This is a genomic window from Leifsonia sp. NCR5 (genome assembly GCF_002105485.1).
In the GTDB taxonomy this organism is placed as follows: Bacteria; Actinomycetota; Actinomycetes; order Actinomycetales; family Microbacteriaceae; genus Leifsonia.
In genome coordinates this window covers 1-57,332 of the sequence record NZ_NCSR01000020.1, presented here as the reverse complement: position 1 = coordinate 57,332, position 57,332 = coordinate 1, and the positions used below count along the sequence as shown (strand labels likewise).

The window sequence follows — 57,332 nt, the reverse complement described above, 5'->3', positions numbered from 1 at the left end:
CAGCGAGTACGCGGCGCGCATCCGGGAGCGGACCCTGCTGGTGGCGGCGCAGAAGGACGACATCACGCCCATCTCCGCCCAGTACCGGCTGCAGAAGCTGTTCCCGGATGCGCGGCTCGTCGTCATCCCCGGCGTCGGCCACCTCATCCACTACGAGACCCCGGCAGAGGCCGCCAGAGCGATCGAGGACTTCCTGGCATGAAGATCGTGTTCGACTGCCGTTACACCAGAATCGGCCGCCACGACGGGATCAGCCGCTACACCGCCGGGCTGGTCGCCGCCCTGGCGAAACGCCACCCCGTCACCATGCTGATCAGCGATCACCGCCAGCTGGAGATGCTGCCGAACCTGCCGTGGGAGCTGATCGGCTCGCCGACCAGCGCGGGGGAGCCGTGGGTGGCCAGGCAGGTCAACCGGCTGAAGCCCGACGTGGTGTTCACGCCGATGCAGACGATGGGCGGCTGGGGCCGCCGCTACCGGCTGGTGCTCACCGTGCACGACCTCATCTACTACCGCAACCGCACGCCACCGCGCGACCTGCCTGCGCCCATCCGGTTGCTCTGGCGGCTGTACCACCTGGCCTGGTGGCCGCAGCGGCTGCTGCTCAACCGATCGGATGCGGTGGTGACGGTCTCGCAGACCACCAAGCAGCTGATCGCCGAGCACAAGCTGACCAGGCGGCCCGTGCACGTGGTGCCGAATGCGGCCGACATGCCGGAGCTCGCCCCTGTCCGCGCATCCCGTACCAGCCCGGAGACGAAATCGCTGGTCTACATGGGCTCGTTCATGCCGTACAAGAACGTCGAGACGCTCGTGCGCGCGACGGCGCTGCTTCCCGACTACGAGCTGCACCTGATGAGCAGGGTGAGCGACGCGGAGCGTGCCAGGCTGGCCGCCGTCGCCCCGGAGGCGCGGATCGTGTTCCACAACGGGGCGAGCGACGAGGAGTATGCGGATACGGTCGCGGCGGCCACGGCCCTGGTGTCGGCGTCGCACGACGAGGGGTTCGGCATCCCGCTGGTCGAGGCGATGACCCTCGGCACGCCCGTGGTGGTCAGCGACATCCCGATCTTCCGGGAGATCGGGGGAGAGGCCGCGCTGTTCTTCGAAGCGGACTCCGCCGAGCAGGCCGCCGCGCGCATCCGGCACCTGGAGGAAGAGGGCGTCTGGGCCGCCCGATCGGCCGCGTCGAAACGCGAGGCGGAGCGCTTCACCTGGGACGCGTCGTCTGAACATCTTCTCACGGTGCTCACCGCGGCGGCCGCGAGGGCGAAACGAAAGCTCGATTGATGTCATAATCGCGTCGATGTGCAGTGGTGCACACTTCGAATGAGGGGGACGGGGAATGTCGATGCGACGCTGGGGGAGGACGGCCGCTGCCGTCGGGATCGTGGCGGTGACCGCGATGGTGGGAGCCGTGCTGGGGGCGCTGCCCGCCAACGCGAGCCAGGACCTGTACCGGGTGGTGAACACGATCCCTGTCGTTCCCGGTGGCGGCGACGGGATGGCGACCATCCCGACCATGGCGGTCGACCAGGGCACGAACACCCTGTTCGCGCTGGTGACGGAACGCGCGCACAGCGACCTCTCCGTGCTCGACCTCACCGACGGCTCTCTGACGAAGACGCTGCCTCTGCCGGTCATCCCGCTGGGGGTCGCCATCGACGAGGCGCGGCACCTCGTCTACGTCACGGTCGAGGACCTGAACGCCGGGACCACATCGCTCGCGGTGTTCAGCACCACGAGCCTGACGCAGGTGGCGACCATCCAGCTCGGCGCTGTGCACCTGATCGGTTCCAGCGGGGACAGCGGGATCGCCGTCGACACCGCGACGGGCTCGGTCTACGTCGTCGGGGACCGCCAGGTGGGCGCAGCTCAGACGCCATCCTTCCTGGTGCTGACCGCCGCGCAGATCGCCACCGCGGTCGGCGGTACGGCTGTCACGCCGACGCCGGTCGCGCTCCCGGGCACACAGCAGCAACCGGCCGGGATCGCCATCGACCCCGCCGGAGGCGTCGTGTACGCGGTGACGTCGTCGCCGACGGACTCCACGCTGTTCTCGCTCAGCACGGCGACGAACACGGTGACACGCACCGTGCCGCTGACGGGGATCGCGCACGTCGCGACGGTCGACCCGTCCACCGGCACCGTGTACGTCTCCCGTCGCACGTCGGCGTTCTCGTCCGCGTACGAGGTGGCGATCGTGCCGCGCGGAGGCTCGGCGGTGACCGCGACCATCGGCCTTCCCGCCCAGGCGGAAGCGCTCCAGGTCGACCTGACGGCCGGCACGCTCTACGCCGCGGTCTCGCAGCCGTTCGAGGGCGGAACCATCAACGAGGTGCTCGCCATCACCACCGCGTCGAAGACGGTGGTCGGCGAGGTCCCCGTGCCGACGCCCGCCGGTCTCGCGGTGAACCAGGCGACAGGGTCCGTGTACGTCTCCGGTGCGAAGTCGGGCGACACGCTCGTGTCTGTCCTGCGGAAACTCACCACCGACAGGGTGGCGGGCAGCGACCGCTTCGCGACCTCGGTGGCCGTCTCGAAGAAGGCGTTCCCCGGCACGGCGCCCGTCGTCTACGTCGCCTCCGGCCTGAACTATCCGGATGCGCTGGCGGCCGGACCGGCTGCTGCGAAGCGCGGCGGCCCGCTGCTGCTCACGCCGCCGACCGGGCTCACGCCGGATGTCGCGGCGGAGGTCGCACGGCTCAAGCCGGCGAAGATCGTGGTCGCCGGTGGCGCAGCCTCCGTCTCCGACCACGTGCTGAGCCAGCTGCGCACGGCGGCGCCGTCGGCGACCGTGACTCGCGCAGCGGGTGACGACCGGTTCTCCACCTCGCGCTCCGTCGTGACGGGGGCGTTCTCGTCCGCGACCACCGTGTACCTGGCCTCCGGCCTGAACTTCCCGGATGCGCTGTCGGCCGGAGGGGCTGCGGGGTCGAAGGGCGCTCCCGTGCTGCTCGTCAACGGCGCTGCGGACTCCGCTGACGCGGCGACGACGGCGCTGCTGAGGTCGCTCGGGGCGACGAAGGTCGAACTGGTCGGCGGAACGTCGGTGATCTCGAGCGGCGTGGAGTACTCGCTGACGCAGAGCGGCTTCACGGTCGACCGTCTCGCCGGATCGGACAGGTACTCCACGGCGGAGGCGGTCAACGTGACCACGTACCCCACCGCATCCACGGCGATCATCGCCACCGGCTTCGGCTACCCGGATGCCCTCGCGGCGAGCAGCTGGGCAGGCAAGACGTCCTCGCCGCTGTTCCTCGCTCCCGGCAGCTGCGTGCCGACCGGTGTGCTGGCCGATATGGGCCGCCTCGGCGTCCGCACGGTCACCCTGATCGGTGGCCCGACCGTCCTGACGACGGAGGTCGAGGGGCTCACGCCGTGCGTGGGGATGTAGCGGAGGGCTGAGCGCGGCTCAGAGCACCGACGCCGTGAACAGGTCCCTGTCCTCCGGGTGGAGGTTGAAGCGGTCGAGCGTGAGCGTGCCGTCCTCGTAGACGAACTCGTGCACGGAGCCGTTCGGGATGACCTCGCCGGGGCCCGGCAGCGCGTGATCGGTCACGTGGCGGACCAGGGAGCCGATCACGCCGCCGTGGCTGACCACGATGACGGACTCGCCCTGGTGCCGCTCTCCGAGCTCCAGCAGGGCGGGGAGGGCGCGCTCGACGACCTGGTCGCGGGACTCGCGGCCGGGCACGGGCGTTCCCTCCGGCCAGCGGGCCAGGATCTCGGCGCCGGTGAGGCCCTCCGCGTCGCCGTAGCTGCGCTCCACGACCTCGGGGAGCGGCAGGGGAGCATCCAGACCGGTGTGCGACGCGATGATGCTGGCCGTCTCGCTCGCGCGGCTCAGCGGGCTCGCGTAGATCGCGTCGTAGCTGCCGCCGGCGAGCGCGCGACCGGTGGCCTCCGCCTGCTCGCGCCCCGTGTCGTTCAACGGGATGTCGCTTGACCCTTGGATGCGTTTGGCGAGGTTCCAGTCGGTCTGACCGTGGCGAACGAGGGAGATTCTGGTCACGCGCGTCCTTTCAGGTGAGGACGCGGAGGCGGCGGCTGGGCTAGGTGAGCCTCGCCGCGAGTTCGACGAGTGTCTCCGTCGTCCCTGCGTTCAGCTTAATGGTCGCGCGACCGTCGCCCTTGGTGTCGCCCCTGTTGATGATGACGATCGGCAGCTTGCGCCGCCTCGCCTCCTCCAGCAACCGGATGCCCGAGTTGACCGCCAGGGACGACCCGGCGATGATCAGCGCCTCCGAACTGCGGACGAGCGCGCTCGCCTCCCGGTACTTCTCGGCCGGGATGAACTCGCCGAAGAACACCACGTCCGGCTTGAGGCGACCACCGCAGACCGTGCAGTCCGGCACCTGGAACGCATCCACGTCTGTGACGATCGCGTCGCCGTCCGGGGCGATCTCGACGGCGCCGTCCGCATCCAGCCACGGGTTGGCCTTCTCGATGCGCGCGGCGATGGCCTCACGGGCGAAGATCTGGCCGCAGACCAGGCAGAGAACGCGATCCATCGCGCCGTGCAGGTCGACCACCTTGCGGGAGCCCGCCTGCTTGTGCAGGCCGTCCACGTTCTGGGTGATGACGCCGTTGGCCGCACCGCCCAGCTCGAGCGCCGCGATGGCGCGGTGGCCGTCGTTCGGGGCCGCGGCGGCGAACCGGCGGTAGCCGAGGTGGCTGCCCGCCCAGTACCGCTTGCGGAAACCGTCGTCGGCGAGGAATTGCTGGAAGGTCATCGGCGTGCGCTTCGGCGCGCCCTCGCCGCGGTAGTCGGGGATGCCGGAGTCGGTCGAGACACCGGCCCCGGTCAGCATGGCGAAGCGGCGGCCGCTGAGCAGGTCGACCGTCGCGTCCAGGTCTCTGGCCAGTTCGGGAGAGAGCTCCGTCGTCACCGTTGCCACAGGCATCCTCCAGTCGGTTCTGTTAGAAGTCTAAACACGCGAGTTTTCCGGAATGTTTCCGACGACTGGCAATCTGTAAGCTGCACCGCGATTCTCCGGCGCAGGAAGAGAGGCACCAGCCGTGCGCATCCACCGCATCACCGACCTGACAGCCGACGGGCTGGCCGACTATTCGCGGCTCACCGACGTGGCCCTGCGCCGCGTCAGCGAGCCGGAGGGAGGCCTGTACATCGCGGAGTCGTCGAAGGTGATCACGCGCGCACTGGCGGCCGGGCACCGCCCGCGCTCCGTGCTGCTGCAGGAGCAGTGGCTGGCAGACATCGAACCGCTGCTGGCCGGATACCCGGACGTGCCGGTGTTCGTCGGAGAGCGCGGCGTGCTCGAAGAGCTCACCGGCTACCACCTGCACCGTGGGGCCCTGGCGGCGATGCACCGGCCGGTGCTGCCCGACCCTGCCGACCTGCTCAGGGATGCCCGGCGCGTCGTGGTGCTGGAGGACATCGTCGACCACACGAACGTCGGCGCGATCTTCCGCTCGGTCGCCGGCCTCGGCGCCGACGCCGTGCTGGTGAGCCCGCGCTGCGCGGACCCGCTGTACCGCAGGAGCGTCCGCGTCAGCATGGGCACGGTGCTGCAGGTGCCGTGGACGCGCATCCCGGAGTGGGACGAGGCAGCGCCGATCCTGCACGACGCCGGGTTCGAGATCGCGGCGCTCGCACTCGCCGACGACGCCGTCGAGCTCGCGGCGTACGCGTCGGACGCTCCCGAGCGGGTGGCGCTCGTGCTCGGGTCGGAGGGCGACGGGCTGAGCAGGAGGGCGCTGGCCGCGGCGGACACGGTGGTGACCATCCCGATGCTGCACGGGGTCGACTCGCTCAACGTGGCGTCGGCGAGTGCTGTCGCACTCTGGGCGTTGACACGTTGACCGCGCGTTCTCAGCCGACGCCTCGGTAGCCCCGCATACAATTCTCGGGTGTCAGACCAGCCTCGCCGTGTGTCCCCCCAGGTGTACCGCCGTCGCCGGATCGTCGTCTTCAGCCTCGTCGGGGTCGTCCTCGCCAGCCTGATGTACCTGTCTGGCTCGCTGTTCGGGCCGGTGCCTGCGACCGCCGCCGTGGTGCAGCACCAGAAGAGCATCGCGCAGCCGGCGGCCCAGCTGGCCTGGCCCGGTTGGGGTGCGAGCGCCATCTCCGCACCGGATGTGGACGGCGCCACCGAATACCACGGCAGCGACAAGAGCTTGCCCATCGCGAGCGTGACGAAGACGATCACCGCGCTCGTCGTGCTCGACGCGAAGCCGATCAGTGGAGGGTCGGAGGGCCCGACGATCGACTTCACGCAAAAGGACGTCGACATCTGGAACCAGGTGATCGCCGACGGCGGATCGTGGGCGCCGGTCGTGGCCGGCACCTCGATGACCGAAAAGCAGGCGCTCACCGCGATGCTGCTCCCGTCGGCGAACAACTACGCGATCTCGCTGGCCAACTGGGCGTACGGCTCCACGGACAAGTTCGTGAAGGCGGCGAACGGGTGGCTGGCGGACAAGAAGTTCACCGGCACCCACCTGACCAGCCCGGACGGCCTGGACCCCGGCAGCGTCAGCACGACGAAAGACCTGATCGGCATCGGCAAGCTGGTGCTCGCCGACCCTGTGCTCTCCTCGATCGTGTCGCAGAAGTCCGCGACGCTGCCCGGCGCAGGCGCGCAAGACAATACGAACACGCTCCTCGGCTTCGAGGGCATCGACGGGATCAAGACGGGCAACACCGACGAGGCGGGCAACTGCCTCCTGTTCTCCGCGGAGATCGGCGTGGGAAGCAACAAGGTGCGCGTGGTCGGCGCCGTGCTCGGCGCACCGACCCACGACGACCTGTGGGCGGCCGTCAAGGCGCTGCTGGTGAGCATGAAGGGCGGCTTCCACCAGGTGGATGCGTCGACCGTCGGGCAGCAGTACGGCACGTACTCGACCCCCTGGGGAGCGAAATCCGCCCTCGTCTCCACCTCGACGAAGAGCTTCGTCGTGTGGTCGGACACGCCCATCCAGGTGGATATGCAGACGCGCACCATCCAGTCGGGCCGAAAAGGCGACGTGGTCGGTCAGGTCACCTTCACCCTCAACGGCACCACGCAGACCGCCCAGCTCGCGCTCGCGAAGGACGTCCCTGACCCCGGCCTCGGCTGGCGCCTCGCCCACCCCGGCGGCCTCGGCGCCTGACCCGCGCGCGCCTCAGTCGGCGGGGCTAGGGGAGGCGGAAGGGGCCCGCGTCCGGGCGCTTGGGGAGGACGTGGTCGCCAGAGGACTGGTGGCGGATGCGCCGGACCACCCAGGGCACGAGGTATTCGCGCGCCCAGGAGATGTCTTCGGAGCGCGCCTGGCGCCAGGTGCGCGGCGGCAGCGGCTCGGGCTGCAACGGCTGCAGGTCGTTCTCGACGTTGAGCGCCGCGAGCACCATGCGGGCGACGGTGTGGTGCCCGAGCGGGGCGAGGTGCAGGCGGTCCGGCGCCCACATCCGCTGGTCCTGGATCTCGGTCAGCGACCACTGGTCTGCCACGATCGCGTCGTACTTGGCGGCGACGGCGCGCACGTTCTCGTTGTAGATCGCGACCTTGCCGCGGATGCCGCGGAACACGGGGGAGAAGCCGACGTCGACACCGGTGAACACGACGACGGTCGCCCCGTCGGCGCTGAGCTGTGAGACGGCCTGGTCGAACAGCGCGGCGATCTGGTCGGGGTCCGTGCCGGGCCGGATGACGTCGTTGCCGCCGGCGGAGATGGTGATCAGGTCGGGACGCAGGGCGACCGCCGGGGCGACCTGCTCATCCAGGATCTGCTTGATCAGCTTGCCGCGCACGGCGAGGTTGGCGTATGCGAAGTCGTCGGTCTGGCTGCTCAGCACCTCGGCGACGCGGTCGGCCCAGCCGCGGTGTCCGCCGGGGCTGCCCGGCTCAGGGTCGCCGATCCCTTCCGTGAACGAATCGCCGATGGCGACGTAGCGGGACCACGGATGCTGCGCTTCGGACATACCTTCATTCTGCACCTTGGCATCCGGGGCGCACGTTCGGGCCGCACTCAGACGGGACGCAGGAGGCACGCAGACGGCACGCCCGGGCCGTTCCGCCGGGTGAGCGAGTGTCGGTGGGAGCCGGTAGATTTGATCCAAGTGGAACAGCCGACCGAACCCGATACCTCGCTTCGCCCTGGTGCGCACGCCGGAACCTTCGCTGCTGAACACCTGTCGCCCTCCTTCCCGGAGCGCGCGGCCTGGGGAACAGCGGGAAAACTGCGTGCGTGGCAAGCCGAGGCCCTCGACGCGTACTTCGAGAACGAACCCCGCGACTTCCTCGCGGCGGCGACGCCCGGCGCAGGAAAGACCACGTTCGCGCTGCGCCTCGCCACCGAACTGCTCGCGCGGCGCGTCGTCGAGCGGATCACCGTCGTCGCCCCGACCGAGCACCTGAAGCGGCAGTGGGCGGAGGCTGCCGAGCGCGTCGGGCTGCACCTCGACCCCGAGTTCAAGAACTCCGACGGCCGGTACGCCCGCCACTTCAAGGGCGTCGCCGTCACGTACGCGCAGGTCGCGATGCGGCCCAGCCTGCACAAAGACATCACCGAGAACTACCGCACCCTGGTCATCCTCGACGAGGTGCACCACGGCGGGGATGCGCTCAGCTGGGGAGACGGCATCCGGGAGGCGTTCGAGCGGGCCACCAGGCGGCTCTCGCTCACCGGTACGCCGTTCCGCTCCGACACGGCGCCCATCCCGTTCGTGACCTACCTGCCGGACAAAGCGGGCATCCGCACCTCGCTCACCGACTACAACTACGGCTACGGCCGCGCTCTCGCCGACGGCGTCGTGCGTCCGGTGATCTTCCTCGTCTACGCCGGGCACATGCGCTGGCGCACCAAGACCGGCGACGAGATGGAGGCGCGGCTCGGCGAGGGCAACACCAAAGACATCACCTCGCAGGCCTGGCGCACCGCCCTCGATCCGCGCGGCGAGTGGATCCCGGCCGTGCTGAACGCCGCGGATCGCCGCCTCACCGAGGTGCGCAACGCCATCCCGGACGCCGGCGGTCTCGTCATCGCCACCGACCACTACGCGGCGCGCGCGTACGCCGACCTGCTGCAGCAGATCTCCGGGGAGCCGGTCACGGTCGTGCTCTCCGACGAGAAGGAGGCGAGCGACAGGATCGCGGAGTTCGCCGCTGGCACCTCCCGGTGGATGGTCGCGGTGCGGATGGTGTCGGAGGGCGTCGACGTGCCGCGGCTGGCGGTGGGCGTGTACGCGACCAGCGCATCCACCCCGTTGTTCTTCGCGCAGGCGATTGGACGCTTCGTGCGGGCCAGGCGTCGCGGCGAAACGGCGTCGGTGTTCCTGCCGAACGTCCCGACGCTGATGGCGCTGGCGAATGCGCTCGAACTGGAGCGCGACCACGCGCTCGACCGGCCGACCGACGAGAACGCCGAGGGCGACTTCTTCAACCCGGAAGACGCCATGATGGCGGAGGCGAACCGGCAGGAGCGCGCTTCCGAGGGCCTGATGGACGAGTTCTCGTTCGAAGCGCTCGGCTCCGAGGCCAACTTCGACAGGGTGCTCTACGACGGGCAGGAGTTCGGCAGCTTCGCCGTTCCTGGCAGCGACGAGGAGCTCGACTTCATCGGGCTGCCGGGCATCCTGGAACCCGAGCAGGTGCACGAACTGCTCACGCAGCGACAGCAGCGGCAGGCGCGCCGCACCAGCTCCCGCCCGCAGTCCGCGGAGGGACACCCGCCCGCGCCGCTGTACCGCAACCTCAAGGAGCAGCGCAGCCTGCTGAACAGCCTGGTCGGGCTGTACTCGAAGAACACGGGAGAGCCGCACGGGCTCATCCACGCCGAGCTGCGCCGCGTCTGCGGCGGCCCCGCCGTCGCGCAGGCGAGCGTGACTCAGCTGCAGGCCCGCATCGACTACCTGCGCAAGCGGCTCGGACGCGCGTAGCCGGTCGCGCTCAGTCCAGCGGGCCGCGCACGCGGTAGCGCAGATGGAGCACGCGGTCGCCCTGGATCACCGCGGGGTCGTCCAGCAGGCGCTGCACGTCGGCCGCGCCGAAATAGCGCTTGCCAGCGCCGAACACCGCGGGCGCGACGTCCATCCGCACCTCGTCGACCAGCCCGGCGGCGAAGACCTGGCCGCCCACGTCCCCGGCGGCCACCTCGACGACGCGGTCGCCGGCGAGCCGCTGCGCCGTGGCCACCGCGGTCTCGATGTCGTGGACGAAGTGGAAGGGCGCTGCGGGATCCCAGCCGTCCGGTGCCGGCCGGTGCGTCACGACGACCACGTGGTCGACCCCGCCGGGCGGCCGGCCGTCCCAGCCGTCGGTCAGGTCGAAGACGTGGCGTCCGACGATCGTCACCGCGATGCTGTCCCAGTACGGCCGGACGTAGTCGTACGACGCCCGAGACACCAACAGCACGCCGCTCTCATCCAGGGGCACGTCCCCGCTGGTGAGCCAGTCGAACAGCGGCCCAGGCTGGTCGTCGCTGTCGGCGATGAAGCCGTCCGTCGACACCGAGGCGTACATGACCACCGAGCCCACGTGGTGCTCCTCTCCGTCTGAGTGCCCCCAGTATGCCAACGGGCGGCCGCAGTGCGCGACCGCCCGTCTGGCAGTTCCGGATGCGGTGTGCCGCCTAGATGACGCCCATCGCGATCATCGCGTCCGCGACACGGGTGAACCCGGCGATGTTCGCGCCGAGGACGTAGTCGCCCGGGGCGCCGTACTCGTCGGCGGTCTCCGCGCAGCGGTCGTGGATGCCGACCATGATCTCGGCCAGGCGGCTCTCGGCGTAGTCGAAGCTCCACGCATCCCGGGAGGCGTTCTGCTGCATCTCGAGCGCCGAGGTGGCCACGCCGCCCGCGTTCGCCGCCTTGCCGGGCGCGAACAGCACGCCGGCCGCGGTGAGGACCTTGACCGCCTCCGGGGTACACGGCATGTTGGCACCCTCGACGACGGCGGCGACACCGTTGCTCGCGAGCGTCCTCGCGGCATCGCCGCCGAGTTCGTTCTGGGTGGCGCAGGGGATGGCGACGTCGATCGTGGTCTCGGCGGCGAGCGCCCAGATGTCGCCGCCCGCACGGTAGTCGGACGCGGTGCCGCGCGCGTCGGCGTAGTCGCTCAGTCGTCCGCGGCGCTGCTCCTTGATCTCGCGCAGGAGGTCGAGGTCGAGGCCGTCGCGGTCGTAGACGACGCCGGAAGAGTCCGAGCAGGCGACGACGGTTCCGCCGAGCTGCTGCACCTTCTGGATGGCGTAGATCGCGACGTTGCCCGATCCGGAGACGAGCACGCGGGCGCCGTCGAACGAACGGCCGCGGGTGGACAGCATCCGGTCGGCGAACACGACGGCGCCGAAGCCGGTGGCCTCCGTGCGGACGAGCGAGCCGCCCCAGCCGATGCCCTTGCCGGTGAGGACGCCGGACTCGTAGCGGTTGGTGATGCGCTTGTACTGGCCGAACAGGTAGCCGATCTCGCGACCGCCGACGCCGATGTCTCCGGCGGGCACATCCGTGTACTCGCCGAGGTGGCGGTACAGCTCCGTCATGAACGACTGGCAGAACCGCATCACCTCGGCATCCGACTTGCCCTTGGGGTCGAAGTCGCTGCCGCCCTTGCCTCCGCCGATCGGCAGGCCGGTGAGGGCGTTCTTGAAGATCTGCTCGAAGCCGAGGAACTTAACCGTGCCCAGCGTGACGGTCGGATGGAACCGCAGGCCGCCCTTGAACGGGCCGAGTGCCGAGTTGAACTCGACGCGGAAACCGCGGTTGATCTGCACGCGCCCGGCGTCGTCCGTCCACGGCACGCGGAAGATGATCTGGCGCTCCGGCTCGCAGAGCCGTTCGAGCACGGCGGCCTCGGCGTAGCGGGGGTTCCTGGCGATCACCGGGCCGAGAGAGTCGAAGACCTCCCTCGCCGCCTGATGGAATTCTGGTTCGCCGGCGTTCCGCCTGAGGACGTCGTCGAGGAGGGTTGTGAGGTCAGTAGTCACTCGCGGCCTTTCGATGGTGCACAAGATTTCTGAGTCTACTCTCAGAAACCTGACCCTCTCCGCTGTGTGACGGCGGCCGGTGCGCGGCTGGCTCGGGCCCGGTTCGCACCCGGTTCGCCGGGGTGAGGTGAGCCTGTGCATGCTGGCACAGCGGGCTCCGACTTCCTAGGCTGAGCGCATGACCGAGCGACAGGTGGACGGGCAGCACGCCGACGAACCGCACAGGGAGGGTCTGGCGCAGCGTCTCAACTGGCTGCGCGCCGGAGTGCTCGGCGCGAACGACGGCATCGTCTCCGTCGCCGCCGTGGTGGTCGGCGTCGCCGGTGCGACGAGGGACATCGCCCCGATCCTCACGGCCGGTGTCGCCGCTCTCGTCGGCGGCGCGATCTCGATGGCGCTCGGCGAGTACGTCTCGGTGAGCAGCCAGCGCGACAGCGAGCACGCCCTCATCGCGAAGGAGCGCAGAGAGCTCGCCGAGATGCCGGAACAGGAGCTCGCGGAGCTGACCGGGCTCTACGAGGCCAAAGGCCTGAAGCCGGAGACGGCGCGGCAGGTCGCCATCGAGCTGACAGAGCACGACGTGCTCGCCGCCCACCTGTCGGCCGAGCTCGGGATCGACCAGGACGACGTGGTGAGCCCGTGGCACGCCGCGCTCGCCTCCGCCGTGGCGTTCACGATCGGCGGCCTGTTGCCGCTGCTGACCATCCTGCTGCTGCCGGAGGCGGTGCGCATCCCGGTCACGTTCGTGGTGGTGCTGGTGTCGCTCGCGATCACCGGATACGTCGCCGCGTACATCGGAGGCAGCCCGCGCGGGAAGGCGACGCTGCGGGTGGTGATCGGCGGTGCGCTGGCCCTGATCGTGACGTTCGCGATCGGCGCGCTGCTCGGCACGAGCGGAGTGGTGTGATGGCGGAAGGAGAGACCGTGGCCGGCTTGAAGGACAAGAGGGACATCGTCGCCAACTGGCTGCCCCGCTACACCGGGACCGCCCTGGAGGACTTCGGCGACCACATCCTGCTCACCAACTTCGGCGACTACGTGCAGCGCTTCGCGGAATGGTACGGAGCAGAGGTGCGCGGCGCCGACCGGCCGATGCCGAACGCCACCGCCGACGGCATCACGATCATCAACTTCGGGATGGGCAGCCCCAACGCCGCGACGGTGATGGACCTGCTGAGCGCGGTGCAGCCGAAAGCGGCCCTGTTCCTCGGCAAGTGCGGGGGAGTGAAACGCAAGAACCAGCTCGGCGACCTCGTCCTCCCCATCGCGGCGATCCGCGGGGAGGGCACGTCGAACGACTACCTCCCGCCGGAGGTGCCCGCACTTCCCGCCTTCCAGCTGCAGCGCGGCGTCTCCACCACGATCCGCGACTTCGGCCACGACTACTGGACGGGCACGGTCTACACGACGAACCGCCGCGTCTGGGAGCACGACGAGAAGTTCAAGGCGAGGCTGCGCGAGACCCGCGTGATGGCGGTGGACATGGAGACGGCGACGATCTTCGCCGCCGGCTTCGCCAACCGCATCCCGTGCGGCGCACTGCTGCTGGTCTCCGACCAGCCGATGATCCCGGAAGGCGTGAAGACCGCCGAGAGCGACCGCGGGGTCACCGGGATGTTCGTGGAGCGGCACATCCGGATCGGCGTCGAGGCGCTGCGGCTGGTGCGGCGCAACGGTCGCAGCGTGCGCCACCTGCGGTTCGAGGACGAGTAGTGGAGGCGGGACGGGCGGGGCCGCGCGGGTCAGGGCGCCGTGAGCAGGTCGCGCAAGCGAGTCCTGACCGGATGCGCGACACCGAGCGTGTCGAAGATCTCCGCGGCACGCTCTGCCGTCTCGCGCACCGTTGGGGTGGCGGTGGTGAGCCAGTCGTCCACCTCTGCGGCAGTCCACGCCGCCTGGCGGTCGGTGGTCGGCGCGTGGGATGCGCTTCCTGCCATCGCCCGGACGGAGCGGGCGTAGTCGTCGGCGACGACGTCCGGTGGCACCCCGGCGTTGCCGAGCAGGAGGGCGCTGATCATGCCGGTGCGGTCCCGTCCTGCGCTGCAGTGCACGAGCATCCCGGGCCGGGCGGCGGCGATGGTTTCCAAGGTGGTGCGGACGAGGTGGGGCTGGAGGCGCCAGTTGTGCTGCCAGTATTCGGGTGAGTCGAGGATCGGGAAGCAGACCCGTTGGAACTCGGGGTCGGATTGGTCCTCCGTCGGCGCGGAGATGACGTTTGTGCCGGTGAGCGCCCCAGACGACACCGCCGGATCGCCGTCGCGGAGGCCGACCTCGTGCGCGCAGCGCAGGTCGACCACGGTGCGGAGGCCCCAGGTGTTCGCTGCCGCCCAGCCGCTGTCGGTGAGCAGTTCGCGCCGGGGGCCGCGGGCGATCCGGCCGAAGACAGTGGCGCCGGTGGGGGAGAGCGGCGTGGGAAGACCGCCGAGGTCGCGGGCGTTGGGGTAGCCGTCCCAGGCGAGGTCGCGCATCCATTCACGATGTGGCGTTGAGGAGGAGAAGTCGCGCGACACGCCGCCAGATGCTCCGTTCGAGCGGAGTTTCGGGCCTGGGCGGCCGGGTTATCCGGCGGAGCGGAGTGCGGCGGCGCGGCGGACCGGGCGCCCCTACCGGAAGTCGCGCGACACCGTGCGCATCCCGGCGTCGAGCGGCTCCAGGCGGTCGGCGATCACGTTGACGACGCCCTCCTCGCTGCGTTCCAGCATGCCCCGGATGATCATGGCCGGGGCCTCGCGGGCGACACGGCGGTAGCGGTTCCAGACGCCGACGGGGCAGATCACGTTGATCAGGCCGGTCTCGTCTTCCAGGTTGAGGAAGGTGACCCCGGCCGCCGTCGCCGGACGCTGCCGGTGGGTGACCACGCCGCCGACCTCGATGCGTCTGCCGGACTCCGCCGTGGCGAGGCCGTCGGCCGAGTAGACGCCGCGGGCGCGCAGGTGCGGGCGGAGGAAGCCGATCGGGTGGTCGTCGGTGGAGATGCCGGTGGCCCACAGGTCGCTCGCCAGCTGTTCGGCCGGGCTCAGCATCGGCAGCAGGGGAGGCTGCACGGAGATCGAGGTGCCCGCCAGGTACTCCGGCTTCTCCTGGGCGGCGTTCCCCGCCTCCCAGATCGCCTGGCGGCGGCTCAGCCCGAAGCTCTCGAACGCCCCGGCAGCGGCGAGCGCCTCCAGCTGGGCCACGTTCAGTCCGACGCGCCGAGCCAGGTCGCCGAGGCTCAGGTAGCGGCCACCGGATGCGCGTTCGGCGACGATGCGCTCCGCCAGCTTCTCGCCGATGGTCGTCACCCCCGCGAGTCCCAGCCGCACCACATGGCCGGCGTCCCTGCGGTGCAGCGTGTGGTCGAGCGGCACGCTGCGGTCGAACGGGGCGATCTCCGGCTGGTCGTGGTCCAGGCACGGGTCGGTCCCCGTCGGGCCGGCGGCGGCCGCATCCATCGGTTCGAGCACGGGGAACACCATCGAGCGTTCGATGTCCGGCCGCTCGACCACCACGCCGTGCCTGCGCGCGTCGGCGGTGAGGGTGCGCGGCGAGTAGAACCCCATCGGCTGCGCCCGCAGCAGGGCGGCGAGGAACGCGCCGGGGTAGTGCAGTTTCAGCCACGAGCTCACGTAGACCAGCAGCGCGAAACTGATCGCGTGGCTCTCCGCGAAGCCGAAGTTCGCGAACGCCTCGATCTTGGCGTAGATGGCGTCTGCGTCGTCGCCGACGATGCCGTTGCCCGCCATCCCCGCATACAGTTTGTCGCGCAGCGAGCCGATCTTCTCCTGCCCGCGCTTCGACCCCATCGCCCTCCGCAGCAGGTCGGCGTCCTCCGCCGTGCAGTCGCCGACCGCGACCGCCATCTGCATCAGCTGCTCCTGGAACAGCGGCACCCCCATCGTGCGTTCCAGCACCGGCACCAGCGCCGGATGCAGATAGGTCACCTCCTCCTGGCCGAGCTTCCTGCGGATGTACGGGTGCACGGCGCCGCCCTGGATGGGGCCGGGCCGGATGAGCGCGATCTCGATCACCAGGTCGTAGAACGCGCGCGGCTGCAGGCGGGGCAGCGTGCCGATCTGCGCCCTGCTCTCCACCTGGAACACGCCGATCGAGTCCGCGCGGCAGAGCATGTCGTACACCCCCTGCTCCTCCTTCGGAATGCTGTCGAGCGTCCACTGCTCGCCGAGCGACTGCGCGATGGTCGTCATGGCGTAGTCGATGGCGCTCAGCATCCCGAGGCCGAGCAGGTCGAACTTGACCAGGCCCATCCAGGCGCAGTCGTCTTTGTCCCACTGCAGCACGGTGCGGTTCTCCATGCGGGCGTGCTCGATCGGGCAGACCTCGCCGACCGGGCGGTCGGTGAGCACCATGCCGCCGGAGTGGATGCCGAGGTGCCTCGGGAACTTGAGCACCTGGCTGGCCAGGCCGACCACCGCATCCGGGATGTCGTGGTCGGCCGTCGGCTGGATGGAGCCCCACGAGTCGATCTGCTTCGACCAGCCGTCCTGCTGCCCGGTGGAGTATCCGAGCGCCTTCGCCATGTCGCGCACCGCGTTCTTCGGCCGGTAGGTGATGACGTTCGCCACCTGCGCCGCGTTGTGCCTGCCGTATTTGCGGTAGACGTACTGGATGACCTCCTCGCGCCGGTCGGAGTCGAAGTCGACGTCGATGTCCGGTTCCTCCTCGCGCATGCTCGACAGGAAGCGCTCGAACGGCAGCGCGTACTTGATCGAGTCGACGGCGGTGATCCCGAGCAGGTAGCAGACGGCGGAGTTGGCGGCGGAGCCCCGGCCCTGGCAGAGGATGCCCTGGCTGCGGGCGAACCGCACGATGTCGTAGACGATGAGGAAGTAGCCGGGGAAGTCTTTGGCCTCGATCACGTCCAGCTCCCTGGCGATGCGCTCCCGCTTGGCCTGATTGGTGGCGATGTCCGGGTAGCGCTCCTCCGCGCCGCGCCAGGTGAGCTCGCGCAGCCAGCTCATCGGGGTGTGGCCGTCCGGCACCTCCTGCTTCGGCAGCTTCGGGCGGGCGCTGCGCAGCCGGAACTCGAGATCGTCCGCGACCTCCACCGTGCGCTCGACGGCGCCGGGGTAGCGGGCGAACCGCGTCGCCATCTCGCGGCCGGAGCGCAGATGCGCCGCGTCGGAGGCGGGCAGCCAGCCGTCCATCTCGTCCAGGCTGCGGCGGGCGCGCACGGCGGACAGCGCGGAGGCCAGCGGGTATTGGGCGGGGGAGGCGTAGTGCACGTTGTTGGTGGCGACCACGGGCATCCCGAGCCGGGCGGCGATGCGGGCGAGCACGTCGTTGTCCGTGGTGTCGCGCGGGTTGCCGTGGTCGATCAGCTCGACCAGGACGTTGTCGCGGCCGAACAGCTCGCCGAGCCGCGCCACCTCCCGCTCGGCGGCCCGTTCGCCGTCGGAGGCGAGGGCGAGGCGCACGTCTCCTTTGCGGCAGCCGGTGAGCACCATCCACTCTCCGGATGCGCGCCGCGCCAGCTCAGCGACGTCGTAGACCGGCCGCCCCTTCTCCTCGCCGGCGAGCTGGCCGTCGGTGATCGCCGCCGCCAGCCGGTGGTAGCCCTCCTGCTTCTTGGCGAGCACGACGAGGTGGCTGCCCTCCGGATCGGCCTCTCCGTTCTGCGGGCGGCTGAGCTCCAGCGACAGCTCGGCGCCGAACACGGTCTTGACCCGCTCGTACGCCTCGGCGGCCTCCGCCAGGTGGACGACCCCGTACAGGCCGTCGTGGTCGGTGACGGCGAGGCCGTGCAGCCGCAGCCTGGTCGCCTCCTCCAGCAGTTCCTCCGGCGAGCTCGCACCGTCGAGGAAGCTGAAGTTGGTGTGCGCGTGCAGCTCGGCGTACGGCACGTGGCCGTCCGGCTCCTCCTCCTGCACGATCGGGGCCGGGGTGTACGCCGGTCGTTTCCTGGACGACGGCCGCTCGTCGGCCTGCTCGCTCGTGCGCCGGCCGGAGAGCCTCCGCTCGAACTCCGACCACGGGATCGGCGGGTTGTTCCAGCCCATCAGCGTTCTCCGCCCGGGTCAGTCTTACCCGGCAGGTCAGCCATCCCGCCCGGGTCAGCCATGCGCGGCAGGTCAGTCATGCGCGGCAGGTCAGTCATACCGCGCCTCCGCCTGCCACGCGCCGTCCGCGAGCACCAGCAGCCACGCGTTCCCGTCCGCGTCGACCACCTGGAAGCGATGCGCCGTGCGCGAGGCGGCAGCATCCCACCAGCGTTCCCGCACCGGCCACGGGCCCGCCCAGGAGTCGACGGGGCGCGCATCCCGTGCCGTGCCCGTCGATGAGAACCGGGCGATCGGCTCCGTGACGACGCCGCGTCCCGTCACCCCGACCTGCTCGCCGTCCGCACCGAGCACCACCACGGGTCGCGGCGCCTCGAACACGGTCGACGGCGCCGGGGCGGGCAGGCTGCCCGGCCACGGCTGGTCGGCGCGCGCCACCCCGACGGCGCGGTCGCCCCACGGCACCAGCACCTGCCGCTCCGCGAGCCCACGCCCGCCGCCGATGGTCGCCGTGAGCACCGCGTCGTGGCCCAGGATGCTCTGCACCCGCGACAGCCCGTGATGGATACGCTCGTCCGCGCCCCCGCCCCACAGCCCCTCCTCGTGGTGGCCGATGTCGTCGACGGCCTCCGGCTCCACCAGCACCCGCGCGATCGGGGAGCCGAGCCCGCTCTCGATGCTGCCGGAGCCCTGCAGCTGCCAGCGCACCCTGTCGACCACGTCGGCCGCCGAGAACAGCCGGGGGTGCAGCCAGCTGCGCTCGCTCACCCGGCCGGACTCGTCCGTCACCTCGATGCGCAGCGCCGTGCACACCAGCCCCGCCTTGGTGAGACCGCCGATGAACGCCTCCGCCGTGCCCCGGAACGCGAACGTCACCTGGTCCACCCTGTCGAGCGGCGGCTCGAACTCGATCGCGCGTTCCAGCTGCTTCGGCGGCGTGCGCGGCACCACCGCCGTGCTGTCGAGCCCGCTCGCGATGGTGTGGCACCAGGCGCCGCGCTCCCCGAACCGTTCCCGCACATCCGTCGCCCCGAGCGCGGCCAGGTGGCCGAGGGTGTGGATGCCCAGCCTGCGGAACAACGGGGTCAGCTCGTCCTGCCCGAGCTGCGCGATGGGCAGAGGGGAGAGGAACGCGGGGGAGTCGCCGGGCGGGATGACCCTGATGCGCTCTGCACCGGTCGTGCGGGCCGCCTGCTCGGCGGCGAACGGACCGTCTGCGATGCCGATGCGCGCGTCCGGGATGCCGAGCCCTTCGAGGCAGCGCAACAGTTCGGCGGCGGCCTGCTCCTCTCCTCCGTAGTAGCGGGCTGGGCCACGGGCGCGCAGCACGCAGGTGCCGGGACGGATGGGCTGGACGCCGGGGGTGATCTCCTCGATCGCGGCGAGCACGGGGTCGAAGGCCCGCGCATCCAGGACGGGATCGTACGGCAGCACCTGCAACTGGGTGCAGCGCGCCTGGGCCTCCCGGATGCGCAGGCCGCGCGTGACGCCCTCCGCGCGCGCTGCGGCGGAGCAGGCGAACACGAGGTTGCGGTCGAGGAGCGCCAGCGGGGTGTCCTGCGGCAGATCGCCGGCCTGCAGGGCGGCGATCACCGGCCAGTCCGGGCACCACAGCACGATCGCGCGGGTGACGGCCGGCATCTCAGCTCACCGCTTCCAGGCGCGTGGTGCCGGACGCCGAGCGGAAGCTCTCGTCGAGCGCCGGCAGCCAGAGCTCCGCGCGGCGGCGCTGGCCGGAGCCGCCGCGCGGAGCGGATTCGACGGTCACGCGGCGGGAGGAGAGGTAGCCCGTGCCGCCCCCGAGGCCGTCCCAGCCGCTGCGGGAGACCGTGAGCGTCGCCTCGACCTGCGGCCAGTCTCCCACCACGATCAGGGTGGCCTCCCGCTGCCGCAGCCGGGCGGTGAGCCTGGCGATGTCGCCGTCGCGCGCCCGGCTGGTGGGGGCGACGACCACGACGCTCAGCACATCCACGACGGCGGCGGTGACGGTCAGCCACTGCTCGCCGGGGTGCGGGACGAGCACGAGCCGGTCGAGGTCGATCCCGAACCGGCCTGCCGCCTCCGCCCCGAAGTCCGGCATCCCGACCACGCCGCACCACGCACCGGATGCGCTCGGGCCGGCGAGCATCGCCATCACGAGCGTCGTCGACCCGCGCACCGCGTACGCGGCACCGGCCTTCAGCGCACCGCCCGGCAGCAGGGGAGAGAGCGCCGGGTGCGTCTCCAGCCGCCTGCTCTCCAGCGTGGTGGCCTGCATCTGCCGGATGCGCGACTGCAGCTCGTGCACCTGCGCGCGGTCGACGACCGGCTCGGTGACGGTGGCTGCTGAAGAATGCATGCCTCTATTTTCGAACATATGTTCGACGATGGCAAATGCATTTTCGGGCCGCGCCGGGCACGTCACATCCCGCGCCGCGCACTCCGCTCCGGCGGAGAACCGGCCGCTTTCACGTCGTTTCTCCGCTCCAGCGGAGTGCCGGACGGCGTGTCGAGGGAAATCTCCTGCGCAACGGATGCAGAGCCGCGGCGCGCGCAACACCGGATGCGCGTGGCGACACGCCGCGCATCCATCCGCTCAAGCGGAGATGGGGCCGGGATGCGGCGGAAACTCCGTACAAGCGGAGACGGGGCTGGAAAGCGGGCGGCGCTGGGCAAACGAAAACGGGGCCGCGCCGAAGCGCGACCCCGTTCGAAGCTCAGGTCAGAGCGGGCGGATGTTCTCCGCCTGCAGGCCCTTGGGGCCCTGCGTCACCTCGAACTCGACCTTCTGGTTCTCCTCGAGCGAGCGGTAGCCGCTCGAAGCGATCGCCGAGTAGTGGGCGAACACATCAGCGCCGCCGTCGTCGGGAGCGATGAAGCCGAAGCCCTTTTCAGCGTTGAACCATTTGACCGTACCAGTAGCCATATCTCCTCCAGGAGCGATATTCCTCGACCCCGACTGTCGGGGCCTCGTCGCGTGTTCTCCTGCTCCTGTAAAGCTGGCAACGCTCCGGGTTTGGGACGCACCTATCCAACACATGCAAAACACACGACTGGCCTTAGCCTAGCCGCCAACCGCGAAAAACACACCAGTGACGCAGAATCCGACCGTCGCGGTTCGTCACGGTTCGGTGACGAAGTCGATCAGGTGCTCCACCCTGCCGAGCAGTTCCGGCTCGAGATCGGTGAAGTTCCGGACGCTGCCCAGGATGCGTTTCCAGGCGCGGGCGGTGTCCGCCTGGGTCTCGTGGGGGAGTCCGAGGGCGGCACAGATCCCCTTCTTCCACTCGATCGAGCGCGGGATGCTCGGCCAGGCGTCCAGCCCGACGCGCGCCGGTTTCACGGCCTGCCAGATGTCGATGTACGGGTGCCCGACCACGAGCACGTGCTCTCCGTACGGCCCGCGCTTCACCGCGTCGGCGATCCTGCTCTCCTTGGAGCCGGGCACGAGGTGGTCGACGAGCACGCCGATGCGGCGGGACCGGTCCGGCGCGAACTCGCGCACGATCGCATCCAGGTCGTCGACGCCCTCCAGGTATTCGACGACGACGCCCTCCACGCGCAGATCGTCTCCCCAGACCTTCTCCACCAGCTCGGCGTCGTGCCGGCCTTCGACGAAGATGCGGCTGGCGCGGGCGACCCTGGCCTTCTGGTCGGCGACGGCGAACGATCCGGATGCGGTCCTCGCCCGTGCCCCTCCGCCCTTCGCGGCGTGCACCAGCGTGACGGGCGACCCGTCGATCAGGAACGATCCGCTGAACGGGAAGACGCGCTTCTTGCCGAAGTAGTCCTCCAGCTCGACGGTCTGCCCTTCGATGCGGGTGACGGCGCCGCAGAAGCCGCTCGCGGCATCCTCGATGACGAGGTCGCGCACCGCCTCGACCTCGGGCACGGCCACGCGGCCCGCGTTCTTCCAGTCGGTCGCCAGCACATCGGCTCCGTAGCGGTCGTCGTTCACCCGGAGAGACTAGAGGGTGCGGGGGAGGTGGAGGGGGAGCCACGCCATCAGTCGAAGATCCTCACGAGGTGCCAGCTGCGGCTGGTGTTGTCGTGCCGCACGTCGAATACGTGCGCGCATCCCGTGTCGTCCGTGGCCTGGAAGCGCCAGCCGCCGATCTCCCTCGGCAGGCTGCCGACGCCGTAGCGGTGCTCCCCGAACGGCCGCCACCAGGCGCAGACCTCCGCCCACACCGTCGGCGTGTCTGTCACGCGGTATCTGGTCGCCCGCCACACCAGCCTGGTCGGGATGCCGTCGTCCGTCGTCCACACCGCGACGGACTCTCCGATGTCGGTCATGCCTCTCACCTCGCTCGTTCGAACGTTTGTTCGATTAACGAGTGTAAAGCCATCGACCGACGAATGCACCTGCGCCATACTGTGTGCATGACCGACCTGACCGATCCTTCCGGCGCGGCCCTGCGACTCAGCAACGACGAGCGGGAGCGCGCCGTCGCTGCGCTCCAGACCCACGCGGCGCAGGGGCGCCTGACCGACGCCGAGGTGCAGACCCGGGTGCAGTCCGCCCGCTCCGCCGTGACGCGCGGCGACCTCGCCCCGCTGTTCGCCGACCTCCCAGGGCGCGTCGACCTCGACGGCACGGGCGCCGCGGCAGGCGCCGCCTATCAGGCACCCGACTACGCCGCGCCGTCGCCCGCCGACCCGTACGAGCAGCGCTCCGGACGCACCGGGGACCGCCGCTGGGGTCTCGCGATCGTGTCCATCGCGCCGTTCGTGGCGCTCATCCTGTTCTTCGTGACGAGCTCGGTGTGGGGATACGCGTACAGCTGGCTCTGGTTCCTGCTGGTCCCCATCGCCGGAGCGATCGTCTACGGCGGGGACGGCGGCAGAGGCCGCGACCGCCGCTAGCCGACCGTCGCGCCGAACAGCAGTCCGAGCAGGTACGTCGCCGCGGCGGCCCCGTACCCGATCGCCAGCTGGCGCAGCGCGCGCTTGAGCGGCGACGCCCCGGACAGCAGCCCGACGATGGCGCCCGTCCCGAGCAGCACGATCCCGACCAGCAGCGCGGCCACGAGCACCGCCGTCGTGCCCTGCAGCCCGAAGAGGTACGGCAGGATCGGGATGAGCGCTCCGGATGCGAAGAAGCAGAAGCTCGAGAGCGCAGCGTTCCAGCCCGTGCCGACCGACTCGTGCTCGTCGATCACCTCGCCCGTCACCGCCTGCACCGGGGCCGTCTCCACGGCTCGCGCATTCAGGCCGGCGAGCACCTCGGCGGCGTGCGCCTTCGCCTCGTCCGGCGCCATCCCGCGCGCACGGTAGACGAGCGTGAGCTCGTTGGCGTCGACGTCGAGGTCGGGGAGGGCAGATCGCGTCTCCGGGTTGGGGCTGGACGCTTCGAGCAGTTCTCGCTGCGACCGGACGGAGACGTATTCGCCTGCGCCCATCGACAGCGCGCCGGCGAGGAGGCCGGAGATGCCGGTGAGCAGCACCACGTGGGTCGCGACGCCGCTCGCGCTGATGCCGAGCACGAGCGCGAGGTTGCTGACGAGCCCGTCGTTCGCGCCGAACACGGCGGCGCGGAAGGTGCCGGAGAGCCGCTGCCGTCCGCGGGCGGCGAGCGCGCGGACGACCTCTTCGTGGATCTGCTCGTCCGCGGCCATCTGCGGCGTCGCATCCACGTCGTCGCTGTAGGGGGAGCGGGCCTCGGCGCGCTGCGCGAGCGCGAGCACGAAGACCGAGCCGAACCGTCGGGCGAGGAGGCCGAGGAGCCGCGTGCGGATGTCGCCGCGCAGCGGTCGGCCGACGTCGTCGCCGAGCAGGGTGAGCCAGTGCTGCTCGTGCCTGCCCTCCGCCTCGGCGAGCGCGAGCAGGATCTCGCGCTCCTCGCCGGTGCGGCGTCCGGCGAGGTCGCGGTAGACCGCGGCCTCCGCCCGTTCGTCGGCGAGGTAGCGGCGCCAGCGGCGGATGTCCGCTGGACTCGGGTTGCGCTCGGCTGCGGTCGTCATAACGGTTGGAAAGTCTAGGCGATGGATGCGCCGCTGAACCGTTCGCCCCACACCCTCGCCAGCTCGACCACCTCGGGCGGCGAGAGAACCTGGAACGGCGCATCCGCGGCGGCCAGCCCGAAGAGTGCCCACTCCGCACTGTCCGCAGACAGGTGCACGCGGGTGGTCTCGGCATCCACGGCCTCGGCCGTCGCCCACCGGCCGATCGCGCTCTCGACGTGCGCGACGGGCGCGTGCACGATCGCGTCGACCGCGAGCGTCTCCGTCGCGGCGCCGAGGGATGCGGAGACATAGCTGGCCGCGTCGTCGGCCGGCAGGGCACGCGGCCGGAACCGTTGCCCGGTCGTCCGCGGCTCGGCGAGCCTGTCGAGGCGGAAGCTGCGCCAGTCGAACCTGCCGAGGTCGTACGCCACCAGATACCAGCGCCGCTCCACAGATACCAGCCGGTGCGGCTCGACGTGCCGGTCGCTGCGCTCCCCGTCGCGGCTGACGTACACGAAGTGGATGCGCTCCTCGTCCCTGCAGGCCTGCGCCACCACCGTGAGCACGCCAGCGTCCACGCTCGGTCCCTGCCGCATGGCGCCGGCGACGGTGGCGGAACGGAGCGCATCCACCCGGCTGCGCAGCCGGGACGGCATCACCTGCACCACCTTGGCGAGGGCACGAACAGAGGCGTCCTCGATCCCGGCGATGCCGGACTGCGCTGCCGTCCGCAGACCGACGGCGAGCGCGACGGCCTCCTCGTCGTCGACCACGAGCGGGGGAAGGGAGGCGCCGGCCGCCAGCTGGTATCCGCCGTCGACGCCGCGGCTCGCATCCACCGGGTATCCGAGGTCGCGCAGCCGGTCGATGTCGCGGCGCAGGGTGCGCGGAGACACCTCCAGGCGTGCCGCGAGTTCCGGGCCCGGCCAGTAGCGGTGGGTCTGCAGCAGGGAGAGCAGTTGGAGGGTGCGCGATCCCGTGGTGTTCACCCTGTCATCATCCCGCCGATTGCGGACGAAGGGTGTCCGCAATCGCTCAGTGCGGGACGAGCGGCGTCGCCCCCGGTCGGGACAGGGTGAGGATCGCCTCTGCGACGTGCGGGTCCGCCTCCAGCGCCCCGCCGATGGCGACGAGGTCGGCGGCCACGTCCGACTCGCGATCGTTCCCGACCAGATCGACGGCGGCGACAACGTAGATGCGCTCCGGCCCCACGTACTCCAGGTGCAGGTACGTCACCGTCTCCACCTCGGGATGCGCGAGCAGGGCGGCGAGCACGGCCTGCGTCGCCTGGTCGGAGCCCTGCTCGCCGAGCAGGAAGCGCCGGTTCCTGTCGATCAGCACGAGCGCGACGACGGCGAGCAGCACGCCGACCAGGATGGAGCCCATCGCGTCGTACACGGCGTTCCCGGTCAGCTCGTGCAGCAGCAGGCCGAGGAAGGCGATCAGCAGACCGATCAGCGCGGCGGCGTCCTCGAAGAACACCGCGCGCAGCGTCGGGTTCGACGTGCGGAACACGTGCGAGAGCGTCCCGATGCTCCGCTCGTCCGCGCCCCGGCGCGCCTGCCGGTACGACTGCACGAACGAGAACCCCTCGAACACGAACGAGACAGCCAGCACGACATACGCGACGGCGTAGTCCGCGCCGCGGTCGGTCGCGCCCAGCTCCGAGACGCCGTGCGTGATCGACACCACGGCGCCCGCCGTGAACAGTCCGACCGCCGCGAACAGCGACCACACATATGCCTCGCGTCCGTACCCACCCGGATGCGCCGAGTCGCGCGGCCGGGACGCCGAGCGCTCCGCCTGCAGCAGGAACACCTCATTGCCTGCGTCCGCCCAGGAGTGCGCGGCCTCGGCGACCATCGAGGCCGATCCGGTGAGCACCGCCGCGATGGTCTTCGCGACGGCGACGACGACGTTCGCGCCGAACGCGATGACGACCGTGAGGAGGCTCGATGAGGAGGGGGAGTCCGGCATAGCGGCAACAGTAATCCGCACGGCGGCCGTTCTGCCCCGTGAAATGACGAAAACCCCGGTCTTTCGACCGGGGTTTCCCTGTGTGTCCGAGGGGGGACTTGAACCCCCACGCCCTATACGGGCACTAGCACCTCAAGCTAGCGCGTCTGCCATTTCCGCCACCCGGACAGGTGTTTCATTCCAGCGACCGAACCGGCCGCCGAAGAAAGACATTAGCACGTCTGCGAGCACATGCTCGACCTGGCCGAGCATCCCGGGCGTGGCGTCGCGCTCCGCGTTGGCGACGGCAGGAAGCGCCGGTAGCGTTGGGCGTATGACGGATGCCCTGAGCGACGAGCAGCTGGACGAGACGGCGATCATCGCGCGCGATCTGATCCGCTTCGACACCACCAACTACGGTGAGGGGACGTCGAACGGCGAGACGGATGCCGCGGAGTACGTGGAGGCCCGCCTCCGCGGGATGGGCCTGGAGCCGCAGCTGTTCGACTCCGACCCCGGCCGCACCAGCGTCGTCGCACGCGTACCCGGCCGCAACGCAGCGAAGCCGGCGCTCGTCGTGCACGGACACCTCGACGTCGTGCCTGCCGACCTGCGCAACTGGTCGGTCGACCCGTTCGGCGGCGTCATCAAGGACGGCCTGCTCTGGGGTCGCGGCGCCGTCGACATGAAGAACATGGATGCGATGATCCTCACCGCCGTCGGCGACCTGCTGGCAGCGGGGGAGCAGCCGGAGCGCGACCTCGTCGTGGCCTTCTTCGCCGACGAGGAGGACGGAGGGCGACGCGGCTCGCACTTCCTCGTCGACAACCACCCCGAGCTCTTCGCCGGAGCGACCGAGGCCATCAGCGAGGTCGGCGGATACTCGATCGACCTCGACGGCCAGCGCGCATACCTGATGCAGACGGGGGAGAAGTCGCTCGTCTGGATCAAGCTGATCGCCCGCGGCCGCGCATCCCACGGCTCCCGCCTGGTGCGCGACAATGCGATCACCAGGCTCGCGGAGGCCGTGGTCGCCATCGGCCGCCGCGAGTGGCCCATCCAGCTCACCGACACCACCACGCAGCTGCTGGCCGAGGTCTCGCGCATCCTGGACATCGACCCGGAGCAGGTCGGGCCGGACGAGGTCGTGCTGCGCACGGGCACCGCCGCCGGGTTCATCCTGGCGACCCTCCGCACCACCACGAACCCGACGCTCCTCGACGCCGGATACAAGCACAACGTCATCCCGGACACGGCAGAGGCGCTCATCGACATCCGCACGCTGCCCGGCGAGGAGGACGCCGTGCTCGCGCAGGTGCAGGAGATCGTCGGCGACGACATCGAGATCAGGATCATGCACCGCGACGTCGGCCTGGAGGCCGCGTTCGGCGGACCGCTGATCGACGCGATCGTCTCCACCATCGGCGAGCACGACCCCGGCGCGCCCGTGCTGCCGTACCTGCTCTCCGGCGGAACGGACAACAAGGCGCTGAGCAAGCTCGGGATCACCGGATACGGCTTCGCACCGCTGCAGCTGCCGAAGGAGCTCGACTTCCCCGGGATGTTCCACGGCGTCGACGAGCGCGTCCCCCTCGACGCGCTAGTGTTTGGCAGGTCCGTGCTGCGCGACCTCCTCCGCAGCTACTGACCGTTCCCCGCCTCACGTCAGCACCGAAAGCACCGCATGGAATTCATCAACGCCCTCATCCTGGGTCTCGTCCAGGGGCTCACCGAGTTCCTCCCGATCTCGTCGAGCGCGCACATCCGGATCGTCGGTGAACTGCTCGGCACGGGCGGCGACCCCGGCGCCCGGTTCACCGCGATCATCCAGCTGGGCACAGAGGCGGCGGTGCTGCTGTACTTCTGGAAGGACATCGTCCGGATCATCGGGCAGTGGTTCCGTTCGCTGTTCGGCAAGGTTCCGCGCAACGACCCGGATGCGCGGATGGGCTGGCTGGTCATCCTCGGCAGCGTGCCGATCGTCGTGCTCGGCCTGTTCTTCCAGGACGCGATCGAGACCACGTTCCGCTCGCTCTGGATCGTGGCCGTCACGCTGATCGTGTTCGGCATCCTGCTCGGGATCGCGGACTACGTCGGCAGCAAGACCAGGCGGCTCAAGGAGCTCACCTGGGGTCACGGCATCATCTTCGGCCTCGCCCAGGCGCTCGCGCTCATCCCGGGCGTCTCCCGCTCCGGCGGCACGATCACGGCCGGGCTGTTCATGGGCTACCAGCGGCGGGCGGCGGCGCGATACTCGTTCCTGCTGGCGATCCCCGCGGTGTTCGGCAGCGGTTTCTACCAGCTCTACAAGGCCATCAAGGAGCCGTGCACGGAGGCGCTGGCCGCGGCCCACACCTGCACCGTCGAGGTGTTCGGCCCCGCGGAGACCGCCGCGGCGACCATCGTGGCGTTCGTGGTCGGCCTCGTGGTGATCGCGTTCTTCATGGGCTACATCTCACGACGCAGCTTCCTGCCGTTCGTGATCTACCGGATCGCGCTCGGCGCGCTCCTCATCGTCCTGCTCTCCACCGGAGTGCTGACCGCCTGACCCTGGCTGCTCCGGCACCCCGGGCGCGGGGTCAGGAGCGCCAGGGCTCGTCTGGGCGCCCGCCGGCCTGGCCGTCGCGGCCGTCTCCGCGGCGGCGGAGGTAGCGCTCGAACTCCTGCGCGATCGCCTCGCCGCTCGCCTCGGGGGAGTCGACCGTGTCGCGCGCCTGCTCCAGCTGCTCGATGTACGCGGCCATCTCGTCGTCGTCGGCCGCGAGCGCGTCGATGCCCGCCTCCCACGCCGCGGCCTCGTCGACCAGCGTGCCGCGCGGGATGGTCACATCCACCAGCTCTTCGAGCTTGTCGATGAGCGCCAGCATCGCCTTGGGACTCGGCGCGTTGTGCACGTAGTGCGGGACCGACGCCCAGATCGTCACGGTCGGGATGCCGACGGCCTCGGCGCCCTCCGCGATGGCGCTCAGGATGCCGACGGGGCCCTCGTAGGTGGAGCGCTCGATCGACAGCTCGGCGCGCACGGCGGCGTTCTCGCTCGACGCGAAGATCGAGATCGGGCGGGTGTGCGGCACGTCGGCCAGCATCGCGCCGAGGAAGACGATCACGCCTATGTCCGACGCGAGGGCCGCATCCAGGATCTCGGCGGTGAAACTCTTCCAGCTGCGCGACGGCTCCGTGCCCAGCAGAAGGTAGATGTTGCCGACGTTGTCGCCGCTCACCCGCACAGCGTCGGCGGCGAGGTCGCCCGCCAGGTCGTGGGCGGCAGCACCGGGATGCGCAGGCCCGTACATCACGGCCGAGGGCCAGACGAGGTGGCGGTGCCCGTCGTCGTCGGTCACGACGGGCCGGTTGAACTGGAAGTCGAAGTAGAGCTCTGGATCGACCTCGGAGATGGGCACGACGTCGAGCACGTCCTTCAGCGTCTTGACGGCGCCGCTCGCTGCCTCTCCGGCGTCGTTCCAGCCCTCGAAGGCGACGACCAGGATGCGGCCGCCGAGGAAGTCGTTTCCGTCAGTCACAGTGGATGTACCTCTGTCCTCTCCAAGCGACCGTGCGGACGCCATCCATCCAGGATAGGCCCGCCGGTCACCGGTAGGCTTGTGGCCCGTGACCTCACTGACTCCTCCGAGCCCGCCGGCCGCCGTTTTCTGGGACATGGACGGCACCCTCGTCGACACCGAACCGTACTGGATGGCTTCCGAAGTGGAGCTCGTCTCCTCGTTCGGCGGCGTCTGGACGCACGAGGACGGCCTGCAGATGGTGGGCCTCGGCCTCTGGAACTCCGCCGAGATCCTGCGCGCGCACGGCGTGGACATGCCGGCGGACGAGATCGTGCAGTGGCTCACCAACCGGGTGCAGGAGAAGCTCGACAGCGACGGCGTTCCGTGGCGTCCCGGCGCGCGGGAACTCCTCGCCGACCTGCGCGAGCGCGGCATCCCGACCGCCCTCGTCACCATGTCGGTGCGCAGGATGGCGGAGCAGATCGTCGCGCACATCCCGTTCGAGGCGTTCGACGTGATCGTCAGCGGCGACGAGGTCACCGAGCCGAAGCCGCATCCCGAGCCGTACCTTCGCGCCGCGGAACTGCTGGGCGTCGACCCGGTGGATGCGGTGGCCATCGAGGACTCGCTGGTCGGGCTCACCTCCGCCGTCGCCTCCGGTGCGGCCACCATCGGGGTGCCGCACATGGTCGCCATCCCGGAGAGCGATCAGCACACCATCTGGGACACCCTCGACGGCAAGACCGCCGACGACATCGCGGCCGTCGCCGCAGCGAAGGGAGCGCTCCTGTGAGCGACCAGCCGACCACGCAGCCTGCATACGCGCCGCAGCCGCAGAACAGCGGCCCGTTCCGCGCGGGCGACCGCGTGCAGCTGACCGGGCCGAAGGGCAAGCTCAACACCATCACGCTCGAGCCGGGCAAGGTCTTCCACACCCACCGCGGCATCCTGGAGCACGACACCATCATCGGCCTGCCCGACGGTTCAGTCGTGACCAACAACGTCGGCGTCGAGCACCTCGCGCTCCGCCCGCTGCTCAGCGACTTCGTCATGTCGATGCCGCGCGGCGCCGCGATCATCTACCCGAAGGACGCCGCCCAGATCCTGTCGCTCGCCGACATCTTCCCGGGCGCGAACGTCGTCGAGGCCGGCGTCGGCTCCGGCGCCCTCTCGCTCTGGCTGCTGCGCGCCATCGGACCCACCGGCACGCTGCGGTCGTTCGAGCGCAGAGACGAGTTCGCCGACGTGGCGCGCGCCAACGCGGCCACCTTCCTCGGCCACGACCCGGAGAACTGGACCGTCACCGTCGGCGACCTCCAGGACGCGCTCCCGGATGCGGTGGCCGACCAGAGCGTCGACCGCGTCGTCCTCGACATGCTCGCCCCGTGGGAGTGCCTCGACGAGGTCACCGCTGCGCTCAAGCCGGGCGGCGTGCTGCTCTGCTACATCGCGACGGTCACCCAGCTGTCCCGCGTCGCCGAGGCGATCCGCGCCTCCGGCGACTACACGCACCCGCAGTCGAGCGAGACGATGGTGCGCGGCTGGCACGTCGAAGGGCTCGCCGTGCGCCCTGACCACCGGATGATCGGCCACACCGGCTTCCTGATCACGGCGCGCCGTCTCGCCCCCGGCTCCGTCCTGCCCGAGCTGAAGCGCCGCCCGTCCAAGAGCGACTACAGCGACGACGACGTCGAGGCCTGGACGCCCGGAGCGCTCGGAGAGCGGCAGTCGAGCCCGAAGAGCCTGCGCAAGCGGGTCCGGGCGGCGGCCGCGAGCGCCGAGCTGGCGAAGGCCCGCTCCGCGGAAGCGGCGGAAGACGCCGCGCACGAGGACGACTCCACCATCAACTAGCATGGGGAGCCGGGCGACCATCGTGTCGTCCGGAACCCCACCGATCGCACCGAAAGAGGACTCGTGCGCAGAGCTACCGCACTCGTCGTAGCAGCAGGACTGCTGGCCGTCACGCTGACGGGATGCTCGTCAGACCCGAACGCGAACTGCGACACCGCGCTCAAGCCGGGTACGGCATCCAACCTCATCACCGCGACCGGAAAGCTCGGCTCGAAGCCGAAGGTGAGCTTCCCGACGCCGATCGACACCAAGACCTCGCAGAGCACCACGCTCATCGACGGTAGCGGCGAGCAGGTCCGCAAGGGCCAGATGGTCGAGATCCAGTACACGCTGCTCGACGGCGAGACCGGGGCGACCGGCAGCGCGAGCTCGTACTCGAAGTCCGAGCCGACCCTCATCCCGGTGGGCGCCACGAACATCCCCGGCATCAACGACGGGCTGCAGTGCGCCACTGTCGGCTCGCGCATCGCCATCGCGATCGCCCCGAAAGACAGCGGCTCCGACGGCGCGACCAGCTCGGTCGTCGCCGTGATCGACCTGGTCGGCGCATTCCTGCCCAAGGCGGACGGCGCCGTGCGCCCGTCGGTCTCCGGCTTCCCGACCGTGGTCCTCGCACCCACCGGCCAGCCCGGCATCACCATCCCGTCCGGCTCGGCCCCCACCGCCGTCCGCAGCGAGACGCTGAAGGCCGGTGACGGCGCGACCGTGAAGAAGGACAGCACCGTCGTCCTGCACTACACGGCCGTCGGCTGGGACGCCAAGAACGTCGTGTTCAGCACCTGGCAGAACGGCGCGCCCGACCTCGTGGCGATGGCATCCGGTCAGTCCAGCGCCAACCAGGCCCTCCCGCAGGCGATGCTCAAGGAGCTCGTCGGCCAGAAGGTGGGCTCGCAGGTGGTCGTCGAGACGCCCAAGGACTCCAGCATCCCGGCAGCAGCGTGGGTCGTCGACATCCTCGGAGTGCGCTAGCCGATTAGGATGGACGGGTGCCTCCGTCCTCGTCTTCGCCCTCCCGTGTGCCGGTCGAAGAGCGGCTGTTCAGCCTCGTGCTCGCGCTGCTCGCGACCGAGACGGGTCTGACCAAGAACGAGATCCTCTCGACCGTGCAGGGCTACCGCCAGCGCTTCGTCACCCACGGTGACAACAGCAGCCTGGAGCGGCAGTTCGAGCGCGACAAAGACGACATCCGCGAGCTCGGCGTCCCGCTCGAGACCGTGGAGTCTCCGGGTGACTCCGGAAACAATCAGCTGCTGCGCTATCGCATTCCCAAGGGGGCATACGACCTTCCGGCCGACGTGACGTTCTCCCCGCAGGAGATCACGCTGCTCGGCCTGGCCGCCACGGTCTGGAAGGAGGGCTCGCTGTCCGGCGAGTCCCGCAGGGCGCTGATGAAGCTGCGCTCGCTCGGCGTCGAGGCCAACGACCCGATCGTCGGGTACGCGCCGCGGCTGCGGGCGAGGGACAGCGCCTTCGATCCACTGAGCCAGGCTCTCGAACGCAACGCCATCGTGCAGTTCCCCTATCTCAAGCCGGGGGAGAGCGCGTCCAGGACCAGGACGGTCGCGCCGCTCGCCCTGGTGCAGCACCAGGGCCGGTGGCACCTGCAGGGCATCGACCAGGATGCGCACGGCTCGCGCACCTTCCTGCTCTCGCGGATGGTCGGACCGGTCAAGGTCACGGCCCGCACGTTCGAGCCGGAGGGCTCCGACTTCGCCGCGAAGGCCCTGGCCGACCTGGAGAGCATCTGGCAGGCCAACGTCGCGACCATCGAGGTGACCGCGGGAACGGACGCGGCCACGAGACTCGGCAAGCGCTACGGCGACGCCGTCCCGACGAAGGGCGACGGCGAGTCGTTCGAGCTCACCGTCAACTACTCCGACGTCAACATCCTGGCCGACCAGCTCGCGAGCTTCGGCCCGGAGGTGCTGGTGCTCGCACCGGATGCGCTGCGCGACGCCGTGCGCGACCGTCTCGTCGCCACGGCGGCCGCCCACGAGAGGAACGACCGTGGCTGAGCGCCGCAAGCCCATGCAGGCGCAGGACAAGCTGGCCTTCCTGCTCGCCCTCGTGCCGTACCTGATGGACAGGGACAGGGTGAGCGTCGCGGAGGCGGCGGAGCACTTCGGCGTCGAGAAGGCGCAGCTGCGCGACGCCGTCCGGCTGATCGCCGTCTCGGGCGTGCCGGGGGAGACCAACCAGTACCAGCCGGGCGACCTGTTCGACATCGCCTGGGACGACTTCGAGGACAACGACCAGATCGTTCTCACCCACCAGGTGGCCATCGACGACTCCCCGCGGTTCTCCGCGCGGGAGGCCGCCGCGCTGATCGCCGGTCTGCAGTACCTTTCGGCCCTCCCGGAGAACGCCGACCGCGACGTGATCGGCTCGCTGATGGCCAAGCTCGCCCGCGGCGCCTCCGCCGCGCCCAGCCAGGTGGCGGTCGCCGGCTCGGAGACCGACGCGACGCTCGCTGTGATCCGGGATGCGGTGGCCGGCGGCACGCAGCTCGACTTCGACTACCTGAATTCCCGCGGTGAGCGGGAGCGTCGCAGGGTGGACCCGCTGCGCATCGAGTCCATCGACCAGGACTGGTACCTGCGCGGCTGGGACCACCTCCGCACCGCGATCCGCACCTTCCGGCTCGACCGCATCGACGACCTGCGGGCCACCGACCAGCCGATCACGTACCGGCCGGGCGACGTCACCCTCCCGGAGACCCTGTTCGAGGGCACGGAGGACGACCCGCTGGTGACCATCGAGGTGTCCTCCTCGGCCATCCCGTTCATCGAGGACTACATCCCGGAGGGCGCATCCCGGCAGGAGCAGGACGGGCTCGTGCGCACCAGCGTGCGCGTCGCGCACTTCCACGGTCTGAAGCGGCTGGTCGCCGGGCTGTCCGGCGTGCTCACCGTGCTCGACCCGCCGGAGGCCCGCGCTGTCGTCGCCGGCTGGGCGCGGGCTGGGGCCGACCGCTACCGGTAGCAGCGGCGGCCTGTCGCTATGCTGATGGCATGCCGTGGTGGTCGTGGGTCCTGATCTGGGTCGTGCTGGTGCTCGGCCTGCTCGGGATGCTCGCCTTCTTCGCCGTCCACCTGTTCCGCAAGGTCGTCGCGGCCGGAAGGGAGGCGTCTGCGCTCATCGAGAAGGCCGATGTCCTGTCCCGGCGTGCGGAGGACCTCACCGAGGCGGCGTTCCACCCCGCCGTCTTCGCGGACGCCAGCGCACTGCGCGCGGAGCGTGTGCAAGCCAGCGCCGATCGCGCGGTTGCGAGGCAACTTCGCAGGGATGCACGGGTCAAACGCGGTAAACTGCTCGTCAATGCCGACGCAGCTCGGTATTCCTACTTGATCACGAAGGACTAACTCATGCTCGGCGGCCTTACCGGATGGCACCTGCTCATCATCCTCGCAGTGATCCTGCTGCTCTTCGGTGCGCCGAAGCTCCCCGCCCTCGCCAAGAGCATCGGCCAGTCGATGCGCATCTTCAAGGGCGAGGTCAACGAGATGAAGAAAGACGGCGACAAGCCGGACGCCTCGTCGACCACTCCGGCCGACGGCAGCACCACCGCCACGCCCGAGACGCACACGAAACCGTAATCGGTGGCCTCCACTAAGCGAGGCAAGAACCGCGAAGGACGGATGACGCTCGCCGAGCACTTCGTCGAGCTTCGCAAACGCCTCTACCGCTCTGCCATCGCGCTGCTCGTCGGCGCTGTCGCCGGCTGGTTCCTGTCCGGGTACCTCCTCGACGCGATGCGCGTCCCCATCACCGAGATCGCCACCCAGCAGGGCCGCGTCGCGACGCTCAACTACGACAGCATCACCGGGGCGTTCGACCTCAAGATGCAGATCGCCATCACCATCGGCGTGATCATCTCGAGCCCGGTCTGGCTCTACCAGATCTGGTCCTTCTTCGTCCCTGCGCTCAGCCGCAAGGAGCTGAAGTACGGTCTCGGCTTCTTCTTCACCGCCGTCCCGCTCTTCCTGATCGGCGCGTACGTCGGCTGGCTGCTCGTTCCGCACATCGTGTCGCTGCTGACCAGCTTCGCGCCGTCGGACGACTCGGCGATCATCTCCGCGAAGACGTACTTCGACTTCATCCTGAAACTGTCGCTGGCGGTCGGCGTCGCGTTCGTGCTCCCGGTGTTCCTGGTGCTGCTGAACTTCGTCGGGGTGCTGAGCGCATCCTCGATCATCAAGTCGTGGCGCTGGGCGATCATCCTGATCGTGCTGTTCACCGCCATCGCCACTCCGGCGGCCGATGTGCTGTCGATGTTCCTCCTCGCGGTGCCGATGGTCGTGCTCTATCTCGCCGCGTACGGGGTCGCCTGGCTGCACGATCGGCGTGCCGCGAAGGCCGCCATGCGCCTGGAGGCCGAACTGGCGGCATAGGCTTGGTCGTGTGACCGATCAGCTGTCTCCAGCCGAACGCTACGCGGCGTCGCGCACGCGCACCCGCCAGCCTCTCGTCGAGGCCTTCCGTGCGGGGCTCCGCTTCGACCTCGACCCGTTCCAGCGCGAAGCCTGCGCGAGCCTCGAAGAGGGCAAGAGCGTGCTGGTCGCCGCTCCGACGGGAGCCGGCAAGACGATCGTCGCCGAGTTCGCCGTGTTCCTCGCGATGCGCGAGCCGAACGCGAAGGTCTTCTACACGGCGCCGATGAAGGCGCTGAGCAACCAGAAGTTCCAGGAGCTGGTGGAGGAGTACGGGCCGGAGTCCGTCGGCCTCCTGACCGGTGACACCAACGTCAACTCCCGCGCGCGCATCGTCGTGATGACGACTGAGGTGCTGCGCAACATGCTCTACGCCGATTCCGACCTGCTCACCGACCTCGCATACGTGGTGATGGACGAGGTCCACTACCTCGCTGACCGGTTCCGCGGCGCGGTGTGGGAGGAGGTCATCATCCACCTCCCGCAGTCGGTCAGGATGGTCTCGCTGAGTGCGACGGTGTCCAACGCCGAGGAGTTCGGCGACTGGCTGCAGGCGGTGCGCGGCGACACGGACGTGATCGTGTCGGAGGAGCGTCCCGTCCCGCTGGAGCAGCACATCCTGATGCGGTCGAAGCTGATCGACCTGTTCGACTCGTCCGGCCTCGCTGCGACCAACCGGGTGAACCCGGAGCTCGTGCAGATGGCGCGCTACGGCGGCCGGGTGCTGAGCAGCAGGCAGATGCGGGACGTCGGGCGCTACCACTCCAGGGGCGGCCGTCCGGACACCTACCGGATGGACAGGGCAGACCTCGTCAAGCTGCTCGGCGAGCACAACCTGCTCCCGGCCATCTTCTTCATCTTCAGCCGCAACGGCTGCGACCAGGCCGTGCGCCAGACGCTCCGCTCCGGCGTGAAGCTGACCCAGCAGCACGAGCGCGACGAGATCCGCGCGATCGTCGAGGAACGCTGCAGGACCCTGCTCGACGAAGACCTCGCCGTGCTCGGGTACTGGGAGTGGCTCGAAGGACTCGAACGCGGTGTCGCCGCCCACCACGCAGGCCTGCTTCCCGCCTTCAAAGAGGTGGTGGAGGAACTGTTCCGCCGCAAGCTGGTCAAGGTCGTCTTCGCCACGGAGACGCTCGCGCTCGGCATCAACATGCCGGCGCGCACCGTGGTGCTCGAGAAGCTGGAGAAGTTCAACGGGGAGGCGCGCGTCCCGATCACGCCGGGGGAGTACACCCAGCTCACCGGGCGCGCCGGCCGCCGGGGCATCGACGTGGAGGGCCACTCGGTCATCCAGTGGCAGGACGGCCTCGATCCGCAGGCCGTCGCCTCGCTCGCGTCCCGCCGCAGCTACCCGCTGAATTCGAGCTTCCGCCCGACGTACAACATGGCGGTCAACCTGATCGACCAGTTCGGGCGCGAGCGCACCAGGGAGATCCTGGAGTCGTCGTTCGCGCAGTTCCAGGCGGACCGCGCGGTTGTCGACCTGGCGCGCAAGGTGCGCCAGCAGGAGGAGTCGCTCGCCGGGTACGAGAAGGCGATGACCTGCCACCTGGGCGACTTCCGCGAGTACTCGGGCATCCGGCGCGAGCTGAGCGACCTGGAGCGCAAGGGCTCCTCGATGGAGCACGCCTCCCGGGCCGACCGCGACAAGCGCCAGCGCCGGCTGACCGCGCTGCGCAAGCGGATGAAGGAGCACCCGTGCCACCGCTGCCCGGACAGGGAGAACCACGCCAGGTGGGCGGAGCGCTGGTGGAAGCTGAAGCGCGAGACGGACGCCCTGAGCTCGCAGATCCGGTCGCGCACCGGAGCCGTCGCCAAGGTCTTCGACCGCGTCTCCGACGTCCTGCTCGAACTCGGTTACCTGAACCGTGAGGACGACGTCACGACGCTCACCGTGCACGGCCGCACGCTCAAGCGCATCTACGGCGAACGCGACCTGCTCGTGGCGGAATGCCTGCGCAGGAACATCTGGAACCAGCTGGATGCGCCGAGCCTCGCAGCGATGGCCTGCGCCCTGGTCTTCGAGCCGCGCCGCGACGAAGGTCTCGCGCACGAGCGCACCCTCCCGCGCGGAGCATTCCGGCCTGCCCTCGACAAGACCATCGACATCTGGAGCAGACTCGACGACCTCGAACGCGAGAACAGGCTGCCGGGCAGCGAACCGCCGTCGACCAGTCTGGCGATGGCGATGCACGCGTGGGCGAAGGGCACCAGCCTGAACACGGTGCTCTCCGAGGCGGACATGGCCGCCGGCGACTTCGTGCGCTGGACGAAGCAGACCATCGACCTGCTCGACCAGCTCTCACTCGTCGCGCAGGGCCCGGTGGGACGCACGGCACGGCAGGCACTCGAATCGATCAGGCGCGGCATCGTTGCTTACTCATCCGTCGCCTAGCATTTCTGCGGCGAACGCCGAACCACGTCCTCTAAGCTCTCCATTCGTGACCCAGACCCCCCGCGCCGTGCTGCCCCTCTGGCTCGCACTGGTCCTGGCCGTGGGGGCGGGCCCGGTGCTGGATGCGGGGTTCCCCGATCGCAGCTGGTGGCCGCTCACCTTCGTCGGCATCGCGATGGTGCTGCTCGCCGTGCGGGGACGCAGAGCAGGCAGCGCGTTCCTGGTGGCCTGGGTGGCGGGGGAGTCGTTCTTCCTGTTCCACGTGGCCTGGACGGCGCTGTACCTCGGACCGCTCCCGTGGGTGGCCCTCTCGACGCTGGAGGCGATCTTCTACGGCCTCGGCGGGATGCTCATCGCGCTCGCGTACCGCTGGGTGCCGCGCGCCTGGCCGACCAGGCTGGGACGCCTCGGGCTGCTGCCGGTGATCGTCGGCGGCCTCTGGACGCTGCGCGAGTACGTGTCCGGCAACTGGCCGTACGGCGGGTTCTCCTGGGGCCGCGTCGCCGAGTCCCAGGCGGAGAGCCCGTTCGCGCCGCTCGTGGCGTGGCTCGGCATCTCCGGGCTCAGCTTCGTGATGGTGTGGCTGGTGGCGCTGCTGCTGGAGGTCTGTTTCGTGGCGGACCTGCGGGGCGCGTGGCGCGCATCCATCGCCATCGGCGCCGTCGCCGTCGTGCTGGTGGTGCCCGCGTGGCCCGCGACGACCAGCGGCACCACCAGGATCGCCGCCGTGCAGGGCAACGGCCCGGCGGGCTACTTCGACAACGCGCCACCGGATGCTGTGCTCAACTCGCAGATCGCCGAGACGGAGAAGATCGAGGACGAGAAGGCCGACATGGTCGTCTGGCCGGAGGGCGCCGCCCAGCCGGACCCCACCCGCGACCCGCAGTCCGCGGCGATCCTGGATGCGCTGAGCCGCAAGATGGGCGCGCCGTTCATCGTCGGCACGATCACCTACCGCGACGGCAAGTACTTCAACACCTCGCTGCTCTGGAAGGACGGCAAGGGCGCCGTCGACTACTACGACAAGAAGCATCCCGTGCCGTTCGGCGAGTACGTGCCCGACCGGGCGTTCTGGCGGCCGTTCGCGCCCGACCTGATCGACCTGATCGGCCGCGACTACACCCCGGGCACCAGGGACAACGTCTTCGACGTGAGCGGCGTGCGCGCCGGGATCTCGATCTGCTTCGACATCGTGGACGACCAGCTGCTCACCGACATGATGCAGGGCGGCGCGCAGGTCATCCTGGCCCAGACGAACAACGCCGACTTCGGGCAGACCGACGAGAACGAGCAGCAGCTCGCCATCGCCCGCCTGCGCGCGATCGAGGCCGGCCGATCGCTGGTGAACATCTCCACCGTCGGCAGCAGCCAGATCATCGGGCCGAGCGGCCGGACGATCGCGGAGATCCCGCCGTTCAAGCCCGGCCACATGATCGCGGACGTCCCGCTCGGCACGACGACCACGCCGGCCACCCTGCTCAGCCGCGGCATCGAGTTCCTCGTCGCCGGCCTCGGTCTCTTCGGTCTCCTCATCGCCTGGGGCGCACGGAAAAGGCCGTCCTCACCGGTGGGGTGAGAACGGCCTCGGTGTGGCGGGGGTCAGGCGCCGATCTTGTGCTCGCCCGTTCCGCGCCGGGAGCGCAGGTAGGTGAGCCTCTCCTCGAGGAGTTCCTCGAGTTCGGCGCGGGTGCGGCGCTCGAGCAGCATGTCCCAGTGGCTGCGCGGCACCTTCACGTCCGAGCGGTCGACCTCGACGGGGGTGTCGCCGACCAGCAGGGTGGCCTCGTGGCCGCAGTGCTTGCACTCCCAGGTCTGGGGTGCATCAGCCTCGGCGGAGAAGACCATGTCGGTCTCCTTGCCGCATTCGGGGCATAGGTAAATGTAACGGGAACGCGGGGAGTACACGACGCCTTCTTCGCTCTGTAAGCTCTGGGCGCCAAGCCTCATTCCGCGCAAACTGCGATCTGCCATTGTGTGGTTCTCCTCTGTGCGCGCGTGCTTCACAGTTATAAACCCACAAGCTGGGGGTTCTCTTTCCGTCGGACCCGTACTCTCAGGGCCCTCTCAGGTCAGATTCGTGCGTCGACCAGCGCTTTCAGTGTGTCGCAGCGGTCGGTGACGAGGCCGTCGACGCCGAGGCCCAGCAGGCGTGTCATGTCGGCCGGATCGTTCACCGTCCAGACGTGAACCTCCACGCCGGCGTCGTGCAGGATGCGCACGGTGCGCCTCGAGACGAGCCGCAGCGGGCCCTGCCGCTCGGGGACCTGCACGGCGACGAGACCGCGCAGCGCGCGGCGCACGGCGGAGGTCGAACCGGCCTTGGCGGCGGCGATCGCGGGGAGGACGCGCGAGACCGAGGCGGAGCTCGCCACGCCGGGCAGCGCATCCACGGCCGCGCTCCTGCGCTTCTCGTCGAAGCTGGTGATGAGGACACGGTCGGTGGCGCGTGCCTTCAGGATGGCCGCAGCGGCCGGGGCGGCGGAGGCGAGGTCTTTGATGTCGATGTTGAAGCGGGCGTCCGGGAACGCGTCGAGTGCGTCCGCGAGGGAGCAGTACGACTGACCATCGCCCAGCTGGATGCGCCTCAGCTCCGGCATGGTGAGCTGGCCGACGCGCACGGCGCGCCCGGCGACGCGGGAGAGGTCGGGGTCGTGGCTGATGACCGCGACCCCGTCCGCGCTCGCGTGCACGTCGGTCTCCAGGTGCGTCGCCCCCGCGTTCAGCGCGCGGAGGAACGCGAGGAGGGTGTTCTCCGGTGCCCCGACGGCGAGGCCCCTGTGCGCGATGATCCGGGGGAGAGGACCGCTCAGGAACGTCACGCCGGCGGAGTCTGCTCTCCGGGCGCCGCGTCGCCCTCGGCGGGCGCTGCGGGGGTGACGCCCGCATCCGGAGCTGCCGCTGCCGCAGCCTCTGCGGCCGCTCGCGTGGCCGCCTCCGCCTCGGCGTGCGCGTCGGCGGCTGCTGCTGCCGCGTCGGCCTGCGCGGCCTTCACGGCATCCCTGTCCACCGGCGCAGGAGTTCCCGACGAGCCGGGCATCCCGGGCATGCCGGGAACTCCCTTGTCGCCGAACGCCTTGCCGATGCCCTGCAGCGCCTGGGTCAGCTCGCTCGGGATGATCCACAGCTTGTTCGCCGGGCCTTCGGCCAGCTTCGGCAGGGTCTGCAGGTACTGGTAGGCCAGCAGCAGGTTGTCCGGGTTCCCCTCGTGGATGGCGCCGAACACGGTCGTGATGGCCTTCGCCTCACCCTCGGCCCTCAGCACCGCAGCCTTCGCGTCACCCTCCGCCTTGAGGATGGCGGCCTGCCGCATACCTTCGGCGTTGAGGATCTCGGACTGCTTGGTGCCCTCGGCGGTGAGGATGACGGCTCGGCGGTCACGCTCTGCGCGCATCTGCTTCTCCATCGAGTCCTGGATGGAGATGGGCGGGTCGATCGCCTTCAGCTCGACGCGCGATACTCGGATGCCCCACTTGCCTGTCGCTTCGTCGAGGACGATGCGCAGCTGGCCGTTGATGTTGTCGCGGCTGGTCAGCGCCTCTTCGAGGTTGAGGCCACCGACGACGTTACGGAGCGTGGTGGTGGTCAGCTGCTCGACGGCGCCGAGGTAGTTCGCGATCTCGTACGTCGCGGCACGCGCATCCGTCACCTGGAAGTAGACGACCGTGTCGATCGACACGACCAGGTTGTCCTCGGTGATCACCGGCTGCGGCGGGAAGGAGACCACCTGCTCGCGCATGTCGATGAGCGGCCGCACCTTGTCCACGAACGGCACCACCACGTTGAGCCCTGGGCTCAGCGTCTTGTGGTACCTGCCGAGCCGCTCCACCACGCCGGCGCGCGCCTGCGGGATGATGCGGATCGCCCGGAACAGGGTGACCAGGACGAAGATCACGATGATGACGATGATGACCGTCACCACGATCCCCACGACCAGTTGACTGGCGTCTGTCACGACGCACTCCTTTCTGTGAAGTCGTCGGCTCCCGCGGCGATCGGGGCTGGCGCCACCACGGCGGTCGCCCCCTCAATGGAGACGACGACGACGTGCTCGCCGGGCACCAGCTGCGCCGGCGGGGCGGTGAGGCCGGTCGCGAGGCGCGCCGTCCAGGTCTCGCCGACCGCCAGCTTGACCTGGCCGGTGGTGCGGGAGACGGTGTCGACGACGGTGCCGGACATGCCGATCAGTGCGGCGACGTTGCTCTTGGTCGGGTCGCCCCCGCGTTTCAGTGCGTGCAGGAGGGGCGGCCGGATGAAGAAGATCAGGATGATCGAGAGCGCGGCAGCGATGATCAGCTGCAGCCACCAGGGCGCTCCGACCAGGCCGGAGACGAGGCCGCCGACGCTTCCGACGGCGATCATCAGGAAGACGAAGTCCAGGGTGAGCATCTCGATGATGATGAAGACCAGGATGAGGACCAGCCAGGCGATCCATGCGAAGGATGCGATGTCCACGGCGACTCCCTTCACTGTCGTACTGACGACCGTAGCAGGTGCCGAACCGGCGGCGCGGAACCCACTTGGTAGTCTCAGGGACGAGAAACCCATCTTTCTAGGAGTCTTCGTGTCCAACCCTCTCGCAGCTGGTTCCCTCGCCGGGAAGCGCGCGCTCATCACCGGTTCGTCTCGCGGCATCGGCGCCGACACGGCGCAGTATCTCGCGTCGGCCGGGGCCGCCGTCGTCATCAACTTCCGCAACAAGGAGGCCCGCGCCGTCAAGCTCGCGGACAGTATCCGGGAGGCGGGAGGCACCGCCATCACGGTGGGGGCAGACCTCACCGAGCCCGCGTCGGTCGATGGGATGTTCGACACGGTCCGCCAGGAGTGGGGCGGCCTCGACATCCTGGTGCTGAACGCATCCGGTGGCATGGAGTCCGGCATGGCCGAGGACTACGCCATGCAGCTGAACCGGGATGCGCAGGTCAACACCCTGAACGCCGCCCTCCCGCTGCTCGCCCCCGGCTCCCGCGTGGTGTTCGTGACCAGCCACCAGGCGCACTTCATCACCACCACGCCGACGATGCCGGAGTACACGGCCGTCGCCGAGAGCAAGCGGGCGGGGGAGGACGCGCTCCGCGCGCTGCTGCCTGCTCTCGAGGAGAAGGGGATCGAGTTCGTCGTGGTCTCCGGCGACATGATCGAGGGCACGATCACCGCGACGCTCCTCAACCGCCTGAACCCGGGCGCCATCGACGCGCGTAAGGAGGCGGCGGGCAAGCTCTACAACGTGAGCGAGTTCGCGGCAGAGATCGCCCAGGCGGTCGTCGACCCGATCCCGGCCGACCACACCCGCCTGGTCGGTGACGTGTCCGATTTCGTGCCGGTGGCCGAATGAAGGCCGCGGACCTCGGACTGCTGACCGGCGTCTCCACGCCGACCGTGCATCCCGGTGGTGCGCGCGCCGTGGTGTCTGTGACGCATCCGTCGCTCGAGGCGGACGCGACGGTCGGGCAGCTCTGGACCGTGCCGCTCACCGGCCACGCGGCGCCCAAGCGGCTCACCCGCGGCTTCCGGGACACCGCTCCGCGGTTCTCGCCGGACGGCCGGCTGATCGCCTTCCTGCGCGCGGTGCCCAAGGCCGCGCCGCAGCTGTACGTGGTGGATGCGGCGGGCGGAGAGCCCGAGCAGGTCACCGACCGGAAGCTCGGCGTCTCCGAGTTCGCCTGGTCGCCCGACGGCCGCACCCTCGTGTTCGTCAGCCGCGTGCCCGAACAGGGCAGGTACGGCACGGTCGAAGGCCTGGAGGCCAGCGCCGAGCCGCCCCGCCACATCCGCACACTGAAATATCAGGCGAATGGGCTGGGCTACATCGTCGACCGCCGGGCGCATCTGTTCAGCGTGCCCGTGCCGGATGTGTGGGGCGAGCCGGTCGCGGAGGCCGCGCCCGAGGCGGACGGGAGCACCGCATCCACGCCGCTGGTGGAGGAGCCGGAGCAGCTGACGACGGGGGAGTGGGACGACGGCTCTGTCACGCTCTCACCGGACGGCGCGACCATCGCGTTCGTCTCCGCCCGCCACGACAGCCGCGACGACGACCTGCGCTCCAGCGTGTTCCTGCTGGCCGCCGACGGGTCGGGGGAGCCGCGCGACGTCACGTCGGAGCACGGCAGCTTCTCGGTCGCCGAGCTCGCGTACGGGCTGAACGGCGTGCTGTACTTCACCGCCCAGGACGTGGGGGAGAGCGGCAGGGACTTCGTCGGCCGCAGCGCGGCGCTCTACGCGATCGACCAGCCGGGTGACGCGCCCCGCCGCCTCACCGACCCGGAGACGGTCGACCTCACCGAGAGCGCCATCGTCGCGTACCAGGACGACTCGGTGCTCGTCACTGACCGCAGCAGGGGAGCGCTCGTGCTCACGGCGGTCACGGCGAGCGGCGACGTGCGGCGCCTGACCGACGCGACGAGCGTTGTCGGCGGAGTCGGGGTGGCAGGAGACGCGGTCGTCGCCTCCGTCGCAGACGCGGAGACCGCCGGCGACGTCGCCATCGTCGCCGACGGCGGCCTGCGGAAGCTCACCGACTTCTCGGCCGGGCTGCGCGCGGCGGGCGTGCTGCCCGTCCGGGAGCTGACCGTGACGGCGCGCGACGGGTATCCCGTGCACGGCTGGGTGGTCGCGCCGGAGGGCGACGGTCCGCATCCGGTGCTGCTGAACATCCACGGTGGGCCGTTCGCGGCGTACACCGGCAGCGTGTTCGACGAGGCGCAGGTCTATGCGGCGGCAGGGTACGCCGTGGTGATGTGCAACCCGCGCGGTTCCGCGGGATACGGGCAGGAGCACGGGCGCGTGATCCGGCAGGCGATGGGCACGGTCGACTTCACCGACGTGCTCGACTTCCTCGACGGCGCCATCGCGGAGAACCCGGCGTTCGACGCATCCAGGGTGGGCATCATGGGCGGCTCGTACGGGGGATACCTCACCGCCTGGACGATCGGGCACGAGCACCGCTTCGCCGCCGCCATCGTCGAGCGAGGATTCCTCGACCCGGAAGGGTTCGTGGGGACGAGCGACATCGGCAGCTTCTTCGGCGACGAGTACGTCGGAACGGACGCCGACCTCATCCGGTCGCAGAGCCCGCAGGCCGTTGTCGGCGAGGTGCGCACGCCCACGCTGGTGCTGCACTCCGCCAACGACCTGCGCTGCCCGCTCGGGCAGGCGGAGCGCTACTACGCCGCGCTGAAGCGCAACGGGGTGGATGCGGAACTCCTGATCTTCCCCGGAGAGGACCACGAGCTCAGCCGTGCAGGGCGGCCGCGCCACCGGCAGCAGCGGTTCGACGCGATCCTGGACTGGTGGGCGAGGCACCTGCCGAGCGCGCAGAACCGGCGCTGACGGGCGCATCCGGGCGCATCCGGAGACACGAACGGTCCCTGACCGCCGAGCTTTCGCGCGGTGGTCAGGGACCGTTTTCGTTGTGTTGCTGTTTAGGCGGTAGCCGTCGTGGCTGCGGAGGTCGCCGCCAGCACGTCCCTGCCGAACGTGAACGCGCGCACGATCCCGATGATCCCGAGCACGATCAGCGCGACCGCGGCGAACACGAGCAGGAACAGCGCGGACGACGCGGGAAGGAACAGCACGACGATCCCGGCCAGGATGCTGATGATCCCGAAGGTGATCGCCCATCCGGACGACGCGGCACGGCCGGCTTCCGCGATGGACATGATGCCCTCGATGATCCAGGCGACGCCGACGAAGGCGATGGCGAGGATGACGAGCGTGGCCGCAGCGACGGTCACGTTCTTGAGGGCGATGATCCCGGCGAACACCAGCAGGGCGCCGAACACGATGTGCATCGCGCGGATGCCGCCGGTGATCCCCTTGCTGAAGATCCCGATGGCGAGTCGCATGATGCCGGCGACGATGAAGTACAGCCCCAGGAAGAACGCCACGACGGCGAGCGTCTTGACCGGCCAGAACAGCAGGACGACGCCGAGGATGACCGCGACGGCGCCACTGATGCCGAGGGCGGCCCTGACGCCGTTGATGGCGCCGCGGGTCAGGTCGGCGGCGTTGAGGGCGAACTCCTGGAACGGAGCTGAGGTGGAGCCTGGTGACGTCATGATGATCCCCTTGATCCTTCGGTGCCGCGTGCGAGAGCGGCTCTGCTGCCGACACTAGCGCTGACTGGGTGTTCGCCGGGAGGGTGTTGCGGCGTTTCGAGGGGGAGTGGCGGACGGGGGCGGCGCGCTAACGTCGAGTGCGGGGGACTCACTGAGGAGCGCCACATGACCACGAAATCGCCAGCAGCAGACGCGGACGACGCGCAGAACGCGTCGTCGACACCCTTCACCGCCGAAGAGCGCGCGGCCATGAAAGAACGCGCGAAAGAGGTCAAACGCAGCCGCAGCCGCGGCGCCTCCACGACGGCGGACGGCGCGGCGGACGTGCTCGAGAAAATCGCCGAGATGCACGGCGACGAGCGAGAGTTCGCCGAACGGCTGCACGCGGCGATCACGGCGAACATCCCGGAGCTGGCGCCGAAGACCTGGTACGGGATGCCCGGCTACGCCAAGGACGGGAAGGTCGTCGTCTTCTTCCAGAGCGCGGAGAAGTTCAAGACTCGATACGCGACGTTGGGATTCAACGAGACGGCGCGGCTGGACGAGGGGGAGATGTGGCCGGTGGCGTACGCGCTGGAGACGTTGAGCGACGCGGTGCTGGCGCGGGCGGTGGAGTTGGTGCGGCGGGCGGCGGGGTGAGTGGTGGATCGGCCTCGATGGGATTGTGATATTTATGTTCTGAGGCGGGCGGTCATTCCGGTCGAGGCACGTACGTGTCCGTCAGGCGGACGCGATAACGGGGTCTGCCATGATTGAGCCATGACTTCGTGGGGCAGGCGATCTCTGGATGTGGCGGGCATAGGGCTCATCGCGCTAATGGCACTGAGCGGGTGTGCGACGGCGCCGACCGCAACGCCCTCACCTGCTGCTGTGGTGACCCAGGCGCCGACTTCTCCCGCTCCGACCGATCAGGCCGCGTCAGGGGCCGTCGAGAGTTATCTCGCCTGGCTCACGGCCTCACGTACGCCCGACGTCGATGCGGCCTGTGCCGCACTCTCACCCGATCTCGTTGCGCGCATGATCGCGGAACTCAACGGCACAGTGCCCACGCCGGTCGGCAGTTGTGAAGAGATGATCGCCGCGACGGCTGCGCTCTACCGAGCGGTGGGCGATGACGCTGCCGTCGACGTCGCGGTCAAGCAGGAGACGCCGACGGATGCCACGCTCTTCGTCACCTATCTGGCGTCAGGCGATTGCGGCACGGTCGTCATGAAACGTGGGGGAGCGAGCTGGATCATCACCGAGCAGTCGCAGGAATGCGCTCAGTGACCCAGCCTGGACGAGGTAGGCCTGTGTCAGTTCGCCGACCTCCTCGGTGAGTTTCAGGAGGAACCAGTCGTCGGTCGGTCGATCGTGTGACGCTCGGCGTAGTATTCCGAGACCGACTCGACCTCGTGCTGCAGGTCCTCGATGTGCATCCACGCAGTCTTGCAGGGGGAGAAGGTGTGGAACTCCTCTTCGGTGGCACAGCGGGGATCACCCGCTGACGGATGGGGCTTGCGAACCGACCCGCTGCTCTGACTATACTTAGGCAAATGCCAAAGTATTACGATGAGGTCGACGCCGTGCTCCGCGCGCTCGCGGATCCTACGCGCCGAGCTGTCGTCGAGCGTCTCGCCGTGTCTCCGGCGGTGGTGTCTGAGCTGGCCGAGCCGTTCGCGATGACCCTGCCGTCGTTCGTGCAGCACCTCGGGGTGCTCGAGGACGCAGGGGTGATCGTGTCGGAGAAGCAGGGCCGTGTCCGTACGGTGAGCCTGCGTCCGGGCGCTCTCGACGTGCTGCAGCTATGGCTCGGTGAGCAGCGCACCCCCGCGGAACACCAGGCCGACACGCTCGGCATCCACCTCGCCCGCGCAACCCAGAAGGAGAACTGACATGTCCCGTGTCCGCATGGATCTCTTCACGTCCATCGATGGCTTCACCCCAGCCGACCAGACGCCCGACAACCCGATGGGCGAGGATTGGAGCCGGCTCACCGCCGCGTACACCGCGACCCGCACCTTCCGCGAAAAGATCTTCGGCGACACCAGTGGGCGAGGCACCACCGGAGTCGACGACCGCTACGGTGCCGCGTTCTTCGACGGCATCGGCGCCGAAATCATGGGCGCCGGGATGTTCGGACTCCACGCCCATCCCACCGATTCAGACTGGACGGGCTGGTGGGGTCCGAATCCGCCGTTCCATACCCCGGTCTACGTGCTGACCCACTCCGCACCGCGCCCCTCGATCGCGATGGAGGGCGGCACGACGTTCCACTTCCGCGACGCCGCCATCGACGACGTCGTCCGCGAGGCGCGCGATGCGGCGGGTGGCCTGGATGTGCGCATCGGAGGCGGCTACGGCACGGCGCGCGCAGCACTGGGCGCCGGACTCGTCGACGACCTGCACCTCATGATCGCTCCCGTCTTCCTCGGTCGCGGCCATCGGCTCTGGGACGAGCTCAGTGGCTTCGACGCCACGCACACCGTGACGTCGGAAGTCGCCGAGAGTGGCGTGATCCACGTCACCCTGACCCGATAGGAGACCCACGTGACACACGAACGCAGGCTTGCACGCTCCGGCTTCACCCTCACCCGCGACTATCCCGCACCGGTCGAGAAGGTGTGGGGAGCGTTCGCGGACGAACAGCAGAAGCGGAGCTGGTGGGGAGCAGGTGACGAGGCCGAGGCCCGTGCGTGGGCCTTCGATTTCCGCGTCGGCGGGCGCGACATCGACGAAGGCCAGTTCCACAACGGACCGCTGTCGCGATACGAGGCGACCTACACGGACATCGTCGAGCACTCACGCATCGTCACCACGTACGACATGTGGCTCGACGGAGAGCACATGTCCACGTCGCTCGCCTCACTGGAGTTCGAGCCCATTGCCGAGGGCACGCGCTTCACCCACATCGAGCACGGCATCTTCTTCGATCGATTCTGGGCGGACGGCGACGGACGCGAGGCCGGCACGCGTGGCCTCCTCGACGCGTTGGAGCGGTATCTCGCGCGGTAGCCAACTCCAGACAGTCTGTAGCTGATAATGCACATTATGTCAGCTAGTTGACCAGCCCGCCCCCTTCGCGGGACATCGGCGCGGGCGTGCGTTCGCGTAGCATCACTCACGGCAGCGTTGAAGAAGGAGCCGGAGATGAGCAGAACAAGCTGGAGGCAGGTCGCGCCCATCGCGCTCGCCATCGGGGCGATCCTGGCGGGCTTGCTGGGCGCGGCTGCCCCGGCATCCGCCGCCCAACTGAAATCGGCCTCGAGCCGTACGGTGACCACACCGGCCGCCGACCGGGTGCTCGTGACGGAGACGTTCCCTTTTCCGCAGGCCACCGACACATTCCAAACGCAGTCGCCGCTCGTTACCGGCCCTGACGGTGCTCTGTGGTTCCTCCACGGGACGGATGACGTCGGACGGATGACGACGGACGGCGTGTATACACGCTTCGCGGCCTATCCCCCAGGCGGATTGTCCTGGGTGGGCGCCCACCTCGTTCGCGATGACCGAGGCGGGTTCCTCTATGTGGTCGCCGTCGGCGAGGCGTACGTCCCGCACGTCATGCATATCGCGCTCAATGGTGCGGTCTCCGAGATCCCCCAGCCGGCAGGGACGACGTTGACGGGCGGCTTGATCGCGGGAAGCGACGGCACGGCGTGGTACGAGGCTTCGTCGGCTCAGGATTCAGCCACTTCTGACATCGTTGTTCGAGTCGCTCACGGCGTCGCCCGCCCCTTCGCTGTGGCCGGGGACGCATACTCCATCGTTCCCACGGACGATGGCGGCGCATGGGTGGGCGTGCGTGGATCCCTCACTCGCATCGCTCCGGACGGGACGGTCACCGTTCCGCCCGGCGTCGCAGGCCGCGTGGCGTCGAACCTGTGGCCTGGCACGGGCAATTCTCTCTGGTACGTCGGAGGTATCGTCGGCGACTCGGTCGGCCGAGTCGGGCTGGTACAGGCCGATGGGTCTGTCGTTGAGAGGCCGCTCGGCGCTGGCGTCAGCCTGTTGCCAGGGACCCAGCAGGCGCAACGATCGGAAACGTGGATCAATGTGGTGAAGCAGGATGGGTCGCAGGCCGTCTATGTCGGCACCACCCCGGCGAATCTGCGACCGATCCCCCTGTCTGTCTCAAGTGCGCAACTGTTCACGGGCATCGAATCCGGGGGGCGTCTCTGGATCGTCGATCACTCGGTGACGTCAGACGGCAAGCTGATGTCACGCATTCTCTCGCTTGGGGTCGATGGTTCTGTGCAGGACCGCGCTGAGCTGTCAGACGGTCAGTTCTGGCCCCTCGCCGCCGAGCCGGACGGCACCATCCTCCTGACGGGTGACACCGTCCGGGGCGGAGACATCCCTGGCGCTTCACAAGTTCTTGCGCTGCGCCCGGATGGCGCGCTTCTGCGCGGCGCCGTCGACGACACTGCGGTATTCCGCGCCGCGTTCGACGCGCAGGGGCGGCCCTGGTTCGTGACCCGCACCGGCATCGCCACCGTGGGCGACGCCACGGCAGAGCGCCTCGGCGGCGGTGACCGCTACGAGGCCGCCGTCGCCATCGCGCGAGCTGCGTTCCCCTCCGGAGCCCCTGTCCTCTACGTCGCATCGGGCGAGAATTTTCCGGACGCCCTTTCTGCCGGCCCACTCGCGGCAGCGAGTCACGGCCCACTGCTCCTCACGCTGGGGGGTGCTCTGCCCGCTGCGACTCGAGGAGGGATCGTCACCCTTGCGCCGTCGAAGATCGTCGTCGTCGGAGGACCCGCCGCTGTCTCGGACGCCGTGGTCGCTCAACTGCGGAAACTCGCTCCCACGGTGCAACGGGTCAGCGGACCGGACCGCTATGCCGTGTCCCGCGGCATCGTCGCGGCGAACCAGCACCCGGGGAAGCCGCTGTTCGTGGCGACCGGCATGGGATACGCGGACGCGGTCACCGCCGGCGCGGCCGCGGCGCGATCCGGCGGGCAGTTGTTGCTCGTCCCCGGAGGCTGGGCTGGACTTCCTGCGGGATACGCGTCGTTCATCCGGGGTCTCCACCCGTCGTCGATCGCCGTCGTCGGCGGCCCGGTTGCCGTCAGCGACGGGATCCTGGCCGGATTGCGTGGCATCGCTACGACCACTCGCTACGGCGGTGCGGATCGCTATGCCGTCTCTGCGGCCGTGCTCAAAGGGTTCGGGACACCGTCGACGCATATCTATTTGACGACCGGTCAGAATTTTCCGGATGCCCTCGCGGCCGCCCCGCTCGCCGGACGCACCGGCGCGACGCTGGCCACCGTTCCGGGCGGTTGCGTCCCCGTCGACACCTTCCGCGCAATCCAGCGCCTCCGCCCGACATCGGTGACGATTCTCGGCGGCACATCCGCGGTCGGAGCGGACGTCGCTTGGCTCCGCAACTGTTGACGCATTCCCTGCTCCGGGGGCACGGGAACCCAGCAGAACGTTGAAGCTTGAGGTCACGCCGAGGGCGTCACCCGTCGCCACCCAACTGAACCGTGTACGCGGGAACGAACCGCACCGTGAACTGCGCCGGGTCGATCCCCTGCGCTTTCAGCACGTCCTCCAGCGAACTCGTTTCGGGGATCGGCGGCTCACCGGTGAGGGTCAGGATGGCGTCGGTGCTGGTCGCCGTGAGCTGGGTGATCTCCCAGCCGTTCTGTTGCGCCCACGGCTGGGCCGCCTGCCGGATGGAGTTCTCCAGCAGTTCCTGGTCGGTGAAACGGGCGGAGGTGATGGCCAGGGGAACGCCGATGATCAGCAGCGTCACCACGATGGAGAGGATCGCACGGTGGCGCCTCCCCCAGCCTCGTTTGACCAGCGACTCCCCCGTGGTGGTCCGGGCGTCGCGTGCGGCCGAGCCGATCCGGTAGCCGGTGAGGATGATGACCCCGGTCGCGAGGATCGCCGCGACGTTCGCGCCGAACAGCAGCAGTGCGCCGGCGGCCTCGCTCCACGAGCCGGACTCCAGTGTCAGGCCGACCACAGAGAGCGGCGGAACGAGCGAGATCGCGATCGCGACGCCCGGCAGCGTGTCGGAGATGTCCTTCCGGACCAGTGCCACCGCGCCGACCGCGCCCGTCGCGAGCGCGGCCAGGAGGTCGATCAGGCTCGGAGAGACGCGCGCGGCGACCTGGCTGTTCGTGGCGGCCACCACGGGAGCGGCGACCAGCAGACCGACCAGGTAGCCGATCGCGACCGCCGTGGCCGCGCCGACGGCGACCAGGATCCAGCTCAGCAGGAGGTTGCGTCTGTCCCCGGTGACCGTGGCCAGCACGATCCCGAGGATCGGGGTCATCAACGGGGCCACGATCATCGCGCCGATGACGGTGGCTGCTGAGTCGCCGACGACACCGGATGCGGCGATCACGGACGACAGGCACAGCAGCAGCCAGAACCGGCTGAACTTCGACGACGCCTGCACGCCCTCGAAGAAGACGGCGGCACGCATGTCCGCGACCGCGTTCATCCGTTCTCCCCCTGTGCGCCGCTCTCCCCCTGTCTGCCCCTCTCCCCCAGCGCACCGACCGCCGCGAGCGCATCCCGGTTGGCACGGCGGACCGCGCGGCCCACCCATTCGTCGCCCTTGTAGATGTTCTGCGCGCCCAGTTCGTCCGCGAGACCGGAGGCGACGATCTGGAGCTGCACCTCCGGTTCGCTCACCACCAGCTTGAGCGAGGACCCCACGGCCGCGAGGGACGCGGCGAGCCTGCGCAGCACCTCCACGAGTGCCAGGTCGAGCTGTTCGGCGCCGCGGAGCCGGATGATCACCACCGACCCGGCCGAGCGAGCCGTCACCGCGGGCAGCTGCTGCTCGAACAGCGGCGCGCTCGCGAAGAACAGGCTCCCGTACGGCCGAAGGATCACCACGGAGCGCCCGGGGATCTCGGCGGGCGGGTCGGATTCGCGCATCCGGCCCCTGGCGTCGATGATCACCTGCCGCACGCGGACCCGGGTGGACTGCTGTGCCACGAACAGGACGATGCCCAGCCCGACACCGACCAGGACGGCGAACTGCAACGGGATCAGCAGAGTCAGGATGAAGGTCACGGCCATGATGGCGGTCTGCAGTGCGCCGCCCTTCACGACGGCGGCGATGCGGGCGGGACGGATCGACGTCACGCCCACCACGATGAGCAGCCCCGCCAGCGCCGGCATCGCGGTGTGCGCGACGGGCACGGAGGCCAGCAGGATCACCAGCGCCATCACCGCGCCGGAGATTAGCAGCGACAGCCGCGTGCGTGCTCCCGCGGACACCAGGAGCGCCGACGCCGACATCGACCCGCCGACCGGCATCCCGCGGAACACGCCGGACACGATGTTGCCGACGCCCTGGCCGATGAAGTCCCTGGATGCGTCCGCCGGCTTGCCGTCCGCCGTCGGAATGCCCGCCGAGACGCCTGCACCCTGCACCAGACCGACGAACGCGAGTGAGATCGCCGGGATGATCAGGGTCGGCACGTCCCCGAGCGACGGGAGGACGGGACCGGGAAGCCCCGCCGGGACGGTGACGCTGTCGCCCAGCACCGCGACCTGCGCCTGCACCCACAGGTTGAGGAGCACGGCGACGACCGAGCCCAGGACGACGGCGACGACGAGCCCCAGACCGCCGACGGGCGTGGGCTGGAGCACGACGATGGTGAGGATGGTGACCGCCCCGACGATCACGGCGGGCACGCTCCACTGGCCGATGTGCACGAGCAGGTCCACCGTCCGCACGATGCGGTTCGCTCCGCGCGCGTCGTAGCCTGTCAGATTCGGCAGCTGCCCGAGGACGATGTTCAGCCCGACGGCCGTGATGAATCCCGTCATGACCGCCGTGGGCACGAAACGTACCAGGCGACCGCCGCCGAGGAGCCCGGCGACGATCATCGCGACCCCTGTCAGCACGGCCAGGGTGAACAGCGCCCTGTCCGGATCCGGCCGGGCCGCCAGCTCGGCGTCGGCGATCACCAGCGACATCGCCCCCGTCGCCTGCACCGCCATGAACGTGCTGCTCGTGAAGAGCGCGGCACCGACCATCCCGTAGAGGTAGCCGTACAGGCCGGCCAGCGGATTCACGCCGGCCAGCAGACCAGATGCCAGCCCGTCCGGGACGCTTTCCGCACCCAAGACCAGCCCCGCCATGAGGTCTTTCCCGAGCGTCTTACGGTTGAACCAGCGCCTCAGCGTGTGCCGCATGGCCCCACGCTAGTCAGCCTGGCGGCTTCCGGGCAGTCCCCACGTTCTCCGGCGCCGCCGCTCCCCTGCCCGCCGCTCCCCTATTCGCCGGCGCGGTATCCCGGATGCACGTCGCGATCGAGACCCCTCGCCGCGCTGAGCTTGAGGAGCAACGCGTACAGCTGGTCCCGGTCGGCGTTGCTCAACCCGTCGGCGAGTTCGGCCTCCTGGCTCTCCGCCGCTGTCCGCAGTTCGCCGAGCAGGCGGCGACCAGCATCCGTTACCGACAGGATCTGGCTGCGGCGGTCGGTCGCGCTGCGCTCCCGGACGATCAGGCCCGCGGATTCCAGGGAGTCGATCAGCGCGACGACGCGGCTCTGCGCCACCCCCAGCTTGTCGGCGAGCTCGCGCTGGTTCATCCCGGGGTTCCTGCCCAGGATGCGCATCACCCCCGCCTCCGGAGGTGCGATCCCGAGTGCACGCGTCTTCTCTGCGAAGTTCTCTGCGGCGAGAGTGCCGAGCTGGGTCAGCAGGAATCCGATGCGCGCCGGTCGGCTCGGGATGGGCATGGCTCCACAATAGAGCATTGACTTACTAATTCATATGGTGAATCATTCTGCCTATGACGCAAACCCCAGCGACGCGCAGACGCCGACCGGACGGGCCCAATGCTGGGGTCCTCGGCATCGTCGCCCTCGCTCTCACCATCGCCTCCGTCGCCGTGCCGCCGCTTATCGCCGCGGGTAACTTCTTTCCGTCGCCCACGGGGTCGACCGCGGCCGTGAGCGGCTACTTCTCGGGGCATCGCGACGCTGTCACGCTCACCGGCTTCCTCGTCTTCGCCGCCTCGGTCCCGATCGGTATCTACGCCGCCACCGTCTACGCGCGGCTGCTCCGACTGGGGGTGCGCGTCCCGGGTCCAACCATCGCCCTGTTCGGCGGCATCGCCGCGTCTGTGCTGCTCTCGCTGTCCGGACTGCTGACCTGGGCACTCGGGCAGCCGGTCTCCGGCCAGTCCCCCGCGCTGCTGCATACGCTCGCGTTCGTCACGTACGCCATCGGCGGGGTGGGCTTCGTCGGCGGCCTGGGGCTGCTGCTGGCCGGGATCGCCGTCCCTGCCCTCATTCTGCGGCTCACCCCGCGCTGGTTCGCCTGGGCGGGCCTCGTCGTCGCCGCGCTCAGCGAGCTCTCTTTCTTCGCTCTCGTCCTGCCCCCCCTCGCCGTCCTGCTGCCAGTCGGCCGCTTCCTCGGTCTGGCGTGGCTTCTGGCGGCCGGTTTTCTGCTGCCGCGCAACCGGCACGACGTGCCAGGGCGGGAGGAGCGATGAACGCTGTTGCGCGCCCCGGCGCACTGCTGGACGGAAGGGTCGCGTGGGTGACCGGAAGTTCGCGCGGTATCGGTGCGGCCATCGCGGCGGCGCTGGCGCAGGAGGGCGCTGCCGTCGCGGTGCACGGCAGGGACGCGGAGGCGGCAGCCGTGGTTCGCGACCGGATCGTCGCCGCCGGAGGCCGGGCGGCCGTCGTGCTCGGCGACGTGACGGAGCCCGACGACATCGAGCGCATGGTCGCCGAGGTCGAGTGGCAGCTCGGCCTGATCGACGTCCTCGTCGCGAACGCGGGCGGCAACCCGGTGCGTCCCGGACTGCTTGAGAACATGACTGTCGAGCAGTGGCGGTCGGCCGTCGACGCCAACCTCACGGCGACGTTCGCCACCATCGCCGGCGTCCTGCCCGGGATGAAGCAGCGTGGGTCCGGCGCGATCATCACCATGTCGTCTGCGGCGGCGCGCCGTCCGACGCCGCAGTCGCCTGTGGCATACGCGGCGGCGAAGGCGGGCATCGAACTGCTCACGAAGTGGCTCGCGGCCGAAGCGGGTCCGAGCGGAATCCGTGTGAACTGCGTGGCGCCGGAGACGATCCTGACGGAGCGGAACCAGGCCATGATCCCGGCCGAGATCCAGACCCAGCTGATCGCCACGCATCCGGTGCGTCGTCTCGGCACCCCGCAGGACGTCGCGGACGCGTGCGTCTTCCTCGCGAGCGACCGGTCGGCGTGGACCAGCGGGGTCGTCCTCGACGTCGCGGGCGGATCGGTGCTGCGCTAGCCGGGATGCGTCGGGACAGCGGCGGTCGGGGCCAGGCGGTCACCCGAAGCGCACCCCGGCGAGCTGCTCGGACAGGTCCCAGATCCTCGCACCGTCCTCGGCGCTCGCGAGCCGGCTGTACAGCGGCTCCTCCGCCGGCGCGCCGCTGAGGTGGTTGAACCCTTTCGGGCCGTAGAAGCGACCGCCCAGCGCTTCGGGACTGGTCGCCCCGTACACCGCGGGGAGCGCGGCCGTCTCCGGAGTGCCGAACAGGACGCCGAGCCGCGACAGGCCCCGGATGCTGCGCACCGCCATCGTGTCGTGCTGCCGGCCGATGCCGGGCTGCGCCGCCAGCAGGTTCGTCGCCGCGATGCCCGGATGCGAGAGGTTGCTGCGGATCCCCCAGTCGCCGGCGACGCTGCGGCGATGCAACTCCATCGCGAACAGCCCGAGCGCGATCTTGGACGACGAGTACGACGTGAACGCGCCGTACGAGCGTTCCCACTGGAGGTCGTCCCAGTTGACCGCGTGCTGGTTGGCCGACACCGAGACCTGGGTGGTGACGTGGGCGCGGCCGTCGCGCAGCAGCGGCAGCAGCCGGGCGCTCAGCGCGAAATGTGCGAGGTGGTTCGTCGCGAACTGCACCTCGAAACCGTCGACGGTCTCCTGCCTGGTCGGCGGCGACATGACCCCGGCATTGTTGATGAGGATGTCGATGGGTCGTCCCTCCGCCACCAGGTCGTTCGCCAGAGTCGCGACCGAGTCCAACGACGAGAGGTCGAGCATCCGCACCTGCACGGACGCGCCCGGCGTGGCTTCGCGGATGCGCTGCGCGGCCGCCTCGCCCTTCTCCCGGTTGCGGACCGGCATGAGCACGTCCGCGTGCGCGCGAGCCAGCCGCGCGGCGATGTTGTAGCCGATGCCGTCGCTCGCTCCCGTCACAAGCGCGAGCCGGCCGCGCAGCTCCGGGACGGCGATGTCGATGGGTGTGCGGGGCATGGGCGCTCTCCTCGTGATGGGCAGGAGTCCATCCTGCGCGTTTGCGCGGGCAGAGTACATGCCCACTCCGTCACCGCC

56 protein-coding genes and 1 tRNA gene (1 of these 57 running past the window's edge) are annotated in these 57,332 nt (G+C 69.9%); 31 read left to right on the top strand and 26 right to left on the bottom strand.

Features of this window, described 5'->3' with window-relative positions:
* The 3 genes in view from B7438_RS15730 to B7438_RS15720 are tightly spaced (at most 55 nt apart) and all read left to right on the top strand, a layout consistent with a single transcriptional unit that may run on beyond the window.
* On the top strand, positions 1-202 hold the 3' end of the coding sequence (locus B7438_RS15730) for an alpha/beta fold hydrolase (RefSeq protein WP_085370633.1). Its footprint begins 713 nt before the window's first position; 202 of the gene's 915 nt are visible here — the last part of the coding sequence; its start codon lies off the left edge, out of view; its stop codon occupies positions 200-202.
* Positions 199-1,290, top strand: coding sequence for a glycosyltransferase family 1 protein (locus B7438_RS15725; protein WP_085370632.1), 1,092 nt, complete (start codon positions 199-201; stop codon positions 1,288-1,290). The genes B7438_RS15730 and B7438_RS15725 overlap by 4 nt, the downstream gene beginning before the upstream one ends.
* Positions 1,291-1,345: 55 nt before the next feature.
* Positions 1,346-3,397: a cell wall-binding repeat-containing protein gene (locus B7438_RS15720; RefSeq protein ID WP_085370631.1), complete on the top strand. Its 2,052-nt coding sequence runs from the start codon at positions 1,346-1,348 to the stop codon at positions 3,395-3,397.
* Positions 3,398-3,415: 18 nt separating this feature from the next.
* Here the strand turns inward: B7438_RS15720 and B7438_RS15715 are convergent, their stop codons facing one another.
* Together B7438_RS15715 and B7438_RS15710 are read right to left on the bottom strand one after the other, a co-directional pair.
* Positions 3,416-4,015 (bottom strand): histidine phosphatase family protein, encoded by a 600-nt coding sequence (locus B7438_RS15715; RefSeq protein ID WP_085370630.1) that lies wholly within the window; start codon positions 4,013-4,015, stop codon positions 3,416-3,418.
* A gap of 40 nt (positions 4,016-4,055) precedes the next feature.
* Positions 4,056-4,901, bottom strand: a complete 846-nt coding sequence (locus tag B7438_RS15710; RefSeq protein WP_085370629.1) for a Sir2 family NAD-dependent protein deacetylase — start codon at positions 4,899-4,901, stop codon at positions 4,056-4,058.
* A 121-nt stretch (positions 4,902-5,022) separates the two neighbouring features.
* Between B7438_RS15710 and B7438_RS15705 the strand changes: the two genes are divergently transcribed.
* Entirely contained in the window at positions 5,023-5,826 is an 804-nt protein-coding gene (locus B7438_RS15705; RefSeq protein ID WP_085370628.1) for an RNA methyltransferase, read from the top strand.
* A 48-nt stretch (positions 5,827-5,874) separates the two neighbouring features.
* Positions 5,875-7,116 (top strand): D-alanyl-D-alanine carboxypeptidase family protein, encoded by a 1,242-nt coding sequence (locus B7438_RS15700; RefSeq protein ID WP_256922070.1) that lies wholly within the window; start codon positions 5,875-5,877, stop codon positions 7,114-7,116.
* Positions 7,117-7,141: 25 nt separating this feature from the next.
* On the opposite strand, the gene B7438_RS15695 is transcribed toward B7438_RS15700, so the two are convergent.
* Positions 7,142-7,924, bottom strand: coding sequence for an SGNH/GDSL hydrolase family protein (locus B7438_RS15695; protein WP_085370626.1), 783 nt, complete (start codon positions 7,922-7,924; stop codon positions 7,142-7,144).
* Positions 7,925-8,062: 138 nt separating this feature from the next.
* Here B7438_RS15695 and B7438_RS15690 point away from each other — a divergent pair, with 138 nt between their 5' ends.
* A complete protein-coding gene (locus B7438_RS15690) occupies positions 8,063-9,880 on the top strand; it encodes a DEAD/DEAH box helicase (protein WP_085370625.1) in 1,818 nt (605 codons plus the stop codon).
* 10 nt (positions 9,881-9,890) lie between these two features.
* Here B7438_RS15690 and B7438_RS15685 read toward each other — a convergent pair whose 3' ends face one another.
* Together B7438_RS15685 and gdhA are read right to left on the bottom strand one after the other, a co-directional pair.
* On the bottom strand, positions 9,891-10,478 hold the full coding sequence (locus B7438_RS15685) for a dihydrofolate reductase family protein (RefSeq protein ID WP_085370624.1): 588 nt from the start codon (positions 10,476-10,478) through the stop codon (positions 9,891-9,893).
* A 94-nt stretch (positions 10,479-10,572) separates the two neighbouring features.
* Positions 10,573-11,925 carry an NADP-specific glutamate dehydrogenase gene (gene gdhA / locus B7438_RS15680; protein WP_256922069.1) on the bottom strand — a complete coding sequence of 451 codons (1,353 nt, stop codon included), beginning with the start codon at positions 11,923-11,925 and terminating at the stop codon, positions 10,573-10,575.
* A gap of 178 nt (positions 11,926-12,103) precedes the next feature.
* Here gdhA and B7438_RS15675 point away from each other — a divergent pair, with 178 nt between their 5' ends.
* Positions 12,104-12,832 (top strand): VIT family protein, encoded by a 729-nt coding sequence (locus tag B7438_RS15675; protein ID WP_085370622.1) that lies wholly within the window; start codon positions 12,104-12,106, stop codon positions 12,830-12,832.
* A gap of 17 nt (positions 12,833-12,849) precedes the next feature.
* Entirely contained in the window at positions 12,850-13,638 is a 789-nt protein-coding gene (locus B7438_RS15670) for an AMP nucleosidase (RefSeq protein ID WP_247597070.1), read from the top strand.
* 29 nt (positions 13,639-13,667) lie between these two features.
* Here B7438_RS15670 and B7438_RS15665 read toward each other — a convergent pair whose 3' ends face one another.
* The 7 genes from B7438_RS15665 to B7438_RS15635 form a co-directional block, all read right to left on the bottom strand.
* Positions 13,668-14,393, bottom strand: coding sequence for a tyrosine-protein phosphatase (locus B7438_RS15665; protein ID WP_085370620.1), 726 nt, complete (start codon positions 14,391-14,393; stop codon positions 13,668-13,670).
* A 135-nt stretch (positions 14,394-14,528) separates the two neighbouring features.
* A complete protein-coding gene (locus tag B7438_RS15660; protein ID WP_085370619.1) occupies positions 14,529-17,921 on the bottom strand; it encodes an error-prone DNA polymerase in 3,393 nt (1,130 codons plus the stop codon).
* Positions 17,922-18,011: 90 nt separating this feature from the next.
* Complete coding sequence (locus B7438_RS15655) at positions 18,012-19,562, bottom strand: DNA polymerase Y family protein (RefSeq protein ID WP_085370618.1); 1,551 nt, start codon at positions 19,560-19,562, stop codon at positions 18,012-18,014.
* 1 nt (position 19,563) lies between these two features.
* Entirely contained in the window at positions 19,564-20,259 is a 696-nt protein-coding gene (locus B7438_RS15650; RefSeq protein WP_085370617.1) for a hypothetical protein, read from the bottom strand.
* 363 nt (positions 20,260-20,622) lie between these two features.
* Positions 20,623-20,826, bottom strand: a complete 204-nt coding sequence (locus B7438_RS15645; protein ID WP_055893908.1) for a cold-shock protein — start codon at positions 20,824-20,826, stop codon at positions 20,623-20,625.
* 195 nt (positions 20,827-21,021) lie between these two features.
* Positions 21,022-21,858, bottom strand: a complete 837-nt coding sequence (locus B7438_RS15640; RefSeq protein ID WP_085370616.1) for a DUF3097 domain-containing protein — start codon at positions 21,856-21,858, stop codon at positions 21,022-21,024.
* Positions 21,859-21,905: 47 nt separating this feature from the next.
* A complete protein-coding gene (locus B7438_RS15635) occupies positions 21,906-22,196 on the bottom strand; it encodes a DUF6504 family protein (RefSeq protein WP_085370615.1) in 291 nt (96 codons plus the stop codon).
* 87 nt (positions 22,197-22,283) lie between these two features.
* On the opposite strand from B7438_RS15635, the gene B7438_RS15630 reads away from it, so the two are divergent.
* Positions 22,284-22,766 carry a DUF1707 domain-containing protein gene (locus B7438_RS15630; protein WP_085370614.1) on the top strand — a complete coding sequence of 161 codons (483 nt, stop codon included), beginning with the start codon at positions 22,284-22,286 and terminating at the stop codon, positions 22,764-22,766.
* On the opposite strand, the gene B7438_RS15625 is transcribed toward B7438_RS15630, so the two are convergent.
* The 4 genes from B7438_RS15625 to B7438_RS15610 form a co-directional block, all read right to left on the bottom strand.
* Complete coding sequence (locus B7438_RS15625) at positions 22,763-23,863, bottom strand: VIT1/CCC1 transporter family protein (RefSeq protein WP_085370613.1); 1,101 nt, start codon at positions 23,861-23,863, stop codon at positions 22,763-22,765. The two genes, B7438_RS15630 and B7438_RS15625, sit on opposite strands and share 4 nt — an antisense overlap.
* 14 nt (positions 23,864-23,877) lie before the next feature.
* Entirely contained in the window at positions 23,878-24,834 is a 957-nt protein-coding gene (locus tag B7438_RS15620) for a YafY family protein (protein WP_085370612.1), read from the bottom strand.
* A 46-nt stretch (positions 24,835-24,880) separates the two neighbouring features.
* The gene (locus tag B7438_RS15615; RefSeq protein WP_085370611.1) at positions 24,881-25,822 is read right to left on the bottom strand and encodes a cation diffusion facilitator family transporter; all 942 of its coding nucleotides are present in this window, start codon (positions 25,820-25,822) and stop codon (positions 24,881-24,883) included.
* Positions 25,823-25,905: 83 nt separating this feature from the next.
* Positions 25,906-25,990 (bottom strand) — tRNA-Leu (locus tag B7438_RS15610).
* A 145-nt stretch (positions 25,991-26,135) separates the two neighbouring features.
* On the opposite strand from B7438_RS15610, the gene B7438_RS15605 reads away from it, so the two are divergent.
* Entirely contained in the window at positions 26,136-27,449 is a 1,314-nt protein-coding gene (locus B7438_RS15605) for a M20/M25/M40 family metallo-hydrolase (RefSeq protein ID WP_085370610.1), read from the top strand.
* 36 nt (positions 27,450-27,485) lie between these two features.
* Complete coding sequence (locus B7438_RS15600; protein WP_085370609.1) at positions 27,486-28,349, top strand: undecaprenyl-diphosphate phosphatase; 864 nt, start codon at positions 27,486-27,488, stop codon at positions 28,347-28,349.
* A 31-nt stretch (positions 28,350-28,380) separates the two neighbouring features.
* On the opposite strand, the gene B7438_RS15595 is transcribed toward B7438_RS15600, so the two are convergent.
* Complete coding sequence (locus B7438_RS15595) at positions 28,381-29,322, bottom strand: proteasome assembly chaperone family protein (protein WP_085370608.1); 942 nt, start codon at positions 29,320-29,322, stop codon at positions 28,381-28,383.
* An 88-nt stretch (positions 29,323-29,410) separates the two neighbouring features.
* On the opposite strand from B7438_RS15595, the gene B7438_RS15590 reads away from it, so the two are divergent.
* The 10 genes from B7438_RS15590 to lnt all read left to right on the top strand — a co-directional run bounded on the left by B7438_RS15590 (position 29,411) and on the right by lnt (position 39,562).
* The gene (locus B7438_RS15590) at positions 29,411-30,097 is read left to right on the top strand and encodes an HAD family phosphatase (RefSeq protein WP_256922068.1); all 687 of its coding nucleotides are present in this window, start codon (positions 29,411-29,413) and stop codon (positions 30,095-30,097) included.
* Positions 30,094-31,155 (top strand): tRNA (adenine-N1)-methyltransferase, encoded by a 1,062-nt coding sequence (locus B7438_RS15585; RefSeq protein ID WP_085370606.1) that lies wholly within the window; start codon positions 30,094-30,096, stop codon positions 31,153-31,155. Before B7438_RS15590 ends, B7438_RS15585 begins: the two co-directional genes overlap by 4 nt.
* Positions 31,156-31,218: 63 nt before the next feature.
* Entirely contained in the window at positions 31,219-32,124 is a 906-nt protein-coding gene (locus B7438_RS15580) for an FKBP-type peptidyl-prolyl cis-trans isomerase (RefSeq protein ID WP_085370605.1), read from the top strand.
* A gap of 17 nt (positions 32,125-32,141) precedes the next feature.
* A complete protein-coding gene (locus tag B7438_RS15575; RefSeq protein ID WP_085370604.1) occupies positions 32,142-33,170 on the top strand; it encodes a YafY family protein in 1,029 nt (342 codons plus the stop codon).
* The gene (locus B7438_RS15570; RefSeq protein ID WP_085370603.1) at positions 33,163-34,137 is read left to right on the top strand and encodes a YafY family protein; all 975 of its coding nucleotides are present in this window, start codon (positions 33,163-33,165) and stop codon (positions 34,135-34,137) included. The genes B7438_RS15575 and B7438_RS15570 overlap by 8 nt, the downstream gene beginning before the upstream one ends.
* Before the next feature lie 29 nt (positions 34,138-34,166).
* Positions 34,167-34,517, top strand: a complete 351-nt coding sequence (locus B7438_RS15565) for a hypothetical protein (RefSeq protein WP_085370602.1) — start codon at positions 34,167-34,169, stop codon at positions 34,515-34,517.
* A gap of 3 nt (positions 34,518-34,520) precedes the next feature.
* Positions 34,521-34,751: a Sec-independent protein translocase subunit TatA gene (gene tatA, locus B7438_RS15560; RefSeq protein WP_085370601.1), complete on the top strand. Its 231-nt coding sequence runs from the start codon at positions 34,521-34,523 to the stop codon at positions 34,749-34,751.
* A gap of 42 nt (positions 34,752-34,793) precedes the next feature.
* Positions 34,794-35,546, top strand: a complete 753-nt coding sequence (gene tatC / locus B7438_RS15555; protein WP_085370600.1) for a twin-arginine translocase subunit TatC — start codon at positions 34,794-34,796, stop codon at positions 35,544-35,546.
* Between the two features lie 10 nt (positions 35,547-35,556).
* Positions 35,557-37,986, top strand: coding sequence for an RNA helicase (locus B7438_RS15550; protein WP_085370599.1), 2,430 nt, complete (start codon positions 35,557-35,559; stop codon positions 37,984-37,986).
* 46 nt (positions 37,987-38,032) lie between these two features.
* On the top strand, positions 38,033-39,562 hold the full coding sequence (gene lnt / locus B7438_RS15545; RefSeq protein WP_085370598.1) for an apolipoprotein N-acyltransferase: 1,530 nt from the start codon (positions 38,033-38,035) through the stop codon (positions 39,560-39,562).
* A gap of 23 nt (positions 39,563-39,585) precedes the next feature.
* Here the strand turns inward: lnt and B7438_RS15540 are convergent, their stop codons facing one another.
* The 4 genes from B7438_RS15540 to B7438_RS15525 all read right to left on the bottom strand — a co-directional run bounded on the left by B7438_RS15540 (position 39,586) and on the right by B7438_RS15525 (position 42,438).
* Positions 39,586-39,957 carry an RNA polymerase-binding protein RbpA gene (locus B7438_RS15540; RefSeq protein ID WP_085370597.1) on the bottom strand — a complete coding sequence of 124 codons (372 nt, stop codon included), beginning with the start codon at positions 39,955-39,957 and terminating at the stop codon, positions 39,586-39,588.
* A gap of 98 nt (positions 39,958-40,055) precedes the next feature.
* Positions 40,056-40,805 (bottom strand): glycerophosphodiester phosphodiesterase family protein, encoded by a 750-nt coding sequence (locus tag B7438_RS15535; RefSeq protein WP_085370596.1) that lies wholly within the window; start codon positions 40,803-40,805, stop codon positions 40,056-40,058.
* Positions 40,802-41,938, bottom strand: coding sequence for an SPFH domain-containing protein (locus B7438_RS15530; RefSeq protein ID WP_085370595.1), 1,137 nt, complete (start codon positions 41,936-41,938; stop codon positions 40,802-40,804). Before B7438_RS15530 ends, B7438_RS15535 begins: the two co-directional genes overlap by 4 nt.
* Entirely contained in the window at positions 41,935-42,438 is a 504-nt protein-coding gene (locus tag B7438_RS15525; protein WP_085370594.1) for an NfeD family protein, read from the bottom strand. Before B7438_RS15525 ends, B7438_RS15530 begins: the two co-directional genes overlap by 4 nt.
* Before the next feature lie 109 nt (positions 42,439-42,547).
* On the opposite strand from B7438_RS15525, the gene B7438_RS15520 reads away from it, so the two are divergent.
* Both B7438_RS15520 and B7438_RS15515 read left to right on the top strand, forming a co-directional pair.
* Complete coding sequence (locus B7438_RS15520; RefSeq protein ID WP_085370593.1) at positions 42,548-43,318, top strand: SDR family oxidoreductase; 771 nt, start codon at positions 42,548-42,550, stop codon at positions 43,316-43,318.
* Entirely contained in the window at positions 43,315-45,312 is a 1,998-nt protein-coding gene (locus B7438_RS15515) for a S9 family peptidase (RefSeq protein WP_085370592.1), read from the top strand. The genes B7438_RS15520 and B7438_RS15515 overlap by 4 nt, the downstream gene beginning before the upstream one ends.
* 92 nt (positions 45,313-45,404) lie before the next feature.
* Here B7438_RS15515 and B7438_RS15510 read toward each other — a convergent pair whose 3' ends face one another.
* A complete protein-coding gene (locus B7438_RS15510; protein ID WP_085370591.1) occupies positions 45,405-46,040 on the bottom strand; it encodes an HdeD family acid-resistance protein in 636 nt (211 codons plus the stop codon).
* 165 nt (positions 46,041-46,205) lie between these two features.
* On the opposite strand from B7438_RS15510, the gene B7438_RS15505 reads away from it, so the two are divergent.
* The 6 genes from B7438_RS15505 (at position 46,206) to B7438_RS15480 (ending at position 51,419) form a co-directional block, all read left to right on the top strand.
* Positions 46,206-46,679, top strand: coding sequence for an iron chaperone (locus B7438_RS15505; protein ID WP_085370590.1), 474 nt, complete (start codon positions 46,206-46,208; stop codon positions 46,677-46,679).
* Positions 46,680-46,799: 120 nt separating this feature from the next.
* Positions 46,800-47,309 carry a hypothetical protein gene (locus B7438_RS15500; protein WP_085370589.1) on the top strand — a complete coding sequence of 170 codons (510 nt, stop codon included), beginning with the start codon at positions 46,800-46,802 and terminating at the stop codon, positions 47,307-47,309.
* Positions 47,310-47,575: 266 nt separating this feature from the next.
* On the top strand, positions 47,576-47,914 hold the full coding sequence (locus B7438_RS15495; protein WP_085370588.1) for a helix-turn-helix transcriptional regulator: 339 nt from the start codon (positions 47,576-47,578) through the stop codon (positions 47,912-47,914).
* Between the two features lies 1 nt (position 47,915).
* On the top strand, positions 47,916-48,560 hold the full coding sequence (locus B7438_RS15490; RefSeq protein WP_085370587.1) for a dihydrofolate reductase family protein: 645 nt from the start codon (positions 47,916-47,918) through the stop codon (positions 48,558-48,560).
* 9 nt (positions 48,561-48,569) lie between these two features.
* Positions 48,570-49,034 carry an SRPBCC domain-containing protein gene (locus B7438_RS15485; protein WP_085370586.1) on the top strand — a complete coding sequence of 155 codons (465 nt, stop codon included), beginning with the start codon at positions 48,570-48,572 and terminating at the stop codon, positions 49,032-49,034.
* Positions 49,035-49,169: 135 nt separating this feature from the next.
* Entirely contained in the window at positions 49,170-51,419 is a 2,250-nt protein-coding gene (locus tag B7438_RS15480; protein WP_085370585.1) for a cell wall-binding repeat-containing protein, read from the top strand.
* A gap of 67 nt (positions 51,420-51,486) precedes the next feature.
* Here the strand turns inward: B7438_RS15480 and B7438_RS15475 are convergent, their stop codons facing one another.
* The 3 genes from B7438_RS15475 to B7438_RS15465 all read right to left on the bottom strand — a co-directional run bounded on the left by B7438_RS15475 (position 51,487) and on the right by B7438_RS15465 (position 54,742).
* Positions 51,487-52,482 (bottom strand): DUF389 domain-containing protein, encoded by a 996-nt coding sequence (locus tag B7438_RS15475; protein WP_143465982.1) that lies wholly within the window; start codon positions 52,480-52,482, stop codon positions 51,487-51,489.
* On the bottom strand, positions 52,479-54,194 hold the full coding sequence (locus B7438_RS15470; RefSeq protein WP_085370583.1) for a SulP family inorganic anion transporter: 1,716 nt from the start codon (positions 54,192-54,194) through the stop codon (positions 52,479-52,481). The genes B7438_RS15475 and B7438_RS15470 overlap by 4 nt, the downstream gene beginning before the upstream one ends.
* Before the next feature lie 80 nt (positions 54,195-54,274).
* Positions 54,275-54,742 (bottom strand): MarR family winged helix-turn-helix transcriptional regulator, encoded by a 468-nt coding sequence (locus B7438_RS15465; RefSeq protein ID WP_085370582.1) that lies wholly within the window; start codon positions 54,740-54,742, stop codon positions 54,275-54,277.
* Between the two features lie 53 nt (positions 54,743-54,795).
* On the opposite strand from B7438_RS15465, the gene B7438_RS15460 reads away from it, so the two are divergent.
* Entirely contained in the window at positions 54,796-55,500 is a 705-nt protein-coding gene (locus B7438_RS15460) for a hypothetical protein (protein WP_085370581.1), read from the top strand.
* Positions 55,497-56,276, top strand: a complete 780-nt coding sequence (locus B7438_RS15455; protein WP_085370580.1) for an SDR family NAD(P)-dependent oxidoreductase — start codon at positions 55,497-55,499, stop codon at positions 56,274-56,276. Before B7438_RS15460 ends, B7438_RS15455 begins: the two co-directional genes overlap by 4 nt.
* Positions 56,277-56,315: 39 nt before the next feature.
* Here B7438_RS15455 and B7438_RS15450 read toward each other — a convergent pair whose 3' ends face one another.
* A complete protein-coding gene (locus B7438_RS15450) occupies positions 56,316-57,254 on the bottom strand; it encodes an SDR family oxidoreductase (RefSeq protein ID WP_085370579.1) in 939 nt (312 codons plus the stop codon).
* Between the last annotated feature and the right edge of the window lie 78 nt (positions 57,255-57,332).

Coding starts and splice junctions, on each gene's coding strand:
- B7438_RS15725 (WP_085370632.1), top strand. CDS start 199: ATGAAGATCGTGTTCGACTGCCGTTACACCAGAATCGGCCGCCACGAC.
- B7438_RS15720 (WP_085370631.1), top strand. CDS start 1,346: ATGTCGATGCGACGCTGGGGGAGGACGGCCGCTGCCGTCGGGATCGTG.
- B7438_RS15695 (WP_085370626.1), bottom strand. CDS start 7,924: ATGTCCGAAGCGCAGCATCCGTGGTCCCGCTACGTCGCCATCGGCGAT.
- B7438_RS15675 (WP_085370622.1), top strand. CDS start 12,104: ATGACCGAGCGACAGGTGGACGGGCAGCACGCCGACGAACCGCACAGG.
- B7438_RS15665 (WP_085370620.1), bottom strand. CDS start 14,393: ATGCGCGACCTCGCCTGGGACGGCTACCCCAACGCCCGCGACCTCGGC.
- B7438_RS15660 (WP_085370619.1), bottom strand. CDS start 17,921: ATGGGCTGGAACAACCCGCCGATCCCGTGGTCGGAGTTCGAGCGGAGG.
- B7438_RS15655 (WP_085370618.1), bottom strand. CDS start 19,562: ATGCCGGCCGTCACCCGCGCGATCGTGCTGTGGTGCCCGGACTGGCCG.
- B7438_RS15650 (WP_085370617.1), bottom strand. CDS start 20,259: ATGCATTCTTCAGCAGCCACCGTCACCGAGCCGGTCGTCGACCGCGCG.
- B7438_RS15645 (WP_055893908.1), bottom strand. CDS start 20,826: ATGGCTACTGGTACGGTCAAATGGTTCAACGCTGAAAAGGGCTTCGGC.
- B7438_RS15635 (WP_085370615.1), bottom strand. CDS start 22,196: ATGACCGACATCGGAGAGTCCGTCGCGGTGTGGACGACGGACGACGGC.
- B7438_RS15630 (WP_085370614.1), top strand. CDS start 22,284: ATGACCGACCTGACCGATCCTTCCGGCGCGGCCCTGCGACTCAGCAAC.
- B7438_RS15625 (WP_085370613.1), bottom strand. CDS start 23,863: ATGACGACCGCAGCCGAGCGCAACCCGAGTCCAGCGGACATCCGCCGC.
- B7438_RS15615 (WP_085370611.1), bottom strand. CDS start 25,822: ATGCCGGACTCCCCCTCCTCATCGAGCCTCCTCACGGTCGTCATCGCG.
- B7438_RS15605 (WP_085370610.1), top strand. CDS start 26,136: ATGACGGATGCCCTGAGCGACGAGCAGCTGGACGAGACGGCGATCATC.
- B7438_RS15600 (WP_085370609.1), top strand. CDS start 27,486: ATGGAATTCATCAACGCCCTCATCCTGGGTCTCGTCCAGGGGCTCACC.
- B7438_RS15565 (WP_085370602.1), top strand. CDS start 34,167: ATGCCGTGGTGGTCGTGGGTCCTGATCTGGGTCGTGCTGGTGCTCGGC.
- tatA (WP_085370601.1), top strand. CDS start 34,521: ATGCTCGGCGGCCTTACCGGATGGCACCTGCTCATCATCCTCGCAGTG.
- tatC (WP_085370600.1), top strand. CDS start 34,794: ATGACGCTCGCCGAGCACTTCGTCGAGCTTCGCAAACGCCTCTACCGC.
- B7438_RS15540 (WP_085370597.1), bottom strand. CDS start 39,957: ATGGCAGATCGCAGTTTGCGCGGAATGAGGCTTGGCGCCCAGAGCTTA.
- B7438_RS15515 (WP_085370592.1), top strand. CDS start 43,315: ATGAAGGCCGCGGACCTCGGACTGCTGACCGGCGTCTCCACGCCGACC.
- B7438_RS15510 (WP_085370591.1), bottom strand. CDS start 46,040: ATGACGTCACCAGGCTCCACCTCAGCTCCGTTCCAGGAGTTCGCCCTC.
- B7438_RS15505 (WP_085370590.1), top strand. CDS start 46,206: ATGACCACGAAATCGCCAGCAGCAGACGCGGACGACGCGCAGAACGCG.
- B7438_RS15500 (WP_085370589.1), top strand. CDS start 46,800: ATGACTTCGTGGGGCAGGCGATCTCTGGATGTGGCGGGCATAGGGCTC.
- B7438_RS15495 (WP_085370588.1), top strand. CDS start 47,576: ATGCCAAAGTATTACGATGAGGTCGACGCCGTGCTCCGCGCGCTCGCG.
- B7438_RS15490 (WP_085370587.1), top strand. CDS start 47,916: ATGTCCCGTGTCCGCATGGATCTCTTCACGTCCATCGATGGCTTCACC.
- B7438_RS15480 (WP_085370585.1), top strand. CDS start 49,170: ATGAGCAGAACAAGCTGGAGGCAGGTCGCGCCCATCGCGCTCGCCATC.
- B7438_RS15475 (WP_143465982.1), bottom strand. CDS start 52,482: ATGAACGCGGTCGCGGACATGCGTGCCGCCGTCTTCTTCGAGGGCGTG.
- B7438_RS15470 (WP_085370583.1), bottom strand. CDS start 54,194: ATGCGGCACACGCTGAGGCGCTGGTTCAACCGTAAGACGCTCGGGAAA.
- B7438_RS15465 (WP_085370582.1), bottom strand. CDS start 54,742: ATGCCCATCCCGAGCCGACCGGCGCGCATCGGATTCCTGCTGACCCAG.
- B7438_RS15460 (WP_085370581.1), top strand. CDS start 54,796: ATGACGCAAACCCCAGCGACGCGCAGACGCCGACCGGACGGGCCCAAT.
- B7438_RS15455 (WP_085370580.1), top strand. CDS start 55,497: ATGAACGCTGTTGCGCGCCCCGGCGCACTGCTGGACGGAAGGGTCGCG.
- B7438_RS15450 (WP_085370579.1), bottom strand. CDS start 57,254: ATGCCCCGCACACCCATCGACATCGCCGTCCCGGAGCTGCGCGGCCGG.